41 protein-coding genes and 14 pseudogenes (2 of these 55 cut by a window edge) are annotated in these 57,671 nt (G+C 52.6%); 34 read left to right on the top strand and 21 right to left on the bottom strand.

What is annotated here, in order from left to right; all coding sequences use genetic code 11:
* Both ACA048_RS08835 and gabP read left to right on the top strand, forming a co-directional pair.
* A protein-coding gene (locus ACA048_RS08835) for a DUF8462 domain-containing protein (RefSeq protein WP_497628785.1) crosses the window boundary here: on the top strand, window positions 1–130 show its 3' end. The gene continues 1,070 nt to the left of window position 1, outside the view; 130 of the gene's 1,200 nt are visible here — the last part of the coding sequence; its start codon lies beyond the left edge, outside the window; its stop codon occupies window positions 128–130.
* A 557-nt stretch (window positions 131–687) separates the two neighbouring features.
* Entirely contained in the window at window positions 688–2,094 is a 1,407-nt protein-coding gene (gabP, locus tag ACA048_RS08840) for a GABA permease (protein WP_497628786.1), read from the top strand.
* A gap of 147 nt (window positions 2,095–2,241) precedes the next feature.
* On the opposite strand, the gene ACA048_RS08845 is transcribed toward gabP, so the two are convergent.
* A complete protein-coding gene (locus ACA048_RS08845; RefSeq protein WP_497628787.1) occupies window positions 2,242–3,345 on the bottom strand; it encodes an IS5 family transposase in 1,104 nt (367 codons plus the stop codon).
* Between the two features lie 387 nt (window positions 3,346–3,732).
* Between ACA048_RS08845 and ACA048_RS08850 the strand changes: the two genes are divergently transcribed.
* On the top strand, window positions 3,733–4,104 hold the full coding sequence (locus tag ACA048_RS08850; RefSeq protein WP_497628788.1) for a helix-turn-helix domain-containing protein: 372 nt from the start codon (window positions 3,733–3,735) through the stop codon (window positions 4,102–4,104).
* Window positions 4,105–4,325: 221 nt separating this feature from the next.
* Here ACA048_RS08850 and ACA048_RS08855 read toward each other — a convergent pair.
* Both ACA048_RS08855 and ACA048_RS08860 read right to left on the bottom strand, forming a co-directional pair.
* A pseudogene (locus tag ACA048_RS08855) lies at window positions 4,326–4,931 on the bottom strand (IS5 family transposase); the annotation flags it as partial.
* A gap of 6 nt (window positions 4,932–4,937) precedes the next feature.
* Window positions 4,938–6,233: an IS30 family transposase gene (locus ACA048_RS08860; protein WP_497628789.1), complete on the bottom strand. Its 1,296-nt coding sequence runs from the start codon at window positions 6,231–6,233 to the stop codon at window positions 4,938–4,940.
* Here ACA048_RS08860 and ACA048_RS08865 point away from each other — a divergent pair.
* Window positions 6,163–6,741 carry an integrase core domain-containing protein gene (locus tag ACA048_RS08865; protein ID WP_497628790.1) on the top strand — a complete coding sequence of 193 codons (579 nt, stop codon included), beginning with the start codon at window positions 6,163–6,165 and terminating at the stop codon, window positions 6,739–6,741. The genes ACA048_RS08860 and ACA048_RS08865 overlap by 71 nt on opposite strands.
* A gap of 126 nt (window positions 6,742–6,867) precedes the next feature.
* Here ACA048_RS08865 and ACA048_RS08870 read toward each other — a convergent pair whose 3' ends face one another.
* The 3 genes from ACA048_RS08870 to ACA048_RS08880 are packed head-to-tail and all read right to left on the bottom strand — an operon-like array spanning window position 6,868 to window position 7,809.
* Window positions 6,868–7,227, bottom strand: a complete 360-nt coding sequence (locus tag ACA048_RS08870; protein ID WP_497628791.1) for a transposase — start codon at window positions 7,225–7,227, stop codon at window positions 6,868–6,870.
* A gap of 59 nt (window positions 7,228–7,286) precedes the next feature.
* Window positions 7,287–7,559, bottom strand: a complete 273-nt coding sequence (locus ACA048_RS08875) for a type II toxin-antitoxin system YafQ family toxin (RefSeq protein WP_497628792.1) — start codon at window positions 7,557–7,559, stop codon at window positions 7,287–7,289.
* The gene (locus ACA048_RS08880; RefSeq protein ID WP_497628793.1) at window positions 7,546–7,809 is read right to left on the bottom strand and encodes a type II toxin-antitoxin system RelB/DinJ family antitoxin; all 264 of its coding nucleotides are present in this window, start codon (window positions 7,807–7,809) and stop codon (window positions 7,546–7,548) included. Before ACA048_RS08880 ends, ACA048_RS08875 begins: the two co-directional genes overlap by 14 nt.
* A gap of 189 nt (window positions 7,810–7,998) precedes the next feature.
* Here ACA048_RS08880 and ACA048_RS08885 point away from each other — a divergent pair, with 189 nt between their 5' ends.
* Together ACA048_RS08885 and ACA048_RS08890 are read left to right on the top strand one after the other, a co-directional pair.
* Window positions 7,999–8,574: a recombinase family protein gene (locus tag ACA048_RS08885; RefSeq protein WP_497628794.1), complete on the top strand. Its 576-nt coding sequence runs from the start codon at window positions 7,999–8,001 to the stop codon at window positions 8,572–8,574.
* A gap of 4 nt (window positions 8,575–8,578) precedes the next feature.
* Window positions 8,579–9,418, top strand: a pseudogene (locus ACA048_RS08890) (transposase family protein); the annotation flags it as partial.
* Between the two features lie 592 nt (window positions 9,419–10,010).
* On the opposite strand, the pseudogene ACA048_RS08895 reads toward ACA048_RS08890, so the two are convergent.
* From ACA048_RS08895 to ACA048_RS08905, 3 genes and pseudogenes are all read right to left on the bottom strand, one after another.
* A pseudogene (locus ACA048_RS08895) lies at window positions 10,011–10,442 on the bottom strand (helix-turn-helix domain-containing protein); the annotation flags it as partial.
* Window positions 10,443–10,455: 13 nt separating this feature from the next.
* Entirely contained in the window at window positions 10,456–11,136 is a 681-nt protein-coding gene (locus tag ACA048_RS08900; RefSeq protein WP_497628795.1) for a DUF1906 domain-containing protein, read from the bottom strand.
* Window positions 11,137–11,264: 128 nt separating this feature from the next.
* Window positions 11,265–12,482: an OmpP1/FadL family transporter gene (locus ACA048_RS08905; protein WP_497628796.1), complete on the bottom strand. Its 1,218-nt coding sequence runs from the start codon at window positions 12,480–12,482 to the stop codon at window positions 11,265–11,267.
* Window positions 12,483–13,315: 833 nt separating this feature from the next.
* Between ACA048_RS08905 and ACA048_RS08910 the strand changes: the two genes are divergently transcribed.
* The 22 genes and pseudogenes from ACA048_RS08910 to ltrA all read left to right on the top strand — a co-directional run.
* On the top strand, window positions 13,316–14,344 hold the full coding sequence (locus ACA048_RS08910) for an IS30 family transposase (protein WP_497625381.1): 1,029 nt from the start codon (window positions 13,316–13,318) through the stop codon (window positions 14,342–14,344).
* A gap of 268 nt (window positions 14,345–14,612) precedes the next feature.
* Complete coding sequence (locus ACA048_RS08915) at window positions 14,613–15,632, top strand: hypothetical protein (protein WP_497628797.1); 1,020 nt, start codon at window positions 14,613–14,615, stop codon at window positions 15,630–15,632.
* A 101-nt stretch (window positions 15,633–15,733) separates the two neighbouring features.
* Window positions 15,734–16,555: pseudogene (locus tag ACA048_RS08920) on the top strand (IS630 family transposase); the annotation flags it as partial.
* Window positions 16,556–16,896: 341 nt separating this feature from the next.
* Window positions 16,897–17,175 (top strand): RHS repeat-associated core domain-containing protein, encoded by a 279-nt coding sequence (locus tag ACA048_RS08925; RefSeq protein ID WP_497628798.1) that lies wholly within the window; start codon window positions 16,897–16,899, stop codon window positions 17,173–17,175.
* A 301-nt stretch (window positions 17,176–17,476) separates the two neighbouring features.
* Window positions 17,477–17,926: a phage tail protein gene (locus tag ACA048_RS08930; protein WP_497628799.1), complete on the top strand. Its 450-nt coding sequence runs from the start codon at window positions 17,477–17,479 to the stop codon at window positions 17,924–17,926.
* A 50-nt stretch (window positions 17,927–17,976) separates the two neighbouring features.
* Window positions 17,977–19,149, top strand: coding sequence for a phage tail sheath family protein (locus ACA048_RS08935; protein WP_497628800.1), 1,173 nt, complete (start codon window positions 17,977–17,979; stop codon window positions 19,147–19,149).
* Window positions 19,150–19,216: 67 nt separating this feature from the next.
* Window positions 19,217–20,410 (top strand): phage tail sheath C-terminal domain-containing protein, encoded by a 1,194-nt coding sequence (locus tag ACA048_RS08940; RefSeq protein WP_497628801.1) that lies wholly within the window; start codon window positions 19,217–19,219, stop codon window positions 20,408–20,410.
* A 25-nt stretch (window positions 20,411–20,435) separates the two neighbouring features.
* The gene (locus ACA048_RS08945; protein WP_497628802.1) at window positions 20,436–20,897 is read left to right on the top strand and encodes a phage tail protein; all 462 of its coding nucleotides are present in this window, start codon (window positions 20,436–20,438) and stop codon (window positions 20,895–20,897) included.
* Entirely contained in the window at window positions 20,894–21,073 is a 180-nt protein-coding gene (locus ACA048_RS08950) for a DUF5908 family protein (protein WP_497628803.1), read from the top strand. The genes ACA048_RS08945 and ACA048_RS08950 overlap by 4 nt, the downstream gene beginning before the upstream one ends.
* A complete protein-coding gene (locus ACA048_RS08955) occupies window positions 21,061–21,777 on the top strand; it encodes a CIS tube protein (RefSeq protein WP_497628804.1) in 717 nt (238 codons plus the stop codon). The genes ACA048_RS08950 and ACA048_RS08955 overlap by 13 nt, the downstream gene beginning before the upstream one ends.
* Window positions 21,777–23,279, top strand: a complete 1,503-nt coding sequence (locus tag ACA048_RS08960) for a phage baseplate assembly protein V (protein ID WP_497628805.1) — start codon at window positions 21,777–21,779, stop codon at window positions 23,277–23,279. Before ACA048_RS08955 ends, ACA048_RS08960 begins: the two co-directional genes overlap by 1 nt.
* A 30-nt stretch (window positions 23,280–23,309) precedes the next feature.
* Window positions 23,310–23,726 (top strand): GPW/gp25 family protein, encoded by a 417-nt coding sequence (locus ACA048_RS08965; protein WP_497628806.1) that lies wholly within the window; start codon window positions 23,310–23,312, stop codon window positions 23,724–23,726.
* Entirely contained in the window at window positions 23,723–24,151 is a 429-nt protein-coding gene (locus ACA048_RS08970; RefSeq protein ID WP_497628807.1) for a contractile injection system spike tip protein, read from the top strand. The genes ACA048_RS08965 and ACA048_RS08970 overlap by 4 nt, the downstream gene beginning before the upstream one ends.
* Before the next feature lie 189 nt (window positions 24,152–24,340).
* On the top strand, window positions 24,341–26,530 hold the full coding sequence (locus ACA048_RS08975) for a baseplate J/gp47 family protein (protein WP_497628808.1): 2,190 nt from the start codon (window positions 24,341–24,343) through the stop codon (window positions 26,528–26,530).
* Window positions 26,527–29,337 (top strand): baseplate wedge protein, encoded by a 2,811-nt coding sequence (locus tag ACA048_RS08980; RefSeq protein ID WP_497628809.1) that lies wholly within the window; start codon window positions 26,527–26,529, stop codon window positions 29,335–29,337. The genes ACA048_RS08975 and ACA048_RS08980 overlap by 4 nt, the downstream gene beginning before the upstream one ends.
* Before the next feature lie 105 nt (window positions 29,338–29,442).
* Window positions 29,443–30,462: a hypothetical protein gene (locus ACA048_RS08985; RefSeq protein ID WP_497628810.1), complete on the top strand. Its 1,020-nt coding sequence runs from the start codon at window positions 29,443–29,445 to the stop codon at window positions 30,460–30,462.
* 86 nt (window positions 30,463–30,548) lie between these two features.
* The gene (locus ACA048_RS08990) at window positions 30,549–32,075 is read left to right on the top strand and encodes a contractile injection system tape measure protein (protein WP_497628811.1); all 1,527 of its coding nucleotides are present in this window, start codon (window positions 30,549–30,551) and stop codon (window positions 32,073–32,075) included.
* A gap of 146 nt (window positions 32,076–32,221) precedes the next feature.
* Window positions 32,222–34,339 carry an ATP-binding protein gene (locus tag ACA048_RS08995; protein ID WP_497628812.1) on the top strand — a complete coding sequence of 706 codons (2,118 nt, stop codon included), beginning with the start codon at window positions 32,222–32,224 and terminating at the stop codon, window positions 34,337–34,339.
* 15 nt (window positions 34,340–34,354) lie between these two features.
* Window positions 34,355–34,939, top strand: a complete 585-nt coding sequence (locus ACA048_RS09000) for a Pvc16 family protein (RefSeq protein ID WP_497628813.1) — start codon at window positions 34,355–34,357, stop codon at window positions 34,937–34,939.
* A gap of 74 nt (window positions 34,940–35,013) precedes the next feature.
* Window positions 35,014–36,051, top strand: coding sequence for a hypothetical protein (locus ACA048_RS09005; RefSeq protein WP_497628814.1), 1,038 nt, complete (start codon window positions 35,014–35,016; stop codon window positions 36,049–36,051).
* 58 nt (window positions 36,052–36,109) lie between these two features.
* Window positions 36,110–43,846, top strand: a complete 7,737-nt coding sequence (locus ACA048_RS09010) for a hypothetical protein (RefSeq protein WP_497628815.1) — start codon at window positions 36,110–36,112, stop codon at window positions 43,844–43,846.
* A gap of 853 nt (window positions 43,847–44,699) precedes the next feature.
* Window positions 44,700–45,398, top strand: a pseudogene (gene ltrA / locus ACA048_RS09015) (group II intron reverse transcriptase/maturase); the annotation flags it as partial.
* 37 nt (window positions 45,399–45,435) lie between these two features.
* On the opposite strand, the pseudogene ACA048_RS09020 reads toward ltrA, so the two are convergent.
* The 3 genes and pseudogenes from ACA048_RS09020 to ACA048_RS09030 form a co-directional block, all read right to left on the bottom strand.
* Window positions 45,436–45,980 (bottom strand): annotated as a pseudogene (locus ACA048_RS09020) (integrase core domain-containing protein); the annotation flags it as partial.
* A 232-nt stretch (window positions 45,981–46,212) separates the two neighbouring features.
* On the bottom strand, window positions 46,213–46,758 hold the full coding sequence (locus ACA048_RS09025; RefSeq protein WP_497628816.1) for a hypothetical protein: 546 nt from the start codon (window positions 46,756–46,758) through the stop codon (window positions 46,213–46,215).
* A gap of 256 nt (window positions 46,759–47,014) precedes the next feature.
* Window positions 47,015–47,695, bottom strand: a pseudogene (locus ACA048_RS09030) (IS5 family transposase); the annotation flags it as partial.
* Between the two features lie 186 nt (window positions 47,696–47,881).
* On the opposite strand from ACA048_RS09030, the pseudogene istA reads away from it, so the two are divergent.
* From istA to tnpC, 3 genes and pseudogenes are all read left to right on the top strand, one after another.
* Window positions 47,882–48,547: pseudogene (gene istA, locus ACA048_RS09035) on the top strand (IS21 family transposase); the annotation flags it as partial.
* A gap of 6 nt (window positions 48,548–48,553) precedes the next feature.
* The gene (gene tnpB / locus ACA048_RS09040) at window positions 48,554–48,865 is read left to right on the top strand and encodes an IS66 family insertion sequence element accessory protein TnpB (protein ID WP_497629830.1); all 312 of its coding nucleotides are present in this window, start codon (window positions 48,554–48,556) and stop codon (window positions 48,863–48,865) included.
* Between the two features lie 61 nt (window positions 48,866–48,926).
* Window positions 48,927–50,452, top strand: a pseudogene (gene tnpC, locus ACA048_RS09045) (IS66 family transposase).
* A gap of 217 nt (window positions 50,453–50,669) precedes the next feature.
* Here tnpC and ACA048_RS09050 read toward each other — a convergent pair.
* The 8 genes and pseudogenes from ACA048_RS09050 to ACA048_RS09085 all read right to left on the bottom strand — a co-directional run bounded on the left by ACA048_RS09050 (window position 50,670) and on the right by ACA048_RS09085 (window position 55,959).
* Window positions 50,670–51,128: a glycine zipper 2TM domain-containing protein gene (locus ACA048_RS09050; RefSeq protein ID WP_497628817.1), complete on the bottom strand. Its 459-nt coding sequence runs from the start codon at window positions 51,126–51,128 to the stop codon at window positions 50,670–50,672.
* A 14-nt stretch (window positions 51,129–51,142) separates the two neighbouring features.
* Window positions 51,143–51,571: pseudogene (locus tag ACA048_RS09055) on the bottom strand (hypothetical protein).
* A 64-nt stretch (window positions 51,572–51,635) separates the two neighbouring features.
* Window positions 51,636–52,313 carry a DUF3313 domain-containing protein gene (locus tag ACA048_RS09060; protein WP_497628818.1) on the bottom strand — a complete coding sequence of 226 codons (678 nt, stop codon included), beginning with the start codon at window positions 52,311–52,313 and terminating at the stop codon, window positions 51,636–51,638.
* Window positions 52,314–52,362: 49 nt separating this feature from the next.
* Window positions 52,363–53,631, bottom strand: coding sequence for an OmpP1/FadL family transporter (locus ACA048_RS09065; RefSeq protein ID WP_497628819.1), 1,269 nt, complete (start codon window positions 53,629–53,631; stop codon window positions 52,363–52,365).
* A 69-nt stretch (window positions 53,632–53,700) separates the two neighbouring features.
* Window positions 53,701–53,955: pseudogene (locus tag ACA048_RS09070) on the bottom strand (arylsulfatase); the annotation flags it as partial.
* Between the two features lie 43 nt (window positions 53,956–53,998).
* Window positions 53,999–54,142 (bottom strand): annotated as a pseudogene (locus ACA048_RS09075) (transposase); the annotation flags it as partial.
* Between the two features lie 71 nt (window positions 54,143–54,213).
* Window positions 54,214–55,623, bottom strand: coding sequence for a DUF1254 domain-containing protein (locus ACA048_RS09080; RefSeq protein ID WP_497628820.1), 1,410 nt, complete (start codon window positions 55,621–55,623; stop codon window positions 54,214–54,216).
* Between the two features lie 99 nt (window positions 55,624–55,722).
* Window positions 55,723–55,959, bottom strand: coding sequence for an AMP-binding enzyme (locus ACA048_RS09085; protein WP_497628821.1), 237 nt, complete (start codon window positions 55,957–55,959; stop codon window positions 55,723–55,725).
* A 142-nt stretch (window positions 55,960–56,101) separates the two neighbouring features.
* Between ACA048_RS09085 and ACA048_RS09090 the strand changes: the two are divergent.
* Window positions 56,102–56,311 (top strand): annotated as a pseudogene (locus tag ACA048_RS09090) (transposase); the annotation flags it as partial.
* Window positions 56,312–56,506: 195 nt separating this feature from the next.
* The gene (locus ACA048_RS09095) at window positions 56,507–56,779 is read left to right on the top strand and encodes a hypothetical protein (RefSeq protein WP_497628822.1); all 273 of its coding nucleotides are present in this window, start codon (window positions 56,507–56,509) and stop codon (window positions 56,777–56,779) included.
* 200 nt (window positions 56,780–56,979) lie between these two features.
* On the opposite strand, the pseudogene ACA048_RS09100 reads toward ACA048_RS09095, so the two are convergent.
* Window positions 56,980–57,356: pseudogene (locus ACA048_RS09100) on the bottom strand (IS3 family transposase); the annotation flags it as partial.
* A 40-nt stretch (window positions 57,357–57,396) separates the two neighbouring features.
* Here ACA048_RS09100 and ACA048_RS09105 point away from each other — a divergent pair.
* Window positions 57,397–57,671: the 5' portion of a hypothetical protein gene (locus tag ACA048_RS09105; protein ID WP_497628823.1), read on the top strand. The gene runs 592 nt beyond the window's last position; the window shows 275 of its 867 coding nt (coding positions 1–275); it begins with the start codon at window positions 57,397–57,399; its stop codon lies beyond the right edge, outside the window.

The following is a 57,671-nucleotide window of genomic DNA, read 5'->3' on the forward strand; positions in this document are numbered from 1 at the left end:
GCGAAACAACTTGCTCGGCAAAGGACTGATCTGGAGCCCCGGTCATGGGGACACGGTTTTCACAGTGCCGTTTTTTGACGAATTCATGAAGCGGATCATGCCGAGTGATGAGCAGATATCAGCGGACTAACCATCCTAAATTACAGGCAGGCAGCGTCTACCGAATCGCGAGCTGGGACCTCTACGCATTGCCGTGCAAGAACGTACCCTTAATGGTCAGTCGACAGTACCCGAGGTGAGCGCCAGTTTAACAAATGGTCTGCCAAACACTGTCGAAGCTAAGTTGGACATCAAGTCAGATCGCATCATCGGCGATACCGCTTACGGTAAGGTAGGTTCGATCTTGCGACTGTACTAGGCAAAGTTGTGGCGCAAGCAGAGGTTTGATGGAGCTTTCGCAATGACCTTCGCGCAAGTTGATCGGCCTGCTTGCATCAGAGGGGGGATACGCACGGGGGCATGTCGAGATCAGACTGGAAAATGACGCGCTCAGGCTATTTGCGTTAATGATAGGACGCGTAAGGTGGCGCGTCACTTCATGGCCGTGTGCAGCCGTGATGCCTGATCTAGAAATTCAGGAGCGTTTGAGGTGCGCCGCGCTCGAGAAGCGGCAACAGGAAGCAATGATGATCGCCTGACCCTCAGTCAGTACGCTCTAAAGTCGATCACCAGAGAACAATAACAACAATGAATAGCCTGAACTCTAAAGATTCGAACGGTCAGTTGGCGCAGGGTTTCAAGCCGCGTCACGTCACAATGCTTTCTATCGCGGGGATTATCGGCGCAGGTTTGTTTGTTGGCTCCGGACATGCCATCGCTGCTGCCGGCCCAGCGGTATTGCTGGCTTACTTATGCTCCGGTCTGTTGGTCGTACTGGTCATGCGCATGCTGGGCGAAATGGCGGTTGCTAACCCGGACACCGGATCGTTTTCCACCTACGCCGACCAAGCAATCGGGCGTTGGGCGGGCTTCACCATCGGCTGGCTCTATTGGTGGTTCTGGGTGCTAGTGATACCAATCGAGGCGCTCGCGGCCGGGCATGTATTGAACCAATGGTTTCCCCAGATCGATACCTGGTTGTTTGCCTTGCTGTCGATCATCCTGTTGGTCGTGACCAACCTGTTCAGCGTGTCCAAATACGGCGAGTTCGAATTCTGGTTTGCGATGGCCAAGGTCGTGGCGATCATCGGATTTATCGGCCTTGGTTTTGCGGTGTTGATGGGGTGGATTCCCGAGCGGGAAGCCAGCGGGTTGAGTCGGCTCATGGAAGAACATGGAGGGTTTGCGCCCAACGGCTTGTCAGCGCTCGTAGGGGCATTCATCACCATCATGTTCAGTTTTATTGGTACAGAAGCGGTGACCATTGCAGCCGCCGAATCCAGCAACCCTGCGCAGAACATTGCTAAAGCCACACGTTCGGTGATCTGGCGCATCGGGGTGTTCTACTTGCTGTACATTTTCGTGGTTATTTCCGTAGTGCCCTGGAATGATCCGTTGCTGGCGTCTGTGGGCTCTTACCAGCGGGCACTGGAGCTGATGAACATTCCCCATGCCAAGTTACTGGTGGATGTGGTGGTATTGATTGCCGTGGCCAGCTGCATGAACTCCTCGATCTATATTTCCTCGCGCATGCTGTTCTCGCTGAGTAAGCGCGGTGATGCACCAAAGTCGCTGAAGGTGACCTCATCGGCGGGCGTGCCGAGAGCTGCGGTAATCGCCAGTACCGTACTGGGTGCCGGTGTGACCTTGTTCAGCTATTTCATGCCTGCCGGACTGTTTCAGTTTCTGCTCGCCAGCTCCGGCGCCATCGCCTTGCTGGTGTACCTGGTTATCGCAGTGTCGCAATTGCGCATGCGTAGGATTCTGGTCCGGCAGAATGCCCCGCTGAACTTCAAGATGTGGTTGTTTCCTTGGCTCACCTGGCTGGTCATCGCCTTCATCTGCGCAGCGCTGGCGGTGATGATGGTGACGCCCGAGCACCGTATGGAGGTTTCTTCGACCATCGGCCTGGCGCTGGTGATTTCCTTTATCGGCCTAGTGACGTCGCGTCAGCACGGGCAGTCGCAGAGGGTGGTGTCGGCAGAAAGTGCATAGCAGCCATATCAGCGTATACCTGCTCGCGATCTAATCAGTGCGAGAGCAGTGGCGCGTCGGTAAACCGACTGCGCCACGGGTCATTACCGCTCACTGCGAGAATAATCTTCGATGGCATACGACACCTCTAAGAGGGTGTAGACAAAATCAAGCCGTCAGTCGACGCGCGAGCAATCGCGCTTCCGCCAGCCACACCCAAGCCTCACTCACGCCGTGTAATCGGTCATGGTGCATGATCAATCGCCTTGCTCTCTCGTTCCATGCATGAGTTCTCTCCACGACCCAGCGCTTGGGCAGAACCACAAAGCCAGACGCTTTTACCTCTGGCAAGAAGAGATCTGCCTGCTGGGTGCTCCATTGCCCGGTGTTTCTGTTGCCAGGACTTCGGATCACTTGCACGTTGACCTCATGCATTTGCTGGACATGCTGTGCCCATTTACCGGCATAGGCGCTGTCGACGAACAATGTTTTGATCGTCGGGTATTTTTCAGCCGTTTTGACCATCGCGTCGGTGGCCGCATCCCGATCCTGCACGCTGGCAGCACTGATACTGACTGCCAGGAGCAATCCGAGTGTATCGACGATCAGGCTACGCTTGCGGCCTTTGACCTTCTTGCCTGCGTCGTAACCATTTTCGCCGCCCTGAGGTGAGGATCGGGTCGATTGCGTGTCAAGAACAGCCGCTGTTGGGTTGTTGTCGCGCTCCTCTCTTTGGCGCCACATAGTACGCAAACGGTCATGCATTTGCTCGAATTTGCCTTGCTCGCTCCAGCGCCGAAATGTCTTGTAGACGTTGTCCCAATGCGGGAATTCGCGAGGTAGCATTCGCCAGGAGCAACCTGTACGGACGACATAACAACATGCTTCCAGTAATTGCCTTCTGGAGTGTCTCGGAGGTTTGCCACGATGGCCCTCACGCTCGAAAAGATCGACGACCAGAGCCCATTCGGTGTCAGTCAGGCAACTGGGGTAGCGCTGCTCGGGCAACTGGCGTCTATGAGTGTCATTGTATCCGTAAGTAGTGCGTTTCTCTGGCGGCTCAAAAACACGTTTTACGCGAGGCTTGATGCGCACAATGCCCGCCAGCTTCAAGGTGGTCGCGCGAACGTCGCCGAATGAGTGGAAATACCGGTCTTCGGTGAACAGATCCATCAGTTCGGCCTGGGTCGAGAGGGGATTGGCTTGTGCCAACTCGACCAAAAGCGGGTAATGCTCGGGGGCTATTCTCGGTGGGCGCCCTGTTTTGGCCAATATCAATGACTCGAAGAGAGGAGCCGACAGTCTACTTTATTTTATCTACACCCTCTTAGAGACGCCGCGGTAAATAGAGACGCCGCGGTATAAGGAGGCGAATATTTTGGGGTATATGGGATTCGTGGGCTCTCGCGTTTGAGGGGCAGCACCAGATCCCGGCAAATTGTCTCCTCGGTGCCGTCATTTCCTTCAATCGCGAATGCCAACTCTGGCGATGTGCCGCAGCTTCTCACGGACGGTTTGAAGCCGGTCCGATTCTGAGTTAATTATATGACTCCGAACGTTCGGAGTGTTTTTTTGCGCTCACAAAATCCTGCTCCATGGTATTTTAGCAAAAATTGCCTGGGATTTTGTTGACTAAATACCCCAGCTATAAGGTGATGAATGAGTAATTTCAGAGAAGTCGGTCTGCGGGTAAAGGAAGAGCGAGAACGCCTAGGTTATAACCAGACGGATTTCGCGGCAATCGGTGGAATGAGCAGGAAAACGCAGTTTGACTATGAAAGCGGTGCACGCGCTCCTGACGGCAGTTACCTGATGGGTATTACCACCGCTGGCGCGGATGTGCAATACATCATTACGGGGGTTCATTCCGTTGGCGTATCCGAGGCTGTTGCCGCAGACCACCTTTCACGCCGGGCTTTTATACATGCAAGAAACTACGAGGCATTGTGTGATGACGACAAACAAATTCTTGAGCGAATGGTCACTCTTGCTGAGAAATCGAAAAAACTGAGACCCAGACGCTCGGGCTGAAGCGCCAAATGCGGTTGGTGAAATCATAGCAATCGAGGGCTATTAATACTCGGTCTGTTACACTCTTTCGGCTAAGGATGGTCTGAAGTAGCCATGTATTTCTGGCTGACTTCGGCCACCACCGATTTTGAAAGTGGCGAGTCGATCCAAAACACTCAGATCACTCACTCATCTCTGTCTTTTTAGCTGCTGCGAGTACCTCGCGGCGGCTATTCCCCACATTACAGGCGCACCTCTCCTGCATTGCTCAACAAATGTCGGCGGGCCATCCATAGATTCGACAATGCAAACAGCGTCACCAACTGTGCCGTGTTCTTGGGCAGGCCACGGAAGCGAGTTTTCAGATAACCGAACTGACGCTTGATCACCCGGAACGGGTGCTCAACCTTCGACCTGACTTGCGCCTTGGCTTTTTCGATCTTGCGCTTGGTTTTGTACAGGGCGCTGCGCTTGCCCAGCTTCTGGTAGGTGCTGCGCCGTGCCGCGATCTGCCAGATGACCTCGCGACCTTCATGCTCGGGACGCTTCTCCACGCCGGTATAGCCGGCATCGGCACCGACCACGTTTTCGTCGCCGTGCAGCAGCTTATCGACCTGAGTGACATCGGCCACATTGGCTGCCGTGCCCACCACGCTATGCACCAGGCCCGATTCATCATCCACCCCGATATGGGCCTTCATGCCGAAGTACCATTGATTGCCTTTCTTGGCTTGGTGCATTTCCGGGTCGCGCTTGCCGCCCCTATTCTTGGTCGAAGTTGGCGCATCGATCAGCGTGGCATCGACGATGGTGCCCTGGCGCAGCGACAGACCACGATCCCCCAGATGGCGAATTCAACCGGTCGTCGCAACACTGGATTGTTGGACAGATTTTAGATACTCATTCAGTGCTTCGGCAGGTGTTTTCCAGCCGAGTGCTTTTCGGGGTCTCGTGTTCAGTGCGTGGGCTACTGCTTGGATCTCTTGGGCACTCCAACGAGACAGGTCGGTGCCTTTCGGGAAATATTGCCGTAGAAGACCGTTCGTATTTTCGTTCGTGCCGCGCTGCCATGGACTATGGGGGTCAGCAAAGAAAACCTTCACTCCGGACTCGATGGTAAATCGAGCGTGATCCGATAGCTCCTTCCCACGATCCCAGGTCAAAGATCGCCACAGTTCGACGGGAAGATCAGTTACCGTCTTCTTCAATGCGTTGGCCATGCTAACAGCCCCATAGCCAGCAAGCGCCGGACCGTTCTTCGTCCGGGGAATTAGCCCATAACCTTCCTCGCGAGGTAGATGGACGAGCATGGTGAATCGAGTTGAGCGCTCGACCAGCGTTCCAATCGCAGAGCGGTTCAGACCGATGATCAGGTCGCCCTCCCAATGCCCCGGTACAGCCCGGTCTTCCACCTCAGCAGGGCGACTGGAGATCATGACATCCTCGCTGACGTGTGCCCACGCTTTGGCCTGCGCTCTTGCTCTCGGCACGCGCAATGCTCGTCCTGAGCGCAGGCAGCTCACCAGTTCGCACTTGAGAGCTCCTCGCCCCTGAATGTAGAGCGCCTGATAAATGGCTTCGTGAGAGATGCGCATGGATTCATCGTCCGGAAAATCGATCTGGAGCCGATTGGTAATCTGTTCGGGTGACCAGCCATTGACCCATTTACGGTCACTGCGATGTGGTTTATTTCGGCCATTGAAGGGCGCTTGTCGAGGCCCAGCAATCTCACGGCCATCGGCGTCTTGAACCTTACCCTCAAGACGGTCTCGTACGTATTGATGCAGTCGCGGGTTAGTGACCAGTTTTGCTGGCTTCGGCCTCTTGGCCACCAGTTCTGCCTTCCATTGCGCGACTGACGCTCGATACTCAAGCCGACCGCAACGAGTTGCAGCATTACGTGTCAGCTCCCGTGAAATTGTCGATGGGCTTCGTCCAAGGCGACGGGCAATCTCACGAACGCCAACACTTTGCGCCCGAAGCAGCCCAATCTCTTCTCGCTCTGCGAGCGATAAGTATCGTCCTGATATGTGGTTCGACATGAATAATGGCATCCCGCCTCGATGACGGAACCAGCGTGTGCCTACCGCTGTTGATACGCCAACGGCCTGTGCTGCCTTTTCGCTTGTGATGCCGGTCGCGATCTGCACCCAAAACAGCCGCTCGATCTCATTACGAAGTGACGGCGCGCCTGGAGAGCGCATCGCTCCCCGGCCCGTCAATTTTTGCATCCATCCTGCGGGTCGTCCCATAAACACCTCGATCAAGGTGTTGCGACGACCGGTTGAATTCGCCCAATACACCAGCCACAAATTCAGGAATGAGATGCGCCAGCATGGACTCCTGCAAAGCATGAGTCGTAAAGGTGAGTGCTGGGACAACGCCCCGATGGAGCGTTTCTTTGGAAGCCTGAAGTCAGAATGGGTGCAAGAAGACGGCTACAGCTCGGAGCATGAAGCCCGTGTGGATGTGCAGCGTTATGTGATGCGTTACAACAACGTCAGGCTCCACAGCTACAACGGCTACCGGTCGCTATGGAGAAACTGGCGGCGTGAAACCTTAACTGGTGTCCAGAATTACTTGACCAGTTCAAGCTGTAACGGCTTGCAATCGAAAACGGTCGTGCTCGCAATCAGCGCAATTTTCGGCTCAGATTAACTGCGACTGACGGAGCCTTCTGGCTCACATTAATTGCGAGCGAGCTTGCATTCAGCCGCACCGGCTTGCATTCCATTTCCGCGGGCTCACATTAGCTGCAACTGACCGGTCTACGGTTTAGCGATATCAGGACTCGCTCACGTCACTATCTTCATAGGACAGGCTTTCTGGGTAGAGCGCCGTCAACTGGGACAGGGTTTCTTGCACTTGTTCCAGCGAAGCCATCAGATGATCAACCTGATCCTGAAGGTCTACAGCGAAATCGAATAGCTCTGCTACTTGGCCGCGTGCCCCCTCGTTGAACACAGCCATCGCCAGTTGATGCAGCTTCAACAGGTTGGTGCGCAGTTGCGGAGGCCCTCCGTCTGCGTTGTCATTCAGATCGACGCGCAGCACGTCCACTGCATCGATCGCGCGCAGCAGCGCGCTGGTATCACTCTCGGGAGCCAGTTCGTCCCATTCGTCATCGGTGATACTGATTGTCATGCAGGTTCCTTCCTTCTTCTCAGGGTAAAGCCCGGCGTTTACAGGCCAAGCTCGCTATGCTAGCCAAGACGCACGAGCTGCAACACCGCGTCATCCGGTTTGCGATAAATCAACACCAGGTCGGGCTTGACGTGACAGTCCCGGTGATCCTTCCAGTCGCCGGTCAGCGCGTGGTCGCGATGCTTCTCGGCCAGCGGTTGGTCATTCGCAACGGCCGTGATGATGGCCATGAAATCGCTCGCCAGCGTCTGCCGATGCTGGCCTTTAGCTTCGCGCTTGTAGTCGCGCTTGTAGTCGCGCTTGAACTGGCTGGTCTGCTCAATCGTCCGCATTCAAGTCCGCCATCAGATCCTCGACGAAAGCAAACGACTTCAAGCCGCCACGGCGCGCTTCCTTCATTGCCTCGATGGTGGTGGCGTTCGGCACCAGTGGCTCGAACGGCAAGGCTTTCTCGCGGGCGACTCGGGTCAACATGATGCGGAAGGCGTCGGACACGGTCAGCCCCATCGCCGCCAGTACGAGGGTCGCCTCTTCCTTGATGTGCTCGTCGATACGGGCACGGACTACAGCATTTGCGGACATGGTTTGAACCTCCAGATTGATGGGCCACATTGTAGCCCAGTCATGGGTGTCTATCAAACGTAGGTTTGTTGGACATCAGGTTGAGATGAGGCCGTCCGCTCCGGGCGCCGCATTATCTACATCCAGTAACAGCTTCCAATTTTCAATATCCGACTACACTGAATTTTCATTGAATATCTGGACGAAACCATGCTGACTGGATATGCCCGCGTCTCAACCGACGACCAACTCCTTGATCTGCAACGCGATGCGTTGGAGAAAGCAGGCTGTGAGCGCGTGTTCGAAGACACCGCCAGCGGTGCCAAAGCTGAGCGAGTAGGTTTGACTGCCTTGCTGACCACGCTACGCCGAGACGATACCGTAGTGATTTGGCGCTTGGATCGTCTTGGTCGCTCGCTGAAGGATTTGATCCGGTTGGTCGAGCAGCTAGACGCCGCTGGCGTCGGCTTGCGCAGCTTGCAAGAAAGCATCGACACCGCGTCGAGTGGTGGACGTTTGATATTTCACCTGTTCGGTGCCCTGGCCGAGTTCGAACGCAACTTGATTCGTGAGCGCACCCAAGCGGGGTTGTCAGCAGCACGAGCACGCGGGCGCAAGGGCGGGCGTAAGAAACGGCTCGACCCCGCCAAGCAAGAACTGGCTTTGAGCCTCTACCACGAGCGAAAACACACCGTGGCAGAGATCTGCCGCCTGATGGGCATCGGTCGTTCGACCCTCTACAACTATCTGACCGAGGCCGAGCGTAATGCCCAGCGGGCGGCATAGCGCCATCCCTGACGATTCGCTGACGCAGTTGCGGCAGCGGCTCGACCGTTTGCCGAAGAAAAGCCCGGAGCGAGCTACCCAGGTGGCCGCGATAGCGGAGTTGTACGGCGTGTCTCCCAGCACCGTGTACCGGGCGTTGAACCTTATCCATAAACCCCATGCGGCCCACCGTGCCGATCACGGTAAGTCGCGCGTATTGCAGCAAGCCGAGCTGGAACGCTACTGCGAGCTGATTGCGGCGTTGAAGCTGCGCACGACGAATAAGCAGGGTCGGCATCTTTCCACCAATCGCGCCATTGAGCTGCTGGAAGACTACGGCGTGGAAACCGCCCAGGGGGTGGTCAAAGCACCGAAGGGGATACTGAGTCGCCCGACGATCAACCGCTACTTGTCTCTGTGGCGACTGGATCAGCCGCGGCTGTCGCGGCAACCGCCCGCCGTGCGGTTTCAGGCTGAGCACAGCAACGACTGTTGGCAGTTCGATCTGTCGCCTTCTGATCTCAAGCACATCGACAAGCCTGAATGGATCGACCCGGCCAGAGGCGAGCCGGCGCTGATGTTATTCAGCGTGGTAGACGACCGTAGCGGCGTGGCCTACCAGGAGTACCGCTGCGTATACGGTGAGGACGCAGAATCGGCGCTACGCTTCCTGTTTAACGCGATGGCACCGAAGGCCGAGTCCACCTTTCCGTTCCAAGGCCGCCCGAAGATGATCTACCTGGACAAAGGCCCGGTGAACAAGCGCCCAGTGGCCCTGTTCGTCGATGAGGCCCATGACCTCAACGGCCACACCTTGACAGGGCTTAAGCGCTTGATGGAGCTGGTTGAGGACGGCGACGGTCGATTGTCGGTAGTGCTGGCCGGGCATCCCAAGCTGCGCAACGACCTGCGTCGCCCAACGATGGAGGAAATCGGCTATCGCACTGACATCTTCTCGCTCGACGGCATCGCCGGCAGTCAGCGTGAGTACATTCATTGGCTGCTGGAAACCTGCACGGAGGGCAAGGCCGAGGCTGAATCGATTCTGACCGAGGAAGCAATTGATCTACTCGCCACCAAGCTGCGCACGCCGTTGCAAATTCAGCTGCATCTCAGCCTAGCCCTGGAAGCCGGCTACTTGACTGGAGAGAAGCCGGTGTCAGCGGAGCTGGTGGAATCCGTGCTGTCGCGGCAACTGGATGATCTGGAACCGACCCTGACACGCCATGGCTACCGCATCAAGGATCTGGTCGAGCAGTTCGACGCCAGACCCACCGAGATCAAGGCGCTGTTCAGCAACGCGCTCGATCCGGCCCGAGCCGCTGAACTGCGTGACAAAATGCTGGCAGCAGGGCTGCCGATTTGATACAGGCCGAAGACCGGCCAGTTGCAGTTAATGTGAGCCGAAAATTGCGTTGATTGCGAGCACGGCTGTTTTCGATTGCAAGCCGTTACACATAGCGATGACCTTTAAACAGTGCGAACTCATCCATCACCAAGCGTCGCGGTTGCGCCTTGGGCAAAACGCTCAATGCCGCCTGTAAGGCCCGACGTTCCGCCAACCGAACGGTGTCCCAATGCAACCCAAACATCTGCGTCACGTGCAGCGTGGAAAGGAGATCACAGGTTTGAATGACCGCCTCGGCCAGGCGCCGCGTCATGCGGGTATAGCGATCCAGCCAACTGACGGCCTCCATAAGCTTGCCACAATCGCGGCAACCAACGCGCCGCAGCAAAACGCTCAGGCGCATCGCTCGACCGAGAATGGGTAAACCACGAATGACTTGTTCGCAATACTCATGAGTGGTTGAACAGGGCTTTTGGCAGCTACCACAGGAAGGGAAGCGGGTAGCGCGGGGAGTCAGATCGATCTGTAGAGCGTCACCATCAGTAACCTATCGCTCAACGGCTATCATTACGCTTTGGCTGTTGAATCAGCCATAAGGCTTGTCCACCCTTGCTGTCCGTCTGAGTGACGTCCTGATCAATGTCGATACCGTTCACTGGCGCCTCGACAAACGTTTGCACCATCTGATAGCCGCGCACGGTCACCGCCGGTACCTGACTGCACGATTGCCAATAATGCTGGAATGGCAAGTCGTAGTACAGCTGATCGCTAGTAAGTGCTGCGCCACTGCCGACGTAGAGCCCGGGTACGTAGCCAGCTGCCGATACCACCGTGAACCACGCACTGCAGTAATTGATCACGTCATGAGAGCTTGCACTACTGTCAACACCTTCTAAATCACACCATACATTGACCCCTGCTGGAAAACCGACTGCCTGCGTGTTCTTCGCGGCATTGGCGCCATCTTCTCGCCCCATTTCCTCGGTTGGCAACCATCCAGGATCCCGAACATGCTGTACTGGCAGGAGCGCAAGTCCTGCCTGCAGGATGTTGCTAGCTTCTTCCGATGAAAGGTCTCCTGGTGCTTCCACGGTGGCAAGTGAGATGTAGCGCACGCAGAAGCAGTAGCCTTGGCTGGCGAAAAGTTGTGCGTCGGCCAAGGAAATCACTGAATCGGAATCGAAACCGGCGACGCCAGAAGGGGCGCCACTGACCGTACCGGATAGAAGTGTCATAATAGTCTCCTTATCATCAACCTAAATTAGAAATGCTAGCCTCGACTTTTCGCTACTAACTATAGTTCAATATTACACCCCCCCCCCCCCCCCCCCCCCCCCCCCCCCCCCCCACACACACCACTTTTTTAGAAGCGCCATGTTAGATTTCCGGTTAAAACTTGAAGCCATGTGTTTTTGTACGTTCCGGAAGTGCGGTTGCCTGACAACGTTTGGGTCTGATCCACTGGCAAGTCACCCATCCAAATTACATCCCAGTTTAAATTCAAACTGGTTTCATGGTTCAGCGCATAAGTCACTCCAGCTCCTAAACACCATTGAGCACCTATCGGGTCTGTCAAGGTTCTATTGCTATTCGATGTAACAGAAGTACTATAGGCGACGCCCGTACTCCAAAGTAATTCCGGAGTCACTCTATATTGAGCACCTATGGCCAATTGATAGGTGTCCTTGTAACTTGCGTTGATATTCGCCGACTGCGCCCCGAGCCTGGATGTATTAATAGCAAGCGCTATATTACTAAGCTGCGACATGTCTTTCCAGCCCAAAGTAGCGAGCAATCCCCATTGCGGATTAAGTTGATGGTAGAAACTGAGGGTTGCTGTCTGTGGAATCTGAATTCCTACGTTGACATTTTTACCATTTGTTTGTTTTAGTAGTGTTCCATTACCTTGCACATTTAAATGGCTCGAAAAGTCCAGGGTTACTTTGCTGGTATAAGCCAGCCCGACTCGCGTGCCAGGCCGTAATTCGTAAATAACGCCAATATTTGCACCGTAACCCCATGTGCTGTCCTTATACTTGAACTGACCATCTGGGCTGTTCGCCCCTCCTAAGGGTGAGCGATTGATCGCTGCCTGCTCCTTCAATATGCCATACATCGCTTTGATGCCGACACCTATCGACCAATTATCATTAATGCGATATGCCCCGCTGGGGACTAGCGCCAACCCATTGATACTTTCAGATTGACTAAAATAGCGCCCAGACCAACTGTTCTTGAAGTCGAGCGTTGAACCAAAGTCGGAATACGAACCAAATCCGATACTCCAATCATCATTAAGCATACGACTGATAAAGAAGCTACCACCTAGGGCAGACTCAATAGCGTTGCCACTCCCTCCACCGCTCACATTGGTAGATGAATCAGGCTTGAACCTGGCTCGCCCGTATATAAGTTGTGCTCCCGCTGATATTTGGGTGCCCTCCAGATAACTAAGACCAGCGGGATTGCTGGCTATAGTCGAGGGGCCTTGAGCGCTTGCTTCCGCGCCCGCGTTGACCACCCCTGCATCTGCCAATAGGGAGAGAGTAAAAGCGAAGGAAAATAAACTCTTAAGGCTCATAAAAATGCCTCGTAAAATTAATCAGGTCATTCTCTAATGTCCATATGTTTAACTATTGGTCAGTCTGGCTGGTTGGTAGGGCTTCAGTCGAGTTGTTCTTGTTTTGTTGAATTATCGCTTCCGTGGATTTCGTCTGTGCTCATGAATGCCGAAACTCGCGTAGAAGGCGATGTCGGAGGCTGTAATAGTCTTGAATTAGTTTGCTGGGAGCCTCCAAAGTCTATCAGTGGTTGCTCGTGAAAATATTGTGTTGCTAGTAATTGATTGTAGGTACTTGTCCGGCGCGGAAATAGCGTTACCGGTATTGAAATTAATGTTGAAAAAAATCATGATTGATCCGGTAGTCACTCTAAATATTAGATGCAGCGGAATAGATTCTTCTCATATGCGTATCTTTAAGGTAGCACATCATAGTAAGCGCTGGTTGCCGTCTGTCTTGTCTGCAGATTAATCCGTCCCGCCAATCGATACAATACCTGGCCAGAAAGCCATCTTGTTTGTGACGTAATATTCTTATGTGTACTTGATTGGCGCAGTGAAACATACTTGATGGAGTGGCGCGCCCAGTAAGTGGCAGTCTGTAAAGTGCTATTTGTATGCACGACGTCTACCTCCTTTCAAGCCGATGTCGTCTGTTCGCAGGCCTTATTTTGCGTTTTCCTGGCTGGTTTCGACATCCCTGTTACCAATTAGCAAGACAACCACATATTCAAGGCGGATTTACCGCTGTACGACGCAAATACTGCTTGGCTAACATCAGATTGGCCGGCCAAAACAGGGCGGCCGCAAAAACTGAGTGCAACACCTGACCATTTCGGTACGGTGTTGCCCTTATGTCCTATCACGAACTCAGTATCGAAGAACGCGTCACTATCCAACTCGGTTTGGCCCAAGGCTTTAGTCAGCGAAGGATCGCCCGCTTGATCAACCGAGCGCCCTCGACCATAAGCCGAGAGCTACGTCGTAACCGGGAGGGAGGTAGCCGCTATTTGGTGCGAACTGCTCAGCAACGGATGCAGGTTCGCCGTCGTCTCTGTCGGCCCAAACGTAAGCTACTGCCGGGCAGTGAGCGGCTGGAGTTAGTGGCCCATATGCTGCGTGAGCGTTTGTCTCCTGAGCAGATTAGCGGCAAGCTGCGCAGCATGAACATACCCAGCCTCAAAGACGCCTACGTCTGCCGCGAGACGATCTATACCGCGATCTACGCCTTGCCGGTCGGTGAGCTGCGCAAGGAGCTGATCATCTGCTTGCGCCAAGGTAAGACCTCCCGTAGGCCGCGCTCTGGTGGAGTGGATCGGCGCGGCCAGATCCCCGAGATGGTCAGCATTCATGTGCGACCACCGGAGATTGAAGACCGGTTAACCCCGGGGCATTGGGAAGGCGATCTGATCAAGGGCAAAGCCAACGCCTCGTCTGTAGGCACCTTGGTGGAACGTACCAGCGGCTACTTGATGTTGGTGAAAATGAACGATGCGACAGCGACCTCTGCGATGGAAGGCTTTTGTGCTGCGCTCAATCGCATGCCGCTGGCGATGCGTAAAAGCATGACCTACGACCAGGGCCGGGAGATGGCGAGACATATCGAAATCACGCAGAGGACCGGTGTGGCGATCTATTTCTGTGATCCGCACAGCCCTTGGCAGCGCGGGAGTAACGAAAATATTAACGGACTAATCCGCCAATACTTGCCCAAGGGGACTGACTTGTCAGTCCACAGCCAGGAAGAGCTTGATGCCATAGCGCTGCAATTGAACATGCGCCCACGCAAACGCTTCGATTTTAAATGTCCAATCGAAGTGATGGGTCAAGTAATGCAAAAGGCCATCGCTATGCGGCATGATGGCCCGACTTCAAATCAATAACCGTGTTGCACTCAGCTCCTGCAACCGCCCAGGTTGAACAATTGCAATACGTTATCACTCAGACCTCGGTATGAACTTTTCGACAATTGAAACGCACTTTGGGTAACCAGAATGAATGCTCCACGTTTTCGCAGCGTTTGCTAAAGCGGTTGTATTTTTATATTAGGCTGGGCTTCATTTTTTCACCCGAATCAATATTGACGATGGGTTGTTTATCACCCATTATGCTTGCGGTGGACCCATTCTGTGTCACATGGAGGTAGTCATCATGACGATAAAAAACGCTCCGAACGTTCGGAGTCCGTCAACTGATTCCGATTCGAGTAATGCCATCGTCCAGCGTGTTCTAGGGTACGGAAAACGCCTGCCGATAGATCTGCCCCAGTCCGTAGATGAACTTAAAAACTGGATTATTGACCAAGAAAACCATCTGGCGCGGGAATCGGCACGACAGGGTTTTGGTTTCTTGGTTCTCAAGCAGGAGTTGGGAGAAGGAGAGTTTGCGAGGTGGCTAGCTGAACATGATTTCAAAGAGCAGCGAGTTTACGAGCACATCAGCGTCGCCAAGATGTTGCTGGCGGCACCTGTGAAAGTACAACCCCTGTTGATGGGCTTGGGTAAGGTGAAGCTTATCGAGCTGGCCCGATTACCAAGCGACACGATTAACGAGGTCGCCGACAGTGGGAAGTTGGATGAGCTATCTCGATTGTCAGTTCGTGAGCTCAAAGAGCAGGTACGCGGCCTTAAGACTCATAACCAAGTTATGGCGCTCGACCTGGAGGCTGCTCAGCGATTGAATGAAACCCTGAATAACCAGAAAGCGGGGGGCTGGCCGCAAGACGATAGTTACGATTCTTCGTCAAAATTCATATGCACTGCCGCCTTGGCCGAGGATTGGTTAAAACGCGGATTGAAGGAGCTTTACTTGCTGCAAACGGAGCTTCTTACTTCCTTAAACAGCGTCCAAGTTGCCAGTCCGTCTCGTGCATGGGAGGTACAGGCGTGTCATTTGTATGCCGTCACCGCGAGTCTTTACAGCCAGTTTCGTACACTGTTTGATCAATTGATCCACGAATTGCCAGAGTCTATCCAAGGCGGATTGGCATTGGCCGAATCACGGCTGAGCGATAAGCAGTTCGCTGATATCGTCCAGGCACGTCAATATCAGTCACGTCAAGCAGAGCAAGAGCGGGCGTTACATCCAGCCGCCGGGCAGGTAAATGTCCCGAAAAAACGGGGACGCCCGAGAAAGTTACGCGAGTCAAGTTCAGGCGATGAGATAATTTGATGTCCCCTTATAATGAAGTTCTCTTGTGGCTTGAGCGGTTAATCTATTTATTTACCGGTAACGATATACTGTGCGTCGAATGTCATGGATTGGGTATGCGCATGACCCGACCGACTTCCCCTTTGCTTTGACGCCTTCTGATCTCATCGCCTTGCAAGGAGGGTTGCGCATGAGTACTTCGGAACCGAGCTTCGCGCAGCGAGCATGCATCCTGCTGCTGGCGGATCGTTTGACAGCCTAAGGCTGTCGGCGAACAGTTGCAGGTCACGGCGCCGACGGTATTCAAGTGGCGAAACCATTATCTGGAGGTGGGAGTCGAAGGGGGAGTGATCTGCTGCGCAACGGCCAGCCACTCAACCAGGCGCTCGAAAAAGTCAACGAGATCCTGGCACTGGTACGGCCGGGGCACTACGTGGCAGGTTTACCAGGTCTGGTTCGCTTCCGATATCAGACCCATCGTTGAGCACCTTCAAGATCAGCAACAATCTTCATTTCGCCAACAAGGTCGTCGATGGACCAGGCTCAACCTGACCCACTGGGTAACGTCCTGGTGTTGTCGGTTGACGAGAAAAGCCAGTTCCAGGCATTGGATCGCAGTCAACCGCTGCTACCGCTACGCTCAGGTCAAATTTAACGTCGAACGCATGATTACAAGCGCCATGCTACGGCGAGTTTGTACGCAGCTTTCGACATTATGATCGGCCAAGCCATCGGACGGCTCAGTTAATGCCATCGAGCCAAGAGTTTCTGGCTTTTCTGCAACAGATCGACGCCACATGCTAGCTGGACTGTATCTGCATGTGAATCTGGATAACAGTTCGACCCATAAGACCGCTGTAATCAAGCAGGGTCTGGAAATACATCCGCATTTCAAATTGCACTTCACGCCGACCAGCGCATCTTGGCTAAACGCCGTGGAAAACTGACTTGCCCAGCTGAAAAGACGAGCTTGCCTACCGGGGTTGGAGTGGCGCCAGACCGAGCAGGCGCCAAGTGGCAGCGCCGCCCCAGACGAGACCCTGTAGCTGATCCAGCTCCGTGTCGCGGGCCGCCAGTCGGTGCGAGTGCAGCACTGAGAGCAGGGCTGCCGGCAAGCCTGTATGACCAGATCAACTCCTTGCTGCTGGAAGTCGATCATCAGACCGACATCCTGACCTGGGAGGACTATTACCGCCTTCGGCGGCACTGAGGTGTGGTCAGCGCGCAATAAAACAGAAACCCGGTACAAGTTTGCGTGTTACTCGGGAAAGGAGCGCGATGGGATTTGATTGTACTACTCTGGCTTCCGCCATTACGCGCCTTGGTTGGGCGTTGGTTGAATCCGGAACTGGCCGGCTCCGTGGATGGGCTGAATCTGTTTGGTAAGGTGGGGAATAATCCAATAAATCTTAACGATATCGATGCTTTGATACTTATTGGTCAGATAGAGGAAGTTGGATGCGATGCAGTTTCAATCCCTCTGAATTATATAGTCGGCAGCAAAAATATTGAAATATTACTAGGAAAAAAACGATCAACTTGCGGCTGGTGCGCGGTAGGTTAGCGAGATTACTGCCTGATAGAGTCCGTTAGGCAAAGGTTGATGCGAAAGTTTACTTTTTACGGATTATGCGTGTTGCTTTTTAAAAAAATAATTAATATTTTCTATATGGCTAATGGTTGTGTTAGTTGTGTCAAAAAAGTATTTAGCAAAATTTAAGTGTGGGGCTAATCTTTGGACTCAGGGAAAGATCAAAAAACTGAAAAGCAGTACGCAATAATGAAAATGTTACAAAGCATCGCGAGCTGAGCGCCACAATAATGTGGAAGTCTTGTGTTTATCAATAGTATCGAGGTAGCCGGTCATGTCTCTTACCCCCGAGCAAATTGACTTTGAATATCCCATACCCTCCTACCGTTTTGTGGTGGCCATTGATGATGAAAAAATCCCCTTTAGCAATGTGACTGGGCTGGACATCAAATATGGGGAGATGGAGTACCGCGATGGTATCGGCAACTATTTTAAGATGCCGGGTCTCAGAGAGAAGGTGACCATTACCTTGCGTAAAGGTTTATTTCGCGGCTCGAATGGGCTGTACGACTGGATCAGTACAATTTCTTTAAACAGAGTTGTAAAAAAAGACATCATGATTAGCCTGACCAACGAACAAGGAGATGAGTATCTGTTCTCCTTTAACGTGGCAAATGCATTTCCAACCGCGTTGTCATCCCCGGCACTGGATGCTAATAGTAATGAGGTTTCGATTCAGGAGCTTACACTGACGGCGGACCGAGTGACATACCAAGTGTATTGATATACTTGAACTTGATTTTTGATTTTTACTTTTTTTGGTGAGGATATATCATGCCAATCGCCGTAACTTATCCCGGAGTGTACATCGAAGAGCTAAACGGTGTGTCGATGTCAGTGTCGTCAAGTGCGACATCTGTCCCAGTATTTGCTGTCGCCGATAGTAACGAGTTCTTCACAAAAACCACTCGCATTTCGTCCTGGATGGACTACCTGAATAAAAAAGTTTCCGCCGCTAGCAATGTGCCTGTGCCGTTTAATCCGGTAGATATTCTGGATATTTCGATGAGAACCTATTTTGAAAATGGCGGTGGTTACTGTTTTCTGGTGCCAAATGCTCAGTTGATTCCGGAAGTGCCGAAGTTGATTGACGTTACGACATTAGTATCAGCCGGGCAAAATATTGAGAGCGCTGTGAGTCAGTTGTGTGACACGGGGAAATGCCTGTTTGCTATTGTGGATGGCCCGACGACTGACCTCAGTCTCGACGAAGAGCCTGAAGAGCCTCCTATAGACCCAGGCGACGGTGAGGAAGAAGTCGCACCTGAATCAAGGTCTAGTAAAACGAAAAAATCCGTTAAAACGATGGCGGCCCCCAGAACTACATTAGTTACAGCATACGCGGCAGTTTACTATCCATGGTTGCTCGCTAGCTGGGCCCACAGGCCAATTCCACCGAGCGCGGCTATGGCAGGTGTTTATTGTCGGGTTGACCTGACTAGAGGGGTCTGGAAGGCGCCGGCAAATGTCACCTTGAACGGAGGTGTTTTGCCTCAATTTCCTGTGACGGATGATTTACAAGGTCAATATACCCAAGACGACGCAATCAACATGATTCGGGTTTTCAACAAGGGAGGCACTACTGTCTGGGGCGCCAGGACACGCAAGGACGATGACCTTTGGCGTTATGTCCCGGTGCGTCGACTGTTCGACAGTGCGGAGCGCGATATAAGAATGGCAATGAAATCAGCCATGTTCGAACCCAACAGTCAACCAACGTGGGCGGAAGCCCGTGGTTCAATCGAAAACTACCTTCACGCACTTTGGCGACAAGGCGCATTGGCAGGTCAGAAGGCCGAAGAAGCTTACTTCGTGCAAGTGGGCAAAGATATTACGATGACTCAGACGGACATTGATCAAGGAAAGATGATTATCAAGGTAGGTATGGCTGCGGTGCGCCCTGCGGAATTTATCATCCTGCAATTCACACAAGACGTCGCTCAGTAAACGCAGTGCCGGCTAGACGGCGCCTTACCTAGGCGCCACTTAATTTAATGCGTTAAAGGATTGCATCATGGCAAACAATCAGCCGGGTGTTGTAATCACCGAAAAAAATCTCTCTGCCCCGCGTACTGAAACACGCAGCGCTGTTCCTATATTTATCGGTTATACGGAAAAAGGCGCAGGCTATACCTTGCAGGCAGTAGATGATTTTAACGAATACCAGGAAATGTTTGGCGGGGCACCTCGCGTCATCAATGGAGGTTCCAGCGTAGGTGTTCTTTACTACTCCATGAAGCATTACTTTGATAATGACGGCAGTGGCGGGTTTGTGTTGTCCTTGGGCACCTACGACACAGCCTTGAATATGAATGGAGTAGAGCTACTGGTCGCACTGAGCGACCCGCGTATCGGCACGGCAATTGCGGGTCAACTAGCAATTACTTTAATTGTGTTCCCCGATATGGTTTTATTGCCCGATGATGCCCCGTCTTTGTGGCAAGGAGCTTGGCAGCTATTGTTGAATTTATGCCAATGCCGAAGCGGTTTATTCGCCCTGCTGGAGACCCCCGATGCCCCAGATAACGCAGTCAATTGCGTAAGCACATTCACTGGAACGTACCGTGAGTGGGGGGCTGCTTATTGGCCCCGGTTGGTGAGTGAGTATTACGAAGATGGCCGACCTGTCGTCGTACCGCCGTCGGCTGCTGTGGCTGCAGCGATTGAGCGGGTGGACAATTCTGCGGGTGTATGGACAGCACCTTCGAATGTCTTACTTTCTAAAGTTATAGAGACGACGCAGTCCTACCTCTGGGTCAATGACAAACTCGTTAATGGCAATGCGTCATTCAATCTTATCCGTAGTTTTCCTGGAAGAGGGGTGCGTGTATGGGGTTGCCGAACGCTCTCAACGGATGCCAATTCACCTTCACGCTACGTCCAGGTTCGGCGTTTACTATCATATATTGAAAGTAACGCAAGCCGTTTGGCCAGGATGTTTGTATTCGAAACCAATAGCGAAATAACCTGGTATAAAGTGAAAGGGCAGGTGTCCAATTGGCTAAATATGCTATGGGTAGAAGGCGGCCTGTTCGGCGCTGAAGAAGAACAGGCGTTTAGTGTTAAACTGGGGCTTGATGAAACGATGACTGAGGAGGACGTTCGTGCCGGTATCATGATAATGAACATACGACTTGCCCCTCTATACCCCGCGGAGTTTATCGAGCTTAGCTTACAGTTTGATATGTCCACCGATAGAAGCATGTAGGCAAATCTAGTGTAGGGAGGGTGCTATGGACCTACTATTTGAACCGATGCCAACTTCGCGCTTTATAACGACATTCATTTTTGATGGGCTCTTTCCCAGTCCATTGGACATAGCTTTCCAGAGTATCTCGGGGCTGACACGTGAACTGGGTGTGACGCAACATAGCGAGGGTGGAGAGAACATACGGAACACTTACTTTGCGAACAAAATCAACCATGGCTCCTTAACACTGGAACGGGGCGTAATGACGGTTACTCCGTTAACGGTAGTGTTCGATCAGGTCATGCAAGGGCAGCTTTTGGTGTACGCCGATGTCGTCATCTTGCTATTAAATCATCTAGGAATGCCGGTGTGTAGCTGGACCATAAGCAACGCGTTACCGGTGCGTTGGCAAACTGCAAATCTGGACGCCAATGCCAACAGCATCATGGTCAATACGTTGGAGTTGAAATATCAAAATATGCGTTGGCGAGGGATTAAAGCATGACCATAGAAATCAAAGAATTGGTGATCCAAGCCAAAGTAGTAAGCTCCAATATGGAGAAATCACTTATGCCGGTTCGGAGCATCGTTCAAGAGAAAGTCGATGAAGCCCGCTTGATTGAAATGGTTGCGCAACGGGTAATCGATAAACTACGCGAAGAAGAGGGGTGGATGCGGTGACTCTAACTTTATATAACCAGGCGCTGGCCAAGCTGACGATTACTGCATATTCTGACCGGAAACTGACGAAAGAAGTCGGAATGATATGGGCGAGGTTCAATCCGGATTCCCTGAAGTTAAGCTACGCGACAACATACAGTTCAAATGATTTTATAAACGATACGGTGCTGAGCAATAACTATACTAAAACCGAGCCGGGCGACTTGGCGTTAGATCTTGTTTACGACGATCGTATGGGTAAAGGTGGTGCATCGATTGAAAATCAACTGACCGCACTACGACAACTTTGTTATACCGTCGATCCAAGTCGTGGAGAACCCAGATTCTTGAAGGTTCAATGGGGTAATATGCGCTGGGCCCGCAATGGCTATTTTGCAGGGCGTATGACAGCATTGTCTTTTCACTATAGTTTGTTTGAACGCGATGGAACTCCGTTACACGCTACCGCGAGTTTGACGATAACCGCTGATGAAAGTATTGAAAAACAAGAGGCAGAGCAAAATCTGTTGTCTCCCCCGGGGTTAGTAGTTTCCGTCCCTGCAGGTCCAACAAATTTAGCACTGGTGGCAGCTACTGCCAGCACCTTTCTAGTAGGAGGGATCAATTACCTTGACTTGGCATGGAGTAACGATCTCGATAATTTAGATGATACCAAACCTGGGGAGACGTTGGTGGCGCCCGCTCAAAGTGGAGAGCAAAGCTGATGCCTACTCTGAAGATAGTAGCCGGGGCTGATGCCAAGGAATTAACGACATTACAGCCTATGTTGGTCTCAACGGTTCAACGTGTAAATACCATTCCTGCGGCAACGCTTCTGCTTTCGGTAGAAGGAAACGCACTCGACGCTTTGAGTCATTGTGATGAAGAAGTTTTTCTGTGTAAGCCGGGTAATGATATTTCTATTGAGGTCGAGAGGGAGGGGGAGTGGGAACTGTTGTTTGATGGGGTTGTCGTTGAGCAAAGTCTAAAGCTGCTTAAAAACAGTGCCCAGTTAGTGCTGGTTGTTAAACACCGTTTGGCACTATTGGACAGTACGTGTGTTTCCAGGGTGTTTAGTGATGAAAGCGCCAGCAATATTGTAAGTAGTCTTTTAGATGAGCAGGGCTTGAAGTGTGTCAATCAGGCAGGAATGAACACCAAACAAGAACAGCTTGTACAATACTGTTGCTCTAATTGGTTGTATGTGCGCCGGTTAGTTGATGAGAGCGCGGCGTGGCTTTTGCCCGACTTTGAAGAAGTCCGAATTGTGATGCCGACATTAGGTAGAGAGCCAAATCACAAGTTAATCAGTAACGAAGTAAACCGTCAGTCCGATTCCGAGACAGAGGGTAAGGCATCTATTTTTGAGGCGAATTGGAGCTTTGGCGACCGTTACCAGCCTGAGGAGCTATGGCTGTCGGCGTGGGATATTGCAAATCAAGATCTCATTGTAGCTATGGCAACACCGGAAAATCTGGGCAAAGACGCATTGAATCCAGCGGCGCAGAAGCCGCTAAACAAGGCCGCTTGGGTGATCGGCAGCAGCGTTTCAATCACTCAGGAAAAGCTGGATGGTCTGGCCCAGAGTACCTTACAACATCTGCAGGAGGTGGGGGTTCAAGGGGAGTTTCAGGTGCGTGGTTCGACAAGCTATAAGCTCGGGCAAACATTGGCGCTGTCGGAGTTTGGCGAGGGGTTTGACGGTTCCGGAATTATTACGGCTGTGTCCCACACTGTTGATAAAGCATTATGGAAGACAGTCATCTCTCTTGGAATGAAAGGGGGAAGCAGCGCAATGACACCGCTTCCCCTTGTCAAAGGCTTGCAAGTGGGGGTGGTTGCTGAGTTTCAGGATGACCCGAATGACATGAGCCGCGTACGTGTATCGTTGCCGGCATTGGGGAATGACAATAATACTGTATGGGCTCGACTGGCTATGCCATATGCCAGCGGCGATGGAGGGTTTAATTTTTATCCCAATGAAGGAGATGAAGTGGTGGTTGACTTCTTTAATGATGACCCCTGTTTTCCTGTGATCATCGGTTCCATGTACAACCCGATAAACGAACCGCTAGTCAAAGCAAGCAAAGAGAATAATCTGAAAGGTATCGTCTTTAACAACAAAAAAATGCAAATTCAGTTTGATACAGAGTCTGAGTCCGCGCTGCTCAATGCGAAGGCAGGCGTGGAAGTAGAAGCCGACGAAATTAAATTAACAACCAAATAGCACTTGAGCTTGAGTGTCGTGGAGGATACCGTGAGCGATACCCTGGAAAAAGTATATGGCCGTGGCTGGGCATTTCCTCCTGTATTTTCTCCGGGTACAGGGGTCGCGATGGTCTCCGGCTCGGAGGATGTCCGGCAGAGTTTAATTATTCTATTCAGCACGCTGCCGGGGGAGCGCATTATGCGGCAGGACTACGGATGTGACTTGAATAAATTCATGTTCGCTAATATTAATGCGGGACTGACAACAGAAATAGAGTCACAGATTTATGATAGTGTTCTCATCTGTGAACCCCGAGCTGAGGTGACGTCAATTACTATTGATCACTCTCCCAATGCCCTCAGCACATTGCTCGTGCTGGTGGTTTATCGCTTGCGAGGCAGCGATGTATCGCAAAAACTCACCACTCAGTTGGATATCGGTAATGGCAGGAGTTTATTTGTATGATGTCACCCATTGTAGTTAATGGCGATGAGCTAACATTTGAATCTATGTTTGGCGATCGTCAAGTCACGATCATAGAGCCGGCTGTTATTTCAGGAAGTGGAGGCATGACTGTCGCCAATAAGAAAGTGTGCATCGTCGGTGATGAGGAAAAGGTTGAGCTTAAGGCCACGTATACTACCTCGATTTATACAACGATGGGCACCGGTACAGTAAGCATCAGCAGGTTAAATAGCGACCAGCAAGCTTCGAACTGTACCAATGGTGCAGCGTTGATAACGAAGGGCTCAAAGTTCGATGCTCTTTTTACACCTGACTCCCCAGCTTCGTTACCTGGTCCACCATTAACAGTTGACTCAACAGCTCCGAGCCAAGGAAAAGGAGAGTTTGGTACGGCGCAAGATTTCGCCACAGCAGGCAGTCCTTGATGTGGTGAGCGAACGGCTGTTGGGTAGCCACTCCAGGCCGATTGAATTTCAACCTGGTGAATCAGACGTTTGCGATGAGCTTTGCAGGTGTTGATTTAAAAGACTTTTTGTGAAGTCAAGTGCAGGCGCTCCATGTAATGAGAGAAGGGGCGAGTGAGTCAGCGACCTATTGATATAGGGTGGATTACAATGACCAATACATCCGCATTAGAGAGTCTCTTGTCGGGTCTGGTGGCTGCCAAAGGATTTGAGTTGGACAACCGGACGATCCAGTCAAATTTGGAGTTTATCGAGCAGTATACTCAATATATTCCTTATCTGTCTGACCTTGCTCTAGTTTCTAGTGGCGCGTCGTTGACATGGGAGAGTATCTTCTTCACAGGGGGGGACAACCCTGCGAAGCTGGCTGAAATCTATCGGAACAAAGCATTGGCTGGCGGTACGTTGTGGCCGCAGGAAGCACTACTCCTGGCATTTTTGGAAGTGTTGGAAACGCCACGTGCATTGTTAAATTACTTACCTTTTGCTCACCGCGAACTTTATTACCGGCAGCTACTGGGGTTGAGTGAACGACCTGCCGAGCCCGCCAGAGTTGCTCTGTCATTTCTGTTATCAACCAAACTGACTGAGCTTTTGATACCCGTAGGAACGCTTTTCCCCGCCGGGCAGGATAGACAGGGTGTAAAAATACAATATGCGCTCGATAACGATCTACTGGCCAATCAAGCTCAGTGGACTGACTTGCGTTGGTGCTGGCGGCCGAAAGCGGATGGGAATGCCAAGTCATTTATTGCTTACGAAAAGCCAAAACAACCTTGGCCGATAGAGGGGCTAAGGCTATTTAGCGAGAGTGGCCAGGATCAAGATATTCTGACTGGGCGTATCGTGATCTCATCACTGCTTGAAGATCCGGTTGCTGAACGTTTTTATGTGACGTTTTCCGAGGCGATTACCAATGCCCAAGAGATAGTGGCTCAAGTGAGTAGCGGCGACCATTGGTTGTTATTACAACTTGATGAGATCGACTCAACCAATGAGCAGCTTGTGTTTTCATTGGCTTCAGATGATCTCGGATCGATCAGCGCCCCCGTGGATTTGGATGGGCTAACCTTTGAGTCACCTGTTCTCAGACTGGCTTGTGATGATCAGAAAAATCAGAGTGCATTACCGACTATCACTCAGTTGGAAATTGACACCATACTGGTGGAAGATCCGCAGCAGTACCTGTTAACACCTTTCGGTTACAGTATGGCTTCGCAGCCCGTCGCAGAGGCGCAGCTATATTTGGGGTTTGCCGCGCTCCACCCCATGCAGACATTATCGATCTACTGGCAATTGCAAGGAGCTAAAGAGTCAACCATCGTTTGGCAGTATCTAAATGCGAATAATCATTGGGCATTACTGGATGCCACTGTTGTAGATGAGACCGCGGGATTGTTTCGCAGCGGCTTATGGTCGGCGATTCTACCGACCGATGCCAGCGCGAGTGTTCCGAGTATGCCGTCCGGGCGTTATTGGTTGCGTGCGCTCATGGAAGATTCAGGAGTATCACCATCGGGCGTGTCGGACTATCCGTTTGTTGTGGGACTGGTGACCAATGGCATGACCGCCACCCAGCAAAATCCGGCGCTGCTGGATGTTGCTACGTTGTCTCAACCGTTACCAGCCAACAGCATCAGTCAGCCTATATCCAGTATTTCCGGTCTGTCCAACACTCTACAGCCCTGGGCCTCTTGGGGCGGGCGGCCACAAGAAACCACCGAAGCCTTTTTTGAGCGGTCAGCGCAACGGCTTGTCCACCGAAACAGAGCGCTTACTTGGCAGGACATGGTGGCAATGCTCAAGACTAGATTCAAGGCGATATTCGACGTGGCAATCCCTGCCAGCATAATGCAAACCATGGTGCCTGCGCAGCGGGAGCAACACTTGATTGTAATACCGTTGAATGCGGAGAAAGATAACGCCGATGTGCTACGCCCTCAGTTAAATCAAGCTCGATTGGATGACATGGCAAATTATCTGGAGCGCCTTGCTTCGCCTTGGCAAAGCATCGTCGTCGAAAACCCAAAATACGTAGATGTCCGAATTGTTTATGAAGTTAGCTTTCATGCCTGGATGAATCCAGACTACGGCTATCGAGAGTTGCGCCTCGCGTTGGAACAGCACTATATGCCTTGGGTGGGGGGGGCGGCGGACAGTGTGAAACTAGCAAGCAGGCTGGACTATTACGATGTTGTGGCTCAAGTACAGCAACAAGCCTACGTTGATTATGTTGTTAGCCTGACGCTGGATGGTGATCGGATATCGATTCAAGGCGCAGATGATGAGGCGCTAATTCTTATCTGGCCTATAGAGGTTGCAGGGGAGGTCAGGTCATGAGTAATAATGATGCTCTTTTTCCAATCGTCAAAAATTACATTGAGTTTGAGTCATTGCTGTTACAGGCAATGCGCGCAATTGATGTGTACGCCAGCAAAAGCTGGAGCAATACCGACGAGCACGATCCAGGCATTACGTTGCTGCAGGCCCTTTGCTACAACGCCTCTGACGTGGCTTACCGCACTTCGCTACCATTAACAGATCTGTTGACCCCAGCTCCTCAAGATCAGATAGGGGGGGGGATTTTTCCCGCCTCATTTGGTCCGCAGCGCGCATTGACCTGCGGGCCTATTTCCATAGATGACTATCGCCGCGCCTTGCTGGATCTGACCTGGACTGATGGAACGGGCAAATTTTTCTGTTTTGATAATGTATCTGTGGTTCGCGAGCCTGAAGCAACACGGTATCACTATTGGTATAATACGGATAAGCGGGTATACAGTTTTACTTATCCAGACGATGATGATTCAATTGAAATAAGCCTGCTTGGGAACTGTTATCTTTATTTGCAACCATCGCGCGAAACCGAGGCGAATAAGCAGGCGGCGCAGGCGGTATTGGATGCCTATTTGCGTAATCATCGCAATCTGGGTGAAGCGGTCAGCCGTATTATCTGGTTGGTGCCTAAAGATGTGATGGTGAAGATGGTCATTCAGTTGCAGGATAATGTGGATGCCAGCACCTCCATTGCTGCGATTTTGGCAGATATTTATACGGTAACCGAACAGTATATTACTCCGCCGGTCATCCATTGCGCCACTCAACAATTACAGGATCAGGGCTTGAGCAATGAGGAGATCTATCAAGGCCCTTATTTACTAAATGGCTGGATTCCACAATTGCCCCCCGCACTCGATTATGCGAACCCTGCCACCGTCAATCTGGCCCGGCTGGTTAATGCGTTGTTAGCCATTGATGGAGTCAAAAGTATTCAGTTTTTAGGCACAGAGCAGAGTACGCCTGTGAATCCGTGGGAGTGGACCGCCGATGCCCCCGGCGGTTACCCTCGTCTGTGGGGTGTCGATCCTATTGCGGAGTTGGCCAGCAGCGACCCCATGGTGCGATTGATTGCCCATGGTATCGACTGCACTGCTACGGTCGAGGAAATTGAACATCACTTGACTGTGGCTCCAAAAGTGTACAACCCGCCGGTCACGCTGCCGTATGGTCGTTGGCGTAACCCGGCTGCCTATCACCCGGTAACCGATAAATTGCCACCATGCTATGGGCTGCAGCAGTTGCCTGCAACACCTGCTCAAACACAATTTCATCAGTTTATTTTGCCTTTTGAACAGCTGCTCGCCAATGGCTGTAAACAGCTGGCATTGCTACCCAATCTGTTAGCCTTCGATCGTGCTATTAATGATGTTGTATGGGGTGAGCAGTGGCCATTTACTGAACCCAGTATCAGTGATGTGATTTTTCGCGAGTATTCGCCGGCGATCAAAGAATACTTGCAGGCGTGCAGTAAGGATGTCGATAAGGAATTGTCATATATTGACTACTTGCTAAGTTATTTTAATGCCAAAGTAGCTCCCAGAACCTTCACCATAGCCCCATTGAACTTTATGAGCTCGCAACAGGGCTATCTTTCGAAGATTACCGGCCTGACGTACCAACGGGCCAATATTCGAATTGATAAAGTGTCGGCACTGCAACAACGTATTGCCGCCCGCCTCGGCATCGGTGGAGCGGAAATCTTTAATGAAAATGCCCCCCTGGATAAGCTGCCATTTTATGTTGTCGAGCATCGAGCGCTTCTGCCGGTGTATCCGGATCCTTACTACAATACCCTGCAGACGCCCGAAGAATTGGAGGCCGATGAGCTTTACTTAACGGTGGTGATGCCCCAAGCCAGTGTGGCACCGTTGAGAGTTGGTCAGCTGGTGGATTTGATATTGACCAAAAATGAAGTTTCGCAGACTATTCAAGCATTAATGATTGTGCGCATCAACGTTGATGAGCATAGTTTTTCGTTAAGCATTACCTCAAGTGCAGAACTGCAGCGCAACCTGACGGAAATTCTGGATCAAGCCAATACAGTTCAATGGCAAAATTGTCCGGTATGGTTGGAAGACATGAATTATCCCTTGGTTTACGACGACAATCAACGTAATTTGCCGCAAAGTCAGAGGCGCCTGACATCATCGCCTCAGAGTCCGTATCCGGCCATGGTACAGTTGGACGATGAACTGACGATTAAATATCATATTGCTCCCGATCTTCTAACGGACTCACCCCGTGCAGCAACAGAACTCAGGGTGAAGGTCGTGGAGGCGGACAATATTGCTAGTACTTTGGTAGTGGAAAAATTAAGCGGTGGAGAGTTCCCGGCAACAGATCAGACTCAAGGTTATTTCTGGTATTTCGATAGTGAAAGTCACGCTACCCGCGACCGATTCTCTTTTATCGTGAGCGTGGTATTCGATAGGGATCAGTTGAATCATTTTACCAGCGATGTTTACGCAACCAATGACTGGATGAGGGATACCATTTTAGAGGAGTTCCCGTCCTATATATCGATGATGATGCATTGGCTGCCGAATGATCAGTTCAATAACTTTGCTTACACGTATAACACTTGGCAAAACAGTGGTGCCCCTTTGGGGGATGCTTCTTACAGTTTAATGCGCATGCTGACCTTGGGTTGCATACCTTCTTCGTTGACCGGCATCGGGGCAATGTACATTGCCACGGATGAACAGCGGATCCAGGTAGTGGGTGAGAATGGAGATCTGTGGAAGAGCGAGGTCATTGTGGAGGATGAGTTGTTCTATGTCCCACCGAATGCTCCGGATTTAGAGTGAAGTATGGTCGAAGGGTGAGTCGCCGCAGCATAGGTAAGGACATGTTTGTCCGCTTTAAGCGTGCTGTCGGCGTAGAAGTATAAGTCTGCTAGCGAGGAGTTGATCATGACCAAGAAAACAGTGGAAACTGTCGGTAAAAAAGCGACCAAGAAGACACTACCCGATGCTGGAGCGGAGGCCGCAACGCTTGCGAAAAACACGCCAAATGCTCTGGCTACCAGCACGCGAACTGGTGGCAGGGCCGGTACTACCCGGTTAAAAAAAGCCGGTAAAACAATTGATACCGCCCTCATGGCTGAGGGCGGCGCCACACCCAATGCCGCCAACTTTGTCGGCCCGCCTACTGCCGAGTTGAAGGAGAAATTCAGTGCTCAGAGAATCCCCTTACAAACCGATTTCGCCAACTTGATTGATGTGGCCGATTGTGGTCGTAATGCCGTGGGGTTAAACCCCGATCAGCCAGGGGGGACTGGAGCGGGTTTGCAGTTGGATAATGAGTCTAGGCTGGCGGTATTGCCTCAGAGTGGCGGAGGCATCAAGGTCGATGACAGCGGGGTTTCTGTTGACTTCTCTAGAGTTCTTCCCGTCGGTATTATCTTGATGTTCTCCGGCTCAACTATTCCACAAGGCTGGGCGTTATGTGATGGAGAAAATAGTCGACCCGATTTAAGAAATCGCTTTGTTATTGGTGGCAGCGGTGCTGAAATTAATACACGAGGTGGTAATGCGCTCACAGGGACAGGGGCCAACAAAGAGTACAGTGTTGATACTAACAGCGTAACCGCCGGATCTATAACCGTTAGTATTCAAGGTACTTCATTAAACCAATCCCAGATGCCTGCACATAATCATATAAATGGGCTCCTTTTGGGGCACGATGTTGACGCTAACTTAGCATCCGTTTGTAAATACGGAGTTTCTAATTCTGGCTATGTGTCAAACAGCTTGGCGTGGACAGGGAGACCAAATGGTTATGGAGCTGGTTCGCCTTACACCGAGACGAAGGGGGAAGGTGCACCGCATACACATTCTGGGGGCGCGACACAGGGGCAACATAGTCATAACATAACAAAATTACCGGCGTATTACATTTTGGCTTACATTATTAAAATTGCGGAAGCTTGATTTTTATAAGCTTTAGCTTTGATCGTTCCTTCGAAAGGCTATTGGTTTGTTTTGGTTGTGTTTTGATTGGTTTCAAGGGAGTCATAATGCTTGCTCTCCATTCAAAAACAGAGTTTCGATTGGGACGTGTAGCAATTTCCCTAACGACGGCCCCGCACGACGGTCAACGTTTGACAGAAGAGTGCAGTCGATTGTTTCATCGGAAATTGCGCACGTTAATCTCTGCGGTGCTGGAACAGGCGCACCAAGAGTGTGCTGACTTACTAATAACGGCGCCGTTAATTTTGGACTTGGGTGAGTTGCCGCAGATTGGCTTCGAAAACGCTTTCTGCCAGCGCTTGGAGCAGCTGTTACTGCAACGGCTGCTCAGTTATGGCCAGTCCCTCAAGTTAAGTACTACGTCTTTCGATGAAAATACAACAGTTCAAGCGCGGGAGAAACCAGATCTTGTAACGCAGAACACTGAGCAAGCGAATCAACCTGATTTTCAGAAGCAGCTCAGCCACTATTTGCGTCACGGGTACTGGCCAGCGTCTGAGCCTCTACCAACCCCGAACTCATTGGATACCTCGCTGATCGCAGAGTTGGCGACAGAGCCAGAACGCTTTTTACCAGACCTGGCCAACCATTGCCTGTACCTGAGTAACCGTTTGCGTTTGTACCGATCGCTGCAACCGACAACCCTGACTCGCTTATGCCTCTATCTGGCAAATTTACAGAGCATCACCGAGCCCGTGACGCAGGGGGCGTTGCAACTCTGTGCGTTGCGTTACTTTCAACTTCGCCCGCAATGTGCCATGCCAATGTTGCAACAGGATGAGCCGGTTTGTGTACTGGATGGCAATGAACTACTGCTGGTGATGCTGTTCAGTGACTATGACTCAGCATCTGTGGCGCTAACGACCCGATTGCAGAAGCTGTGGCAGCAATCAGCCGTGCGAAGAGTTCTTGAGCTCCATTTGACTGCGAGCGCGTACCAACGGTTACAGTCTCGGCTCGATCTGAGCGTTAGTAGTGTTGTGCCGTCCATGGGGCACACGCGTGATACCGGCAGCAGTAACGGTAACCGCAGTATCAACCATATCGGTATTGTTGAATCAAAACCCATCAGCGTCAACAACGGTGGTATCACGCTGCTTTGGCCGCTATTGCCAGGATTGTTCGAACAGTTGGGCTTGATGGAGAAGTCGAAATTTATTCATTCCCAAGCTCAAATCGATGCAGTCTGCTGGCTGGATGAATTGATCTGGGGTGATGGTAAATATGCCGAATGGCGCATGCCCCTGAATAAACTGCTTTGTGGTTTGCCACTGGACGCGCCGCTGGAATGGACTCAGCCGGATGCTCATGCCCTTGAAGTGATGCAGCACTGGTTATTGAAGTTGCCTGAACGCTTGCCAGCCTGGAAACATTTCGGGATATCGGATATTCGCCAATTGTATTTACAGCGCCCGGCATGGTTGGTACCCAGTCATGGAGATTTTACCTTGTACATTGAGCCGCAAGTGTATGACGTACTGCTAACCGATTGGCCATGGCCGACAGGAATGTTGATGCTGCCCTGGTTGATAAAACCGCTGATCATTCATTGGAGTGCGCCGCCTGTCGAGTAATGAAAAAGTGCCATGGGTAGCGGTTAAATACCCACTAAACTGAAAGTAGGCTTCGCTCGAAGCATGTTGCTACATAGGTGTGCGGGGTTGTGGTTAGTTGGGTCGGCTTATATTAATCACTTATTGCTATAAGGATAATATTTCTGATGAATCAGTTAACTGAGTCACTCGAAGAAACCTCGCAGTTCTGGGCTGATCCCCATATCAATCAGCTTCTTCGGCAGCTGGAACGCATTGATCTATTGGTGCAGTCGCGGGCTGGGCAGGTGTTGCAACAACAGATCAATCCTGCCTTGGACGCGTTTATTCTTACAGCTGAAGAACTCGAAGCGAGAATAATCGCTCCTCGGGGAGTTCCGCATTGGTGCACATCGTGCAAACCCTGGGAGGACGGTGCATCAACGGCTAATGTTAAAAGTGACCAATGCTATTTGCTGGATAAGCTAGTGACGCGATTTGATTTAACCGAATTCGAAAAAGATGTGCTGTTGCTGGGATTGTTGCCGTATTTTGATAGTCGCTATTTTATTTTGTTCGCAGCCCTGCACGGAACACCGCAAAAAAAGTGGTTAAGTTTTGAGTTGGCGTTAACCTTATTTTGTTCCTCTCCGTTTGAGAAGATAGTCCAAGAGGCGAGTTTTTTACCGCAGTCACCGTTGTTGAGTTTCCAGTTGCTTCGACTCGGAAAAAAAGGCGAGCAGCAAGGAGAGGGCTGGAATCAATCCTTGTTTGAAACTGATATTGGCGTGTATCACTACTTGACCGGGCAGCGGCATCTGCCAGCGTTATTAATGAACTGTACCGAGTGGCTATCTCCGGAAACCTCCTACATCCGGAATGCCCCGCCAGCCATTATGCTTGCTCTGCAAGCTCAGGCGTTTTCCGGCAGTGATGAGGTTCAGTCCGTGTTGATGGTGCGTGGCGCCACGGATACTGGATGCGCGATGGCCGTTACCGCTGCAGCTCTGGCCGTGGGCCGTGACACATTACAACTTGATATGGCGCGCTTGCCGGACAATGACCAGGATGCGCAATACCTCCTCACGCAAGTGTTGCGTGAAGTCCGTATGCACGCTGCCTGCCTGGTGGTGCGCTCACTCGATTGTTTGACCGAAGAACGTAAAGGTTTACTGGCGGCGTTTGCGCAACTGCTGAATCAACCAGGCCTGCTGGTCGTCTGTTTGTGCGACGTGCATGGCCCCATGATCTGGCTGCCCCTTGTACAGCAAGTCGTGGTGGACATGCCTGAGTTAGAACTGGCAGAAAAAGAAGCCCTGTTACGCGGTTATCTGGATCCGCTCACGGTCACTGGTTTTGATGTGATGACGTTCTGTGAGCGGCAGCATTTCACGCCGCACACCCTGCCACAGATGCTCAAGGAAGCAGAACATTACCGAATGCTGCGCGATCCGGATTCGCCACTCTCTGAAGTTGACCTGCGAAAGGCCTTTCGTCTGCGCTCGCAACAAAACTTTGGCAAACTGGCGCGTCGTAGTGAGCCCAAACGTACCTTTGATGATCTCATCGTGGGAGAAGAATTACACCAGCAGTTGACCGAAATTCTGATCGCCACCAGGCACCGCAGTCAGGTGCTGGAACAGGGCTTTGGTGCCAAGGTTGGCTATGGAACAGGGATCAGCGCGCTATTTTATGGCGATTCCGGCACCGGTAAAACCATGGCGGCCGAGGTGATTGCCGGGCAATTGGGGGTTGATTTGATCCAGATCGACCTCGCCACGGTAGTAAGTAAGTACATCGGGGAAACCGAAAAGAACCTCTCGCTCATATTCGATCGGGCTGAAGCGGATGCTGGGGTACTGTTTTTTGATGAGGCGGACGCCTTGTTCGGCAAACGCAGCGCCGTCAAGGATGCCAAGGACCGTCACGCCAATATTGAGGTGTCTTATCTGCTGCAGCGCTTGGAAAGTTACCCGGGCTTGGTGATCCTCGCCACGAACAATCGCAGTCATCTGGACGACGCCTTTAGCCGGCGTTTTACCTTCATCACCCGCTTCGCTTTCCCCGATGTTTCACAGCGTGAGCGGATGTGGCGAAACATCTGGCCAGGAAAAATCAGCCTTGGCGAGGAAGTCGACCTCAAGCAACTGGCGATGCGAACTGAGTTGACCGGGGCCAATATCCGGAACATCGCATTACTGGCGACCTGGCTGGCAACCGATGAGCATACTCCGTGCGTTGGCAATCAGCACATCGAGCGGGCGATGAAACGAGAACTGGCCAAAATCGGCCGTCTGGCACCCTAGACAGGAGATTGATCCATGCCTGCACAGACTGATTCAAACATGATTGTGATTGAGGTCAATAAGGCGTTGCAGACGGCATTAACCGGCTATCTATACTCCGACGTTACGGTTCGTTTTGACTTGCCGGATCCGGAAAACTTGCCTCCCGAGCCGGTAGTCAGTGTATTTCTTTATGACATCTATGAAGATCTAGAGCTGAAAATGGGCGAATCAAGAGCTTACATAGCCGGTGTGTTGCAACCGGCCAAGGTGAACGTATGTTGCAACTATCTAATCACCTATTGGGACAGCAGTCAGGCAGTCAGTAATGACAGTCCCAGTGGTGCGCCGGATAACCAGGCCATGCTGGTGATGAATCAGGTGTTGAACGCATTAATCAATAACCGACAACTCCCCAGCATTCCCGGTGCCTATACCCGGGTCATCCCCCCCAAGGATGAGGGTTTGTTCAGCTTGGGGAGCTTTTGGCAGTCCCTGGGCAACAGACCGCGGTTACTGCTTAATTATGCAGTGACTGTTCCTGTGTCCTTGACCAACAAGCTTGATGTCATCGCAGCGGTTGATAGTGCCGAGATTGATCTTGAGCAAAAGCCTCGTTAACGATTGCGGATGGCGAGACTGGAGGCAGGCGACGATCGCCGGATTGAGTGTCCAGAATCGACAGGGTGGATGTGATGCCAAGTTATACGTCTATCAAAAAAGGTGTCCGTACCGCGCGGCAGGGACGCTTATCTTCTCAATGCCCTCAAGTTCGCACTGAAAGCAGCGATGATGCTCCAGTGGAGGTCAGTGAGGCGGCCACTGCCACGTTGTCCAGTGCGTTGAGGTCATTGCTGACATATCGAAAAAAGGATGCCTCGGCATTAAACATGGCTCCAGAGTATCGGGGCGCAGGTGATAAGTACGAAGAAAAGCTAAAAACAGATATCGGCGGTGATATTTTGGCCAGAGGCCTGGATGAATTTGATAGCGAGTACAGGGAGGATTTTCTGGAGGCCTTGAGCTATGCAATAGATATCTTGAATATAGCAATTTTTCAACTCAGGACAGCTGAGCCAGGTGGGCGTGTGGAACAACACCTGAGTAAGGTGTTTGCTGTCGAGGAAGAAGGGCTTGATGATATTTTGGATTTTTCTGGAATGGCCAAGCTATTAGAGGAAAATTATTCGATCTTAAGGGACGCGCTGATCGATTTCGGGGGAGGGCGTCGCAACCAGATATCTCTTGCCGATAGCATGGACCACATTGCTTCAATACATCCAAATGACCTTGGTCGACGGTTGAACCTGGGTCTCGGTTTTTTTGAAGCCGCCACATATGTGCGCGCGCATGCACTTATTCACGAAGTATCGCATCAGGAATTGGATACAGAAGACTATTGGTATAATGCTGCCTTTGAACCTAAAGAGCTATCTTCTCATTACTATAGAAAGCTTGAGTATCTTGAACGGTCGATTGAGTTGCAGCGAACGGTTGTAGACGGGTTGTCGGTTGAGCATATAGAGGATAAAGAAAAATTCGCAATGGGGCTGGGAATGAATAGCTCCGATGAAGATGCTGATTGTCAGAGCGCTATCAAACTCTTTCATAACGACCTCAGTGAAAGGTTGGATGCTTATATCAATAATGCCGACATTGTTGCATGTTTGGCTCCGATCATTGCCGGCCCGGATCTTGTCACTCTCTCTAATCGCGGGATATATAAGAAATAAGTGATTTGCACGTCCGAAAATTGTTTGCCCGGATTATTCACTTCAGGAGTAATGTGACATGCCTGATTACCACCCAGAGAAAGATGCTCCCAAAGTAAGACGGGCGTGGGAAGAGACTGTTGACCCTGAGGACGAATCAGTCGGGGAGGTCGCTGGGGCTTCCTATCGAATGGTGGGAGGTAGCCCCTCCCTGCCGCCTCGCACAAACCGAGTTGAGCCGGCGACAGTCTCTGAAGTGAACCTTGAAGATCTGTCGGAAGAAGAGTTTGTAAATTTTCACTCGGCAGGCTTGGATCCAGAGGCGTTCAATCTTGTAGGCCTGAAAGAAACCGATATAGATAACGATGCTCCAGTGCTTCAATTGGGCAGCCAGGGAGGTGCTGGTAGCTCACCACCTGATGAGAGGGAAGGACTATCGGCCGGGAGCGACAATGACAGTTTATTCTCTTCTCTTCGTGCGACGCGCCTGCAGGAAGCCCAGGAATTCAGGCGCAAGGGGTATAACAGTCAGGTGCCTGAGGTTGACTCAAGGTTAGTGACGCAGCTGCGTGAAGCAGTGGCCATGGCCAAATCCCGAATTTCCCTCCATGCAACCGTTGGAGGGCCGCTGGGTTCCCTGTGGCTGCTGGACCAGATAGTCAAAATAGAGCGTCTCACGGGCAAACTTTCAGATGACGTCATAAAGAGCTGGGTCAAGGATGAGCTGCCTGGCAGAAGCAGTGGGGAAGCAGAGGAGGTTGAACTGGGGAGTCGGCGTACGGCCCAGTCGCTGGCCAGACGGCTGGAGTCAACCCTGCAGACGCTGATCCGTGTTGTCCATACCCTGTGTGCTATTGATGACCACAGCACGCCGAAAAAACGGGGCGAACTACTCGTCACTGAGCTTGCCAGTGCGTTCTCTTCCAGTGATGAAAGTTCGGTGATACAGGCTCTGAAACGGATGACGTCAGAGGTTTCCGGTGATACCGCCTGGACTTCCCTTATGCAGGCCCGGGCAGCGGGATGGGAGACCGATAAGGCGGCCGCCATCAGTACGATGATCGAGACCACGCGGCACGAAGCGGAAAAAGCCAATGAAAAAGCCCGTGCGTTGCCGGGCTATTCTGCTTCTCAGGCTTTCTTTAGTAGTGTTGCCACATATCTCCAGTCACTGTCCGGTGAATTGAAAAAAGCGTCGGGTAACGCGAGCCAGAGCACCTCGTCTCCGATCATGCCGTATGTGAATAATGATAAGGCGGTCGCGCCATTGTCGCGCTCAGGTTCCCTCCCACAGCGATTCATGGCGGGTGTTGGCAAGAAAAAATCACAAGCACAAATTGCGTTAGCGGGAGGGGAAGGGAAACTGCACCAGCTTGGCCGAATCATCCGGCATGGTGACCTCACCAAAACGCCATCAAAAAATACCGAACGTGTCGTTGCCGATTCCGCCATCAGAAGCATTTTATGGCAGTGGCAACAGACGGCGATCAAAATTCAGTACGCCAGCGGTGCGATATTGTCAAAAGTGAAGGAGTTGAAAAAAATTGAAGAGATGTTTTCATCCGACGCCGTGACGTATGACAAGGGGGGGCAACAGGAGGGCCAGGATACTTCGGTCAGCCATCCGGGCGAAGATGACCTGGTTGCGCAGGTCAGACAATGGGTAAATGACAGCATTGAACAGACAAAACCTGAAAACCAGCAGGCAGAAAAGCTGGCGGTACTGAATAAGCTCCTGGACGGTGATATTGACAATGCTCGTGCACTGATTGGCCGCTTAAGGGAAAAAGCGGAGAGTATGCAGAGTCTGCTCAAGCAACAGCGTTATGCTGTCCTGAAAATGATTATTCAGCGCTCTGGGCTGGACCCTTCCCTGCGGGCGGTGGATGAGCTGTTGCCGGATGTGGCCAAGGACCTCACCGCGAGCCTTGCAGCCCTAGAAAACGCCTGTCAGGCAGCCGCCATACGCCATTTTGCTGAAGCTGAAAAACAGGCCGACTATGCGCAATTACGGGCGACAAAGGTTAAGGAAGGCCTGTCTGCAAAGTCAGCACGGCTTACCGAAAGGCCGCTGGATGAACATTCCCGGGGCTCACGCCTTGCCAAACATTGGGCGAATCTTGCGAAAGAACAGAACCAGCATAATGATCAGCCGCCTGATGCCGAAAGGGTATTTTCCTCTCTGAAAAAACAGGGATTGTTGGAAGGGGTTCTTTCAACCGGAGACCCTGAGGGGTATCTATTCGCCACCCGACTTGCCGGTGAGCTTGAAAATGCCCGTAATGATGAACTGAGATTACCAATGAGCCCGGAACAATATACCGCATTAGAAAAGGGTCTTGTTGAGTATATTGTGAAGTGGGGGCAAAAGAGGGTCTCACGAGGGATAGCTCGTATTATTATTGAGCTGTCTTTCGAGCAGGGCCTGGATGCGGTATCGTTCAGCGTGTCAAGTCTCTTCCGGATACCCTTTAAGGTCCTGAAGGCTTCGATAAAAGTACCGTATAATGTTAATAAGGTTAATAATTATACCATGCCAGGTCACGACAAGCCTTATAAGGCGATTTATGGCTTGCTGGAGAAAAAACTCAAGCAACTTGGCTTTAATATACTGACGGCGCCTGTGCCTGGCATGATAAAACTTGGGGCCGGTGCCGTAGTAACCGCAGGTGCGGCCTTATATAATGTACATGTCGGGAACAGAGAGAACACATTCAGTGCGGTTTATCAACGTCTGACGGAAGGGGGGAAAAGTGGAAAAATAAAAATGCAATCTGCGGGGGAGATGCTGCTTGATACAGTGATTGATACCACCGCTGCGGCAGCTTTTAAAGGGTCGCGCATAGCTTGGGGAACAGGGAAAAGTGAGAACAACGCTATTCCAGATAACGCGTTCGTTAACGAACCTGTTGGTACTGCCCTAGCGCAGCGGGACCAGATGAAGGCCGAAGAAGATAGCCCTGTATCGGGAAATGCTGCGGAAAATGAGAGAGAGGCGAAGCCGGAGAGCGACGCCATGCCGTTACGGCCACAAACAGAGGTTGAGGCGTTCTCTGATGAGAATGACCAGACATCCAGACAACCCCGTGCAGGCAGGAATAAGAGGTCGATTGAACCTGATTTACCTGATGATTCATACGAACATCGTCATTCTGTACATAAGGACTTGGGCACGGAAACACCAAGTCCTGATGTACATAAGGACTTGGGCATGAAACCATCAAGTCAAGAAATCCTTGAGGATAGCATCCGGGCGGAGCCTCCCGCTCCATCCAATGATGATGTGGATGACGTAGAGGTGCCATCTGATATAACGACCGTTCAGGCCGCAGCCGTAAAGAAAAGAGCCATAACCGCCTCCGACATTGCATATATTAATCGTAATATTAAAAAACTGATTGCCAGTGAAGAGTTGTCAGATGACGCGATCCTCACGAATATACTGGAAAGGGCGAATAATTCCCAAGAGGTGCGTTCTCTAATAGACAGCGGTGACCTTTTTTTGGCAGGAGCGGTATTAAAGTACAAAGTCATTGAATACCTTTCTGTCCTCCCGCAGCGATATAGCCTTAGAAGAGCTGGTAAATACCGCAATCTGCTCGATCGTTTATGGAAGAGTTTGCGCAGAGACCCCTCGTGGCCCCTAGTAGATGATATGAAACGTGCATTTTTATCTGACCGCTCGGTTCCGCAGCCGTTAACGCCTCAGCAGGAGGACGTGACTGAACAGCAAGAGGAGGTGAAGCAGACAACCGATGCGGTGAACGCGCTTAAATCTGTTGAGGCACTGAATGCCCCTATCATGGACATGGAGCAGTTTATTGATGATCAGATCAAGGCCGCTATCGCGCAATATAATCAAGATCCAAAATGGTGTGATCCTAATGGACGCTTCAATGGCTGCGAGTGGAAATCAGTGGATGCGCGACGCTTCAGGGGCTTAACGCCAGACACTCTGATCCCATTAAGATTCAGCACTAGGGGAACGCCAGACAGAGATGATAGCGACACAGATACCCATTGGTTTCCCTTTAGGGAGGTGATTACCGGGGAATTCCTCTATAAATTTAAATCGGCGAAGAGTACGAGGCTCAAGAAGGATTACTTTCAATTTTTTTATGATGACTACAAAGGTATCGTCGACTGGATACGTCAACAGTATGGTTTGGAACAGAAGCTGATTGATGCAGTGACCGCATACCGTGATAACGCCAGTCATAGAACGGCCATGGCGACGTTTTATCAGAACAAGATGCAGCTGCGTTGTGTGCAGTATCTGGCTATGCCAGATGAACAGGTGTCTAGCCAGGAGTCTATGTTTCATCAAGCCGTGACGGATTTTGTCGAAGGACGGGTACAGGCCCAAGAGGTGTTTTTTGGTGGAGTCAAACTGAACGGGGCATTTATGATCCCGGCTGGCAGCGGAGGGGACGGAGTACTCTTGCATGTGGATAAGCCGGAATATTTCTATGTGAGAACCCAGAAAGCTACCGCGTCTATTATGCCTGTCATTTACCGTTATTCGCAGACGGATGATTTTAAACGATTTGTGCTCGAGAGTATGCCAGTCTATCATGCAGCGCAATATGCCAAGGATTCTCCAGATACCCTTTTTAAAACCCATTTCGTGAGTGCTTGGAATGGCAGGAGTTGGTATCAGAGGGAGGCGAACAACCGTTTTTCATTTAGCGCCAGCCAGACTCGGGAGGACATGGCGGGACGCCTGTTTGCGGGCTTGATGGAACGTATGCAGTCGGATGCAGATGCGCTGATATTGACCCATGATGAATACGAAAAGGAGCAATGGCTGGAAATCGGCAAAGCCCTGACTATGTATGCCTCAGTCATAGTGGTAATCGGGAGCATGGGCACGGCAGGCCCACTGGCAGCAGCGGCGACGACGGTGACTCAGTTGGGCCTCGATGTTGCGTATGTGATGGCCACCCTAGAACAGATGAAAAATGCCGACAGAGCCGATGCTGCCGCGAATTTCCGTAGCGAAGCCATTACCGCGGGTGTATTGGCCGGTATAGGCAATGGTATTGGCGGCGCTGTGCTGGGTAGGCAGGTGGCAAAACCGACGGCGAGACAGCTGGTTAGTGCTTATAAAGGGCTCAAAGTTTCTGCGAATAAATTGACGAGCCGTGCTATGGGGCAGGTTGCCTGGCAAAAGTTGGCCAATCCTCAGAAAATAAACTTGGTTGCAGGCGTCATGCTGAACACTCCCAGTGCTCAGAAACTGGTGCGTGAAGTTGGGGAGACCGCCGTCAGGCAAGCGATCCGCACTAATCTGGAACTGGACGAAGCGGGTGCGTCGCGTATTGCCACCTGGGGGAAGTTGGCCACAGAGGAAGCACGTCTGCTGCCGCGGCTGGAAGCTGACATGGCCCGTCTGGATGAGGCGAATGCCGCGATGAGGAATTATCTGGAGCAACCGCCTCTCATACCTTACAAGAATGTAGAGCGCGATACTGCAGCCTATTGGATTCTAAAGCCAGGGGGTGAGAAGGGTAGACTCTCGCAACCGTTACTCGATAAACTTAACAAGCTACTGACAAAGTTAAGTCAGACGAAAAACAGCGACCAGTTGCTGCAGATAGACACGATAGAAGCGATACACCGTGACCTTACCGCAATATTTTCCCCTGCAGAACATTCGTCCTCGCGAGTCAGTGGCACTGCAGCAGGCATGGGCTCTGATATTGGCAAAGCGGGCTTCACTCGAATACTGGATGACATCGCCACCCGACATGCATCAAATGAGGTGCATTTGGGGGAGGCCCTGTTGCTCGCCGTGAAGCAATACAAGCCGTTTGCCCATGACAATGAACTGCTGGCTCGCACTCTCTATATGCTGGTCGAAATGAACAAAGGGGGGCCCAGGCTTAATGTCCTGAATATGGAATTAGAAGCCATGCTGATGGACAGGATAGCGGCCCCCGTTGAAAGCACTGGCGCCATCCATGAATTGCGGGGAGGGGAGGATATCGTCATGCTCGATGATCTCGCCCACCAAACATCCCGGTTGCCAGATGGCGCACGGCCATTTAACTTGGGTGGAATGCCCTTGCAAGGGAGACGGCAAGGGCAGCTCTTTGAGATATCATTTGATAAGGGGCAAACTTGGCAAAAGTCTGACAGTAAAATCCTCCAGACCGCTTGGAGTCTGCAAAACGCTGGCGGAAAGAATAAAGGCTGGCACTCAGCAGTGTTACCCCCTGGAGTGAGCCATCCGCGTCATGCCCCGATCCCCGGCAACGTCGGGCAACCCCTTTATGGCAAGGCCAATCCCGCCGCCGCGGCCAGAGAGGATCTGACGGAAGCGGGGGAGTGGCCTGGTGCCGTCGGAACCCTGCCCGACAGTGATCAGGCGTTCTTTGAGCATGTAGCACAACAGAGCGGCAAGGTCGAGATGGATGACATTAATTTTGAATTGCTTAAAGCCATACGGGAGAAGGAGTCCAATGTGGTTGCCAAAGAGTTTGAACTCCAGGGGCATACCGTCTTGGGCCGGGTAGAGGAGGGGAGATTTAAAATATCCAAAGGGGCCGAGCATAACTGGCAAGAAGGCACTGTGCTGGAAGAATTTGCTTATCGCATGCAAACGACTCAGCGGCTGCCATTTGGTTTTAATTATTTTCATGAATTAAGAGAACCCGATCTTCTGACTCGTGTGACCCGCGTGGCCGGTAAAGTGGCGCAAGATAATCATACGATGTTTGCTCAGGCCAGTAAGACGGTAAAAGATCCACTGGCGCTGTACGGGGCTGGCGAGTCTTGGGAGTCGGTACTTAAGCTGGAAAAGAAATCCGGCCTGATGACTCAGGCAGAATATGAGAAGGTTAAATTGACCATTCGTAGCAAGCCGAAGGCATTTGTGGGGGGGGAAGCGCGTATTCTCACCAGTGCCGTGGATTTGGAGACTATACCGGCAGGTTATCGTATTGCACTGCTTGATAATGAGGGGAATGAGCTGGTACATGGGATGATCAGTGGTGGGAACGGGATCGCTTACGGTGCGAGAAATTATATTATTGGTGGCGAGTCTTTCTGGTCAGAAATAAATTTGGCGGACACCTTTGAATTTATGGATGGCCGTTTTTACGTCAGGCCGGGAAAAGCCCCCATCGGCAGACGTCCGTATAAAATTGCAGTGGATTATTATGCTGCGCCAGCACAACACTCTGCGGCTCGTCTTCCTGCTCGCCCTGCCGTAGAGGATGTTTTAGGTGCTGGTACGATTGGGACAGTCAAACTGCGTACTGATGGCAAGGTCGAGAAGGTGTTTAGTCTGCCTTCCGCTGAGGAGAATAGCCCGCGCATGGTCAGCGCCCGTAATAATGCCGAGGGGTTCAATCGCTATTACGGCGAGGGCAGCGGAGAGGTGACGCGCGAACCGATCTTGGGGACGAACCCGTTGCAATATCAGGCGAAGAACATATTACGTCGGGTCGCGGGGGTCTCTTTGGATAATATCGATGATATCAATCTGTTCAGGCGTATAAAAGGGGATATGGCGAGTGCTAACCCAATTGAAGAGCTGACAAGTAAACTCAAGGAAAAGGGGATTTATCATAATGACATTAATGCAGGAAATATCATGTACGACCCCGCAACTGGGGAATTTAATCTGATCGATTTTGACAGTGCCGCCTATACTTTGAAAAACGAGGAAGGCATTATCCAGCCCCTATCGGACTCGCAAGCGGCAGCGATGCGCAGCAAACTTAATTTTGTTCTGGGGGATAGCAGCATGAATGACTTGATGAGGCGCAAAGGTATAATGTCAGGCTGGCATAATTTGTCTTCTGCTTAGGAAGCCGTTCTGGAACGTACAGAACAACGTTCAGCGGTTCGTCTTCCCAATAGTGAGATTGCTAATCCATCAAGCCTTCCGGACCTACCCGTTGGACAAGTATCCGCGCTCGAGAGACGCCGCGTGTTCGCTGGCTCGCAGTCTACCACTCTGCCGGAGGAGATGCGCTCCTACCTCGACGAACTGAAAGCAGATGGCGAAATTCTGGGAATGATCTCGCGGCCTAAGGAAAACTGTTACGATATTCTACCCAAAGTACGCAATTTCATGCGAAGCCAAGGCATGCAGGATATTAAAGTGCGGAAGATGCTCCTCTGGGGTGTGTCACGAACGCTGGCGTGAGCCAGCGATGCTGTATCAAAGATGGGAGTAGGCCTCCCGGAGTCTGCTTGCAGGAGCTGGCTCCAAACCACCCGGTGCTGCTGCGTTCAAAAGGCGTGGTGGTGAGCGACCGTTGGAAAAGGCGCCGATAACGGCGTCAGGTAAGTATTGAGAAGATGAGCGAAAGCAAACCGTCCGAAGACGCATCGTTAAGTATTCAAGTGCTGTCAAAACTGAGGTCGCCCAGTAGCCTCAGGACCAGTCTGGAGGATACCTGTCTACTGTCCAGATGGCAGCCGGTGTATAGGCGGCATGAGCTCAATACAGGCTTTGATATGGAACGTGAGAACCTCGCCTTTGATGCCAAGGGAAATGACAAGCGGTTACCACCGCAAGGAAGAATACCGATGCAAAGGTCGAGGGGCGGAGCCATTCGTAGTAGTGATGAAGTTCTTGTAATGAGAATGGAGCGAAGGGATGGCGTTGCCCAGCACGCTTATGTCGTCAACCAGCTTCGGCGGGGAGGAGCGGCATGAGCGCAGCAAAGTCGTACAGCATTTCCAAACTGATAGTTTGGGAGGCCTTCCAGCGAGTGAAAGCCAATCGAGGAGCCGCTGGGATAGATGAACAATCTATTGCCCAGTTCGAGCAGAAGCTGCAACGGAACTTGTACAAGGTTTGGAACCGCATGTCATCGGGTTCCTATTTTCCGCCACAGGTTCGGCAGGTGGAAATTCCGAAGCAATCAGGAGGCAAACGCAAGCTGGGTATTCCAACAGTAGCCGATCGGGTGGCTCAGACCGCCGTCAAGCTGCTCATAGAGCCGCGTCTGGACTGTCTTTTTCATTCGGATTCCTATGGATACCGGCCGGGAAAATCAGCCAAACAGGCCGTCGAGATCACTCGCAGGCGCTGCTGGAATATGAATTGGGTGGTGGAGTTTGATATCAAGGGGGCTTTTGATCATATCGATCATGAGCTGCTGCTCAAAGCGGTTAGGCATCACATAAAGGATGAATGGATTCTGCTGTATATCGAACGGTGGCTTAAAGCGCCGTTCGAGACTGCTGACGGCGTTCAGGTACCGCGTGAAAGCGGTACACCCCAAGGTGGGGTTATCAGTCCCTTATTGATGAATCTGTTTATGCACTATGCGTTCGACGCCTGGATGCAACGGACGTTTCCAGGTTGTCCATTTGCACGCTACGCCGACGATGCGGTGGTTCATTGCTGGACTGGCCCCTATCAAACCGGACACCAATACCCCGTTAAATGGATGCCACTGCCAAGCGCCTGAACTCTCTCGGCGATCGATAGTTCAAAGCGCTGTGCGGATGCTGCTCGTTGTAATGTTCGAAGCAATTGCCAAGCTACACAGCGCCGTTTCTCGATCCGGCTAGGGCATGTGCGTGACGTAGTCACGCTTGATCGTCTTCACGAAGCTCTCGGCCATACCGTTGCTCTGAAGGCTGCGTACCGGGGTAGTCGCCGGCTGCAAGCCGATCTATCGAGCAAACAGACGCGCCTGTTCGGCGGTGTACGCCGAGCCGTTATCGCTTAGCCATTGCACTGGCGTTGCATGCAGTTGATCACCGAAGCGCTTTTCCACACTTTCCAGCATCAAGTCGCGGATATAATCGCCGCTGTACCCGGTCGGGCTCGCGACCCAGCCGATGGCTTCACGATCACAGCAATCCAGGGCGAAGGTCACGCTACGTTTGGAGCGGTCTTCGCAAGGGAACTCAAAGCCGTCCGAGCACCATCGCGTATCGCTGGTTTCCACGGCAATACGGCCTTCGTGCCGACGTGTCTCGGTGCCCGGCACGCATGTCCATGGGATCGGTGGCGAGCCAGATGGAATCGATGCGGATCATTGAGCGAGCCCACGGATGAATCGGGTGCACCCTTTGGGATTAGAAGTTGGCCACTTTACAGTGAGCGTTTGCTGGCCAAGTGGTAATTCAATAATCGCTGAACGAGTTGGGCGGGCTCATGCGATTATTGCACAGCCAGAGGGTAGATCCCTCTGCACGACAATCCAGTGATTAGTGTGCGCAGTTTCTATAAAGGATGGAAAAAAACGTACCGATTAAGTTGTTAACTTTTCCCGTGAACGAGGCTACCAATTTACTCTGTGGTTCAACGCGCTGTGCATCCCCTGACACGTTACTCACTGCCCCTTTGTAACCGGTTACTGTGCAGCCTGTTCTATTGGAGAGCATCTGGGCGTTGGAGAATGGTCCTCCTTTGGCACTGTGGCACGATTGTAAGTTAATGTGTCTTGTCATGGGGTTAACGTTTTTCGCCCATTCTTTAGCCGCTTTTTGCCCGCTCATGACGATGCCAGATTCTCCGTTGGGCTGTGATATGAAGACGCCACCGTGACAAGAAAACTTTTGTGTGTAGGAGACCTCGCTCTTTGCCCCGGTAGTGTGTGACCAAGCGGGGGGCGAGGTGTTGCGAGCACATTTCAGTTGGCTGGAGACGTATGAGTTTCGTGAATCATTTTTTGTTTCTGAGAACCAGGAGCCAATGCTGGCAGGTGCACCAGAGGTAACAGAACCTGGAATTTTTCCGGTATATGAAAGCATGTAAATTCCTGTGCTTGTATGAGAAAAAGGGGCTTCACTTGTGTGCGTTGCATTCAATTGAGAGCTGGCGTGTAATGGATCGTGGGATTATTTCGATTAAGATAGCTGTTTAGGGAAGGTCTGAAGTACCTACTGATTTTTGATGCCCTCACTACTTGAGGTTAAAAAATCCAAGCTGGTCGAAAAATCAGACCTTTTTGCTCTTAACTCATGATTATTTCCAATAATCGTGCTTTTTCAGGGCCATTCGCCCACATTACGGGCGCACCTCGCCCATACCCATCAACCGTTTTCGAACCATCCACAGGTTCGACAAGGCAAACAATGTCGCCTGCTGTGCGATGTTTTTCGCCAAACCACGAAAGCGCACTTTCGTATAGCCAAACTGGCGCTTGATCACGCGAAATGGATGTTCAACTTTGGCCCGCACCTGCGCTTTCGCGTATTCGATCTTGCGGCGCATGCGCCCGATCAAACTCTTTTTTCCGTGCTTTTTATAGCTGCTTGGGCGGGCGGCAATCGACCAGATCATCTGGCGATCCTGATGCTCGGGACGTTTCTCCACCCCGGTGTAACCGGCGTCGCCACACACGTAAGTTTCCTCGCCGTGCAGTAACTGATCGACCTGCGTCACGTCCGCTACATTCGCCGCCGTGCCCACCAGGCTATGCACCAGGCCCGATTCGGCGTCGACGCCGATGTGCGCTTTCATGCCAAAAAAGTACTGATTCCCTTTTTTGGTTTGGTGCATTTCGGGATCACGTTTGCCGTCCTTGTTCTTGGTCGAGCTCGGCGCGTGAATGATCGTCGCATCAACCACCGTGCCTTGGCGCAACATCAATCCACGATCACCCAAGTAGCCATTGATGACCTGCAGAATCCCGCCCGCCAACTCATGTTTTTCCAACAAGCGGCGGAAGTTGCGGATTCCGCGCTCATTCGGACACCCATTCCACGAACATCCGGACAGTGATTCCACGCTGATCCGGACACTCATTCCACGAGTATCCGGACACCGATTCCATGGCCATCCGGGCACTTTCAGGCAGGAAGCGACGCAGGACTTTTCACTACCATCGACCTCTTTTTTCGAAGCAAAGAGGTTGTCGTGGAGCGTTTATCCATGCGTAAAATCCGAGAGGTACTACGCCTAAAGTTCGACACCGGCCTGTCCGTGCGCAAGATCGCTCGCAGCCTCGGGATTGGACATTCCAGCGCCGGTGACTATCTCTGCCGTTTCGCCGCTAGCGGCCTGGCTTGGCCCATCGATCTTTCCGACGCCGAACTGAACCGCCACCTATTTCCGCCGACCTCCCCGGTACCAAGCGAGCAGCGTCCGCTGCCTGACTGGCCCCGGGTACATGCCGAACTCCGGCGCCCAGGCGTAACGCTGGCCCTGCTCTGGCAGGAATATCGACTCAGCCATCCGCAAGGCTTCCAATACAGCTGGTACTGCGAGCACTACCGCCTGTGGGCCGCCAAGGTCGACGTGGTCATGCGCCAGGAACATCGCGCCGGCGAAAAACTGTTCGTCGACTACGCCGGTCAGACCGTACCAGTCATCGACCGGCACACCGGCGAGATCCGCCAGGCGCAGGTCTTCGTCGCTGTCCTCGGCGCTTCCAGCTACACCTTTGCCGAGGCCACCTGGTCGCAGCAACTGCCCGACTGGCTGGGCTCGCACGTGCGCTGCTTCATTTTTCTGGGTGGAGTATCGGAGATCCTGGTGCCGGATAATCTGCGCAGCGGCGTGACCAAAGCACACCGTTACGAGCCGGACATCAACCCCATCTGGCTGGCCACCGAGCCGATGGACATGCGCGCCGGTACCGAGACCGCCCTGGCCAGGGTGATTGCCGTATTCGGTGCGGCGAAGCCGCACTGTGCTTATCTCTTCGCCAATCGGCGTGCTAACCGAATGAAAGTGCTGGTGCATGACGGAATCGGCGTTTGGCTGGCTGCACGCCGCTTGAATCAGGGCAAATTTCACTGGCCAGGCATTCGACATGGCGGCGAGATGGAGCTGGATACCGAACAACTTCGGGCGTTGGTGCTCGGTCTGCCCTGGCAGCGTGTTGGTGCTGGTGGCGCCATTACTCTGCTTTAAAAACTGTAATTAGTTTTCTGGCCTACTGCTGCAAGCGCTCTGCTTTGGTAAAATCCACGGCGTGACTTCCTTGCCCAATCTCGACCAAATGACCTCCGACCAACTGCGCACTTTAGCGGCGCAGTTGATGTCGAGGGTCGATACCCTGGGCAGGAAGATCCACCGCGATCAAACCATTATCGAGCAACTGACCCACGAGATAGCGCTGCTCAAGCGGCACAGGTTTGCCAAGCGCAGCGAGCAGATCAGTCCCGAGCAAGGTAACTTGCTCGACGATTTACTCAATACCGATCTTGAGGCCATCGACGCCGAGTTGAAGGCTCTACGGCCAACTCCGGCGCCAGAAGAAAAGCGCCAGCAACCCAAGCGCGCGCCGCTGCCAGCGCAGTTTCCACGTACCGTGATCCGACATGAACCGGAAAACACTCAGTGTGCCTGCGGCTGCCAACTTCAGCGCATCGGTGAAGACGTCAGCGAGAAGCTGGATTACACACCGGGCGTGTTCACCGTCGAACAGCATGTGCGAGGAAAATGGGCCTGCCGTCAGTGCGAAACACTGATCCAGGCCCCGGTACCGGCCCAGGTGATCGACAAGGGCATCCCGACAGCGGGCTTGCTGGCTCATGTGATGGTGGCGAAGTTCGCTGACCACTTGCCGTTTTACCGGCAGGAGAAAATCTTTGGCAGGGCCGGCCTGGCTATCGCCCGCTCGACGCTTGCGCAATGGGTGGGACATACCGGTGTACAGCTTCAGCCTTTGGTTGACGCCTTGCGAGAAGCGGTTTTGGCCCAACGAGTCGTCCATGCCGACGAAACGCCGGTACAGATGCTTGCGCCGGGCCAGAAGAAAACTCACCGGGCTTATGTCTGGGCTTACTGTACGACGCCGTTCTCGGTTCTGAAGGCTGTGGTTTATGACTTCAGCCCTAGCCGCGCCGGTGAACATGCACGCAACTTCCTTGGCCTGTGGAATGGCAAATTGGTATGCGACGATTTTGGCGGATACAAAGCCAGCTTCAGCAAGGCGTTATTGAGATCGGCTGCATGGCCCACGCCCGCCGTAAATTCTTCGATCTGCACGCGACGAATAAAAGCCAACTGGCCGAACAGGCGCTGCTCTCAATTCGCGGGTTGTACGAAGTCGAACGGCAAGCACGGGAGATGACTGTCGAAGATCGCTGGCGAATACGCCAGGAGAAAGCGGCGCCCCTTATTGACGCACTGCATACCTGGATGTTGGCCCAGCGCGATCTTGTGCCCGAAGGATCGGCTATCGCCAAAGCCCTCGATTACAGCCTCAAGCGCGGGGCGGCACTGACTCGATACCTCGAGGACGGCGCTGTGCCCATAGATAATAACGCCGTCGAAAATCAGATAAGGCCGTGGGCCCTCGGCCGCTCCAACTGGTTATTTGCCGGGTCGCTGCGCAGTGGCAAACGGGCAGCGGCGATCATGAGTTTGATTCAGTCAGCACGGATGAAAGGGCATGATCCGTATGCGTATCTCAAAGATGTACTGATGCGGCTGCCGACGCAGCGGGCCAGTGAAATCGACCAACTGCTACCGCATCAGTGGGTACCGGCCTGACTTACGCAAGGTGAGTTGGGCGGACGCTTACCGAGTTTTGCCTGTCGCGACGGGTAGAGAAAACGACCCATCGCCGCCAGTCTGAGATCTTCTCCCTACTAAGGAGAGAGTGACATTCATCTGCCGTTTCGCTACTCCCAATATTTCATACAGTGGCTTTCGAGTGATACTGTCAGAAGCACAAAGGTTGAATTAGCGGCGGATACATAGATAAACGTTAACTGCCTTGTGGTACCACTCGGGCCTCATTCCCTGAGCCTTGGATATAAACATTCATGCCTTTACTCAGGGATGGATTGATCGGCTGAGTCACCGACACAAGCACGCCGCTGTGTACCCGGACGATGACCTGTTGCGCTTCTATCGGCTGGTCGTACTTCTTCTTCTCTACGTAATTGCCGCCAACGGCACCCGCAAGCGCACCGGCGACCATGGCGACATCGCGCCCGGTACCGCGACCGATCAGGCTGCCGACACCTAAACCACCAAGGCCACCGAGGACGGCGCCCACGCCACTGTCGTGATTGGTCTGCATCTGCGTCAGCGATATCTGCTCGATCTTGCCGGAGCGAATCTCCATTTCACCGGCACCGCCTTCGTTGGGGCCCACGGCGGAGCAGGCGCTGAGCACCAACGCCATCAACGTAACCGTCAGCCAGGACAGGATTGATTTCATTTTGTATACCTCATTTACTGGTAGCGGATGGTAACGCCTTTGAGTTTGCGGCCCCGGATCGTTTCGATGTCGCGACTCTACAACGGACCTGTCACGTAGGCTGCGACGGGCTGGATATGGTCATAAACGACGACCACCGCGTCTGCGCCAAGCGTGGTGGCCTGTTCACGAAGTTTCTGTTCGACCTCTGTAATCGGGGGCGCAGTGTCGATACGGGCGTCGATCAGGATTTCGCCCAGCCGCACATTGGCCCGTATGCGTTCCACACGTAATACCTGGACCTGGCTGGCCAACGTTGAGGCCGGGTGTTCCACCCCGACATAAGCGGTCGCCTGGGCATCGACCGTTGCGCACGCACTCAGCGCCAGTACGCTCGCTAGAACGCTGTGCTCATTTAACGGCCGGATTAATCTTGACTGTCGAAGCGATGAATAAGCCTGCATGTCAGATGTTCTCACGTGGAGGAGTAATTCAATCGCCACCGAGTGCTGGCGATTGAAGCGAGGCTCAGCTATGGATGAAAGCCCAGATATCGGCGTTAAGTTTGTCGACCGCAGCCTTGAAGTCATTGGTGGTGATCTGCTGGCTGGAGTTTGACAGCTGGGTGCCGAACACCTTGCGCACCACTTTGACCACGGTCTGATTGGTGTTTGCGTCAATAAGCTCGGCTTCGATGAACAGGTTAGTGTCCTGATCCCGGTGGCCGCTGGCCGCCTGTGCGGCCCCGACTACCGCTGCGACGGGCACCACTTCATACCACTTCATGCCTTCGTTCGAGGCGTTCACACCGGTGATGGCTGCACGCAGGATCAGGGCTTTTGAAACGGCCGGTGCTGCGGTCGGAGTGGATACCAGCCGGTATTTCTGACCCAGCACGCCTTTGGCCTTGGTGGTCATGTAGTTCTGAAGGTCATTGAGCGTCTGCTGGTTGACGCGTTCGTTGGGTTGTGGCGCCGGGTAGAGCTCAAGCTTATTGAAGGCCACGGTGTTGTAGGCGTCGGGATTCCAAGATGGGCTGACCCAGCGCATCGCCGTGCCGCCGCTTGGGGTGGAAACTTCTTGCAGGTTGTTGTAGTTAGACAGGAAGCCTGAGTACTGCGCCTTCTCGGTGACTTTCGAGGTGCAACCGCCTAGCAGCAGGCTGGCCAGTGCAGCACCAATGAGCAATTTTCGGGACAGGTTCATGTGATGTGTGCTCCATGGATTAAGTCGTATTTTTTTCGGTAGCAGGGCGTCAAAAGCGCCAGGTCATGTTTCCGGTCACGGCTTGAATCCAGGCATTGTCGAACTGACCGGAAGTTCGAGTGCCCGACGTGGATTTGGTCTGGTCCACCGGCATGTCGCCGAGCCAGACCATGGCCCAACTGACGTTGATGTCGGTGACTTTGTTCAGAGCATAGGTGGCCCCCGTCGCAATGCGCCAGGATTCGCCCATGGGCACGGTGAAAGTTCGGTTGCCGTCGGAAACGGCGCTGCTGTCATACGCGACGCCAACATTCCACAACAGTTGCGCGGTGGCTTGGTATTGCGCGCCGAGCGCCAGTTGCCAGGTGTCCTTGAAGTGGGCGTCGATGGTGGTCGATTGCGCGCCGGCCGCGGCCGTGTCGACCTGTACCCCGACATCGCCGAACTCGGACCAGTCCTGCCAATTGACCGAAGCGAGCAAGGCCCACTGCCGATCCAGTTGCTGGAACAGGCTCAGGGTCACGGTTTGTGGCACCGTCATGTCGAGTTGGGTATTCAGGCCATTCAAACGATCTAGGACGAGGCCGTTGCCTTTGACGTCCAGCCCGTCGTCGAAGTCCAGATCGACCTTGCTGGTGTAGGCCAGGCCAATGCGGGTGCCGGGTTGCGGGGCATAGATCACCCCGACATTCGCGCCAAAACCCCAGTCGTTGTCTTTGTACTTGAACTGGCCGTCGCCGCGGTCGGTGAGGCCGAAGGGCGAGCGGTCAATCGCCGTTTGGGCTTGCAGCATGCCGTACATGGCTTTGACGCCGAGGCCCACCGACCACTGCTCGTTGAAGCGGTAAGCCACGCTCGGCACAAACGACAACCCGGCGAGACTGGCTTTCTGCGCGAAGTAGCGTCCGGACCAGTCGTTGTCGTAATTGGCCGCCAACCCGAAGTCGCCGTAGTTGCCGAAGCCGACGCTCCAGTGCTCATCCAGTTCATGGCTGATGAAGAAGCTGCCGCCGGGAATCGGCTCGAGGGCATTGCCACTGCCGGTGCCTGTGCGGTTGGTGTTGGCATCGCGGTTGAAGGTCAGGTCGCCGTAGAGAATCTGCAATCCACCGGTGATTTGCGTGCCCGGCAGGTAACTCATGCCCGCCGGATTACTGGCAATGGTCGAGGGACCTTGCGCCCGGGCGGCGGCACCGGCGTTGGCCAGGCCAGCGTTATCCGTGCCGATTTCGTAAAGCATGATGCCGCCCGCGTGGGCCTGTTGGCAGCACAGCGCTAGCAGGGTCAAGGCGGGCAGGGCGGATGTATTTATCTGCATGGGGTCACCTCAGCAAATGTCCATCACGACCGCGGATGGCCAGCGTCAGCCACCCGCGTACTCGACTACTTATTTGGCCATCTCCTCCCTGGCCGCTGCGATCTTGGCTTTGACTGAATCGAGGTTGAAGCTCGCGCCTTTTTGCATCGGCGGATACTCAACAGCTGTTTCAGCCAGTTTGACCACTTGCTGCTGCACGAACACAAAACGCCAGAACTGGAACTTGAACCACTCGAAATATTCCAGTGACCCTGTGGCGGCCATGTTCTGCGGCCATCCGGCGCGCTCGAAAGGGTCGAGTCGTAGGTTGATCAGGATCGGCATGTAGCGCTTTGCTCTGCGGAGTGACGCCTTGGCGCTCCTGCTAAACCTGATCGACCAAGCGGCGCAGGGCTGACTCGCCGACGCCGAGTGAGCGGCTGGCTTCGATGTAGCTGTAGTTTTGCTTGAGCACGAGGTCGGTAGCCTCGCGTTTGAATTCAGCAGAAAAGGAAAGGCGTTGTTTGGTCATCCGAAACCTCGATCTGGCGAGCATTCTCGCCTTAATAGTGTCCGGTTTCATTAGACCACTACAATTTTCCTCTACATCCGCTTAACCGCAGGAGGGTTCCATTTACCATCGAGCGCCTCGGACTTTGGTCCATACAGCCGCATGGTCAGGTTGAACGCTCCTTTGGGCGCAGGCAGCCAGTTGGCGTCCTTGTCTTTGCCGGGGCTCTCGTTTTGGAAGTACAGGTCGAGAGAGCCATCTGCATTAGTCTTGAACGGCATCCAACTACTGACGGCAAAGCGATTGAGCGCATTCCCGACCTGGAAGCCATCGCTATCGTAGAGTGTGATCGACCAGAAAGCGTTTACCGGTGGAGTGGCGCCCTTGTCGAAGTGGAGCGTGTACTTGTTTGCACCGTCGAGGGGCTTGCCGGTGTCGTCGGCGAGATTCAGCGGATAGATCGCATCCTCGGGGACGTTGGCGCCGAGTCCTTGCTGCGAAACGATGGCACGCTTGAGGTAGTAGTTGCCGTAAACACCCATGGTATCGGTGTTCATTGACCAGCCGTTGGCGACTCGGGCGAGTGTCGCCAGCTTCCAATTCATGAGTGCCTGAGCTTCGGCGGGCACGGCCTCAAGCGCTTGCTTCACAGCCGGGTCGAGCTTGTCGATATCAAAGCTCTTGCCGGGCTCGATACCAATCCGCTTCATCTGCGCGATGATTGGCTGGTCGGTGCTGTGAGGCGGCTGCAGCTTGAGCAGTTCGGCGGCATAGGCAAAGTACTTGGCCGCAGGCATAGAGTCGATCTGGGTCTTTGGCGGTGTCTTCATGTCGACGCTTGGGTCGATCTGTACCGTCACCGGCTCTGCATTTTTACCCCAGCGCGAGAGGGGTGTTACCTTGTAGCCTGCCTGAATCTTATGCACTGCCGGGTAGTCCGCAGCCCCATCGGTCTTGGTGCGGCCGATGACCCAGACATAAGGCGTTGGTGCTGGCAGATGGCTGAAGCCCTGCGGGACGGTTCCGCTCCAGCCGGGTGGGGTCACCAGGAAGTTGCCCGCCTCGGTGCCGGTTGTCCGCCAGCCGGGCGAGGCAAAGACATCTGTCCACATGTCGAGCATCGGCAGGAGGTAATAGCGCCCGTCGGTGTCCGGTGCGGAGATCACCAGCGCTTCCTTGGTCAGGTCCAGCCAGGCGATGGAATAGAGCGTGTCGAAGTTCGAGCGCACTACGCCCTTGAAATCGGCGGGCGGATATTCCGGCACGCTCACGAACATATTCATCGGGCCTTTACCAAACTCCTTGCCAGGTTCGATGTTGGTGAACTGCTTGCGTGTGATGTCCATGGACAACAGCGGGTAGAAATAGGTGTAAGCATCGATGCCGATGGCGTGTGCTTGTTCAGCAGTAGTCGCTGATTGGGCATGCACCGTCGACAATGGGAAGAGAGCGAGTAATGCCAAAGCGGATGTAATGGATTTAAGTGTTTTGATGTTCATCATTCCGTATACCCCAGCAGTATTGAATTGTGTACTCGCCGCTCATCCTTCTGTCTAGAAAGTGAGGTCTGCAACAGACGAGGCAAGCATTTTGCGACGTCACTAGCGTGTGGGACCGCAAGTACGGTTGCCCAACACGCGACGGCTCATCTCTTCTCGGATAAACGATAGTCCCGGAACTGGCTCATGCAACTTATTTTTTTGCAGTTTGCCCGTCGCCATATGCGGCAACGCCTCGACATAGGCCACGTCGTCCGGCAACCACCACTTCGCCACTCGGGTCTCGAGATAGCCCCGCAGCTCTTCCTTGCTGGCCGTTCTGCCGGCCTTCAGCACCACCAGCAGTGGCCATTCCTGTCACTTGGCATGGAGAATCCTGATGACCGCTGCCTATGCCACCGCCAAGAGACCGACTGCGGCGTTCTCCAGGTCAATTCACTCGCCACCGGACTTGATCACATTCTTGGCGGGTTTGGTGACGCGCGGCAGCAACGAAAACACCAATGGCTTGCTGCGCCAGTATTTGCCCAAAGGCACTGATCTCTCCCTGGTCACCCAGGAGCGACTGGACGAAATTGCCGACATGCTAAACACTCGACCACGCCAGACGCTGGGTTGGAAGTTTCCGGTCGAAGTACTGGTTGATTACCTTCAGCTATCAGCGAGCAACAAACTCGAAACCATTAACTGACTGTTGCACTTGGAACCTGAGGCCGCCGAATCAAACTACAAACCCTTGACCCACTTTGTCTCCGTCGAACGTACGGCCGTCAATAGTTCAACGATTTTTTGTAAACACGGTACTTCTATGCTCGGGGCATGCGCGAATGATGGCGCGATTAGAGTTTGTGGGCTATTAGTTGATGGGCCGGCACGAGGCCGGATCATGGAGGATGAAGATATGGCAATTGATTCAGCATATGGAGTACTTTTTGAGCAGGCAAAAATGAACGCCACCGAGTACTTGGAAACCGCAAAACAAGAGATTGATTTAATCTTTGGGCGGGGATTTTCAGCGAATAATCCAGCACTAGTGGATACCTTTATTAAAGCAGCATCTGATGACTTCAATAACTCATGTTTAGTGGTGGCTATTCAGGAAGCTTACGAAAAAGTGAGTGGATCCCTTGACAAATTAGCCCGCAACATCGCTAACTAATACCGTGCAATCAGGCCGCCAGTCCTCAGTCTTCGGCGGCCACTCCATAAAACCCTACTTGAGCACACTGGAGCTACGGCGGCAGCAATGCAATAACACCCCTTTGGTTTATCAAAGCAATCTCGCCCAGCCTATTTACCAGCGGCTTATCAGTTTTCAGCAATAGAAAGTTATCGCCTATACAGCTCGTTATCTCTGGTCTGTCGCTCAACCTCGCTCAGTGCATTTCGCGGCGTTGGCGGTGTGACAGTCGTTCGGGCATCGGCCTGGATAACGTCTGTTTCAGTCCATCGCTGCAACGTCCGCAGCGATAGACCGATTTCCCGGCAGGCCCTGATTTTTCTGGCTCCCGCCGCGACCGCTTTACTCAACCAGTCAACGAGTAACTGCCGTTCTGGCAACGATGTCAGTTGTCCTCGTTGTCGGTCCTCCAGTAGTCGTTGAGCTTTTTTCGCAGCATCAACAACGCGGCTGTTTCAGCGAGCGCCTTGTCTTTGCGGCGCAGTTCGCGCTCAAGTTCCTGGATGCGTTTCTTGTCTTTGCGAGACTGCTCCCGATCTTCTTTTTGCAGGGCCTTTTCAGGTGCGCCATTTTCTTTACCAAGGAGGAAGGTGTTTATGAGGACAAAAATCACTCCGAACGTTCGGAGTCCGGCAATAACTTCCGACACGAGCAACGCCATCGCCCAGCGTGTGCTGGGCCAAGGTGAACGTTTACCCATCGAGTTACCCATTTCCGTCGATGAACTTAAAAACTGGTTGATTGACCAGGAAAATCACTTGGCACGGGAATCGGCCCGACAGGGCTTCGGTTTCCTGGTGCTCAAGCAGGAATTGGGCGACGGCGAGTTTGGGAGATGGCTGGCTGAACATGACTTCAAAGAGCAACGTGT

This window comes from Pseudomonas sp. LBUM1659, assembly GCF_059716045.1.

What these genes read in the sequence shown, in the direction of transcription:
- gabP (WP_497628786.1), top strand. Translation starts at nt 688, where the DNA reads ATGAATAGCCTGAACTCTAAAGATTCGAACGGTCAGTTGGCGCAGGGT.
- ACA048_RS08850 (WP_497628788.1), top strand. Translation starts at nt 3,733, where the DNA reads ATGAGTAATTTCAGAGAAGTCGGTCTGCGGGTAAAGGAAGAGCGAGAA.
- ACA048_RS08870 (WP_497628791.1), bottom strand. Translation starts at nt 7,227, where the DNA reads ATGACAATCAGTATCACCGATGACGAATGGGACGAACTGGCTCCCGAG.
- ACA048_RS08875 (WP_497628792.1), bottom strand. Translation starts at nt 7,559, where the DNA reads ATGCGGACGATTGAGCAGACCAGCCAGTTCAAGCGCGACTACAAGCGC.
- ACA048_RS08880 (WP_497628793.1), bottom strand. Translation starts at nt 7,809, where the DNA reads ATGTCCGCAAATGCTGTAGTCCGTGCCCGTATCGACGAGCACATCAAG.
- ACA048_RS08885 (WP_497628794.1), top strand. Translation starts at nt 7,999, where the DNA reads ATGCTGACTGGATATGCCCGCGTCTCAACCGACGACCAACTCCTTGAT.
- ACA048_RS08900 (WP_497628795.1), bottom strand. Translation starts at nt 11,136, where the DNA reads ATGACACTTCTATCCGGTACGGTCAGTGGCGCCCCTTCTGGCGTCGCC.
- ACA048_RS08905 (WP_497628796.1), bottom strand. Translation starts at nt 12,482, where the DNA reads ATGAGCCTTAAGAGTTTATTTTCCTTCGCTTTTACTCTCTCCCTATTG.
- ACA048_RS08910 (WP_497625381.1), top strand. Translation starts at nt 13,316, where the DNA reads ATGTCCTATCACGAACTCAGTATCGAAGAACGCGTCACTATCCAACTC.
- ACA048_RS08915 (WP_497628797.1), top strand. Translation starts at nt 14,613, where the DNA reads ATGACGATAAAAAACGCTCCGAACGTTCGGAGTCCGTCAACTGATTCC.
- ACA048_RS08930 (WP_497628799.1), top strand. Translation starts at nt 17,477, where the DNA reads ATGTCTCTTACCCCCGAGCAAATTGACTTTGAATATCCCATACCCTCC.
- ACA048_RS08935 (WP_497628800.1), top strand. Translation starts at nt 17,977, where the DNA reads ATGCCAATCGCCGTAACTTATCCCGGAGTGTACATCGAAGAGCTAAAC.
- ACA048_RS08940 (WP_497628801.1), top strand. Translation starts at nt 19,217, where the DNA reads ATGGCAAACAATCAGCCGGGTGTTGTAATCACCGAAAAAAATCTCTCT.
- ACA048_RS08945 (WP_497628802.1), top strand. Translation starts at nt 20,436, where the DNA reads ATGGACCTACTATTTGAACCGATGCCAACTTCGCGCTTTATAACGACA.
- ACA048_RS08950 (WP_497628803.1), top strand. Translation starts at nt 20,894, where the DNA reads ATGACCATAGAAATCAAAGAATTGGTGATCCAAGCCAAAGTAGTAAGC.
- ACA048_RS08960 (WP_497628805.1), top strand. Translation starts at nt 21,777, where the DNA reads ATGCCTACTCTGAAGATAGTAGCCGGGGCTGATGCCAAGGAATTAACG.
- ACA048_RS08970 (WP_497628807.1), top strand. Translation starts at nt 23,723, where the DNA reads ATGATGTCACCCATTGTAGTTAATGGCGATGAGCTAACATTTGAATCT.
- ACA048_RS08975 (WP_497628808.1), top strand. Translation starts at nt 24,341, where the DNA reads ATGACCAATACATCCGCATTAGAGAGTCTCTTGTCGGGTCTGGTGGCT.
- ACA048_RS08980 (WP_497628809.1), top strand. Translation starts at nt 26,527, where the DNA reads ATGAGTAATAATGATGCTCTTTTTCCAATCGTCAAAAATTACATTGAG.
- ACA048_RS08985 (WP_497628810.1), top strand. Translation starts at nt 29,443, where the DNA reads ATGACCAAGAAAACAGTGGAAACTGTCGGTAAAAAAGCGACCAAGAAG.
- ACA048_RS08990 (WP_497628811.1), top strand. Translation starts at nt 30,549, where the DNA reads ATGCTTGCTCTCCATTCAAAAACAGAGTTTCGATTGGGACGTGTAGCA.
- ACA048_RS08995 (WP_497628812.1), top strand. Translation starts at nt 32,222, where the DNA reads ATGAATCAGTTAACTGAGTCACTCGAAGAAACCTCGCAGTTCTGGGCT.
- ACA048_RS09000 (WP_497628813.1), top strand. Translation starts at nt 34,355, where the DNA reads ATGCCTGCACAGACTGATTCAAACATGATTGTGATTGAGGTCAATAAG.
- ACA048_RS09005 (WP_497628814.1), top strand. Translation starts at nt 35,014, where the DNA reads ATGCCAAGTTATACGTCTATCAAAAAAGGTGTCCGTACCGCGCGGCAG.
- ACA048_RS09010 (WP_497628815.1), top strand. Translation starts at nt 36,110, where the DNA reads ATGCCTGATTACCACCCAGAGAAAGATGCTCCCAAAGTAAGACGGGCG.
- ACA048_RS09025 (WP_497628816.1), bottom strand. Translation starts at nt 46,758, where the DNA reads ATGCTTTCATATACCGGAAAAATTCCAGGTTCTGTTACCTCTGGTGCA.
- ACA048_RS09050 (WP_497628817.1), bottom strand. Translation starts at nt 51,128, where the DNA reads ATGAAATCAATCCTGTCCTGGCTGACGGTTACGTTGATGGCGTTGGTG.
- ACA048_RS09060 (WP_497628818.1), bottom strand. Translation starts at nt 52,313, where the DNA reads ATGAACCTGTCCCGAAAATTGCTCATTGGTGCTGCACTGGCCAGCCTG.
- ACA048_RS09065 (WP_497628819.1), bottom strand. Translation starts at nt 53,631, where the DNA reads ATGCAGATAAATACATCCGCCCTGCCCGCCTTGACCCTGCTAGCGCTG.
- ACA048_RS09080 (WP_497628820.1), bottom strand. Translation starts at nt 55,623, where the DNA reads ATGATGAACATCAAAACACTTAAATCCATTACATCCGCTTTGGCATTA.
- ACA048_RS09095 (WP_497628822.1), top strand. Translation starts at nt 56,507, where the DNA reads ATGGAGGATGAAGATATGGCAATTGATTCAGCATATGGAGTACTTTTT.